Origin of the sequence: Pseudovibrio sp. Ad37, from assembly GCF_001623075.1 — a bacterium.
In the GTDB taxonomy this organism is placed as follows: Bacteria; Pseudomonadota; Alphaproteobacteria; order Rhizobiales; family Stappiaceae; genus Pseudovibrio.
On sequence record NZ_LMCF01000005.1, the window covers coordinates 1 to 42,203 of the forward strand.

A 42,203-nucleotide genomic window follows, 5' to 3' on the forward strand; every position below is an offset into this window, starting at 1 on the left:
TTGGTTTCAACCGGTGGTGGAGAGGCGACGCTGCGTGTCGCGTGACTGGAAAATCCTTTAGGGAAGGACGTGCCAGACAACGCATCAGTTAAAATTCCGCAGGTCTTATCAAGTGCCTCTAGGCGGTTACATAAAGCGTAGTGCAAAGTGAATAAAACGTCACGTTCACAACTGTTCTTCATCCGCTCGCTCAGCACCATATGCTGCACATAAGCAAGGTTCTGAAGATCAGAAACAGCAACGTTTATTTCGTCAAATTCATTCTGAAGAGTATTTGTGGCGCCACAGGCGCATGCAGTGTCGTCCATAATCAAAGCCTTTCTGACTTGGCTGTTGAATGAACCGCACGACATTGAGCTTTCGACGGCCCGCTGGCGAGCGGGAGGTTCGAAACCTGAGTCAGACAGGCGAGTTTATTCCCCCCCGAAGGAGGTGTTGTATTCACCGCCCTCCCGCTCATAGCAAAGGGTTTGCGCCTTTGGAAAAAAGGCACAAAAAATCCGCTAGTTGACGGGAGCGGTTACCGCTGACAAAGAGGTTTCGAAGCCTCGTTGTCAGGATGACCGTAGATGTATGTGGTGTCAATGGGGGGTTCTAAAGCTGGCAATTAAGTGTGAATGGATTGCAAACTCGGGTACTCCACAAAACAGCAATTGCTAAGTACTTAACCCGATAGCGGTACCCACACACTAAATCACCTTAATATATCTCACCTGAAACATAAATTAGATTAATTAATTCAAGCAATTGACTCCAGATAACGATTGCAGCCATCAACACCACCTACTTACTATTAGATTCAGATTTTATTATTTTATGAGGGCAATATGTTTAATCCTGCAGATAACCTAAAATCTGGAGACAAAGCTCGTCTTTTTCCGGTTCTTTCTGAAATTTCCAAAGAAGGACGAGCACTATCTATTCTTCTTTCATGCCTTCAAAACATACCTGAGTTTGGGCAAGCAATGCTGGCTGACCTTGGTATACGAATTGGTGCTCGCACGAAGATTGAGACTTACACTGAAGTCGTTTTTTCCGACGCAAAAAACGAGAATAGACTTAGACCAGACGGGCTGATCGTCGTCAAAACTGGTTCTAAAATCTGGACGGCTCTGGTAGAGGCCAAGATCGGCAACGCTGATCTGGATGCTTCACAAATCGAGAGCTATATGGACATTGCGAAAGCCAACAAGATCGATGCGGTAATAACAATTTCCAACCAGTTTGCTCCGTTACCATCTCACCATCCGCTCACTGTTTCAGCCGCAACCAGAAAGAAAGCTGAACTTTATCATTGGTCATGGATGTATGTACTCACAGAAGCTTCATTGCTACTCCAAGGCGATATGATTGAAGATCTTGAGCGAAGGATTATCATCAACGAGTTTGTGCGTTTCCTTACTCATACCAGCGCTGGAATTAAAAGCTTCACGCAAATGCCTGCTGCATGGACAACAATTGTCTCAGCAGTCCAAGCAGGCGGAGCAATTTCTCAAAACTCAGAGGATGCAAAAGAAGTCATCGGAGCTTGGCACCAAGAAGCCAGAGACTTGAGTTCGATCTTAAGTCGGCAACTTGGTCGCGATGTGAATATTAAGACAACAAGAGCCCACGCTATTGATCACCAAGCGCGGATTAAATCTGATATTCAGAATCTCTCTGTTGAAATGCGTTTGGAAACCACGCTTTCTGTTCCTAACGCCGCAGCCCCAGTAGAGATTTGCGCCGATCTTCAGACGAAATCCATTAGTGTTTATATGCGCCTAAAAGCACCTGAAGACAAAAAATCGACGAAAGCACGTACAAACTGGCTACTCAGACAATTGCAATCAGCTGAACCGGCAAATCTACACATTCGTCATTTCTGGCCCGGTCGCGGGCCATATGCTCAACACTCCCTCGCCGACTTGAGGCAAGACCCAGGCCTCGCATTCACAGAAAAACCAAACGCAATTGCCTCCAGTTTTGAGGTGGTGATGGTCTGTGACCTTAGCGGCAAATTTGCCCAACGGAAAAACTTTATCAGCGAGCTGGAAAGAATAGTTCCTGAGTTTTATGAGCAAGCCGGACAGAACCTCAAAGCTTGGCAACCACCAGCGCCGCGATTGAAAGAGAATAAAACAGAAGCAGACAATGTTAGCCCTCAAGCACTCGCTGAAGCTGCCGATAGCGCAGAATTTGAAACACCAGCACCCAGAGCAACCACTCAGCCACTCTGGATACCCATCACAGTCAGTAAAGCACCAGCGCCTTAGTAACCCAGTGCGCAGCCGTCTTTGCGTGGATCAGAGCCGCCAATCAGACCGCCGCCATTGGCTCGGTCAAACATGATCGCCTGTCCACCGCCGATAGGGGAAGCCACAATGGACACCTCATGGCCTAAAGCTTGCAGTGCTTCAACCGTCTCCGCTGAGACACTGGTTTCAGCTTGCAATGACAAGGACTTCTCGTCGATGAACATACGCGGGCAATCAATGGCCTCCTGCATATTCATGCCGTAGTCCAGATGGTTGGAAAGCACATGGGCATGGCCACACGGCTGATACCCGCCGCCCATCACACCAAAGCTCATATAAGGCAGTCCGTCCTTTAGAACCATCGCCGGAATGATAGTGTGCATTGGCCGCTTGCCGCCAGCAATCTGGTTTGGATGCCCCTCTTCCAACGTGAAGCACGCCCCACGGTTTTGCAAAAGCACGCCGGATTTCGGTGTCGCGAAACCAGACCCGAAGCCGTGATAAATGGAGTTGATGAGCGAAATGGCCAGACCATTCTCGTCAACCACACTCAGATAAACCGTATCAGACTTCGGTGAGAGCACCTCTTCCGGCTGCCTCGGCAACACAGCATCCGTGCGGATCAACTTGGCAAGACCGTCGATGTAGTCGCTATCCAGAAACGCCTGCGGGTCAAACTCCATCGTCTCTGGATCAGCAAGAAAACGATCACGGCCAGAATAAGCAATCTTGGCAATTTCCATCTCCAGATGGAACCGCTCTGGCCCCATTGGATCCAGATCCGCCCAGTCAAACCGCTTCATCAGCTCCAGCATAACCAGAGCTACAATGCCCTGCCCGTTAGGTGGCAATTCAGCAACCGTCACACCGCGATAGTCCGTGGTGACTGGCGTCAGATCAACGGCCTCATGCGCGGCCAGATCGTCCGCTGTCAGGTATCCACCCTTCGCCTGCACTACTGTTGCAATCTCTTCAGCAATCGGGCCGTTGTAGAACGCATCCGCTCCACTCTTTGCAACAGCTTCCAGTGTCTCAGCCAAGGGAAGGTTACGCATCATTTCGCCAACAACAGGCGCACGACCATCCTTCAAAAACAGCTCAGATGCACCTTCATCACGCTTGAGAAAGTCAACAGCACCTTTCCAGTCCGCAGCCACACGCGGGCAGACCGAGTACCCATCACGCGCATAACCAATCGCCCGCTTCAGAACCTTGTCGAATGAAAACCGTCCATGGTCTTTGAGCAGCTTCTCCCACCCGCGCAAGGCGCCCGGAACAGTCACGGCGTGAATTGAATCCACGGCAACATCAAGCAAACCATCCGCTATCAGCTTATCCGCACTCACATTTTCAGCAGCGCGCCCAGATGAATTCATGCCCGAGAGCGTCCCATCCGGCTGCGCAACAATGGCAAAGCAATCACCACCAATGCCCGTCATATGCGGTTCCACGACAGAATGAACAGCCATCGCGGCCACAGCAGCATCAACGGCAGTACCGCCCTCTCGCAAAATTTCGAGCGCTGCATTGGTTGCCAATGGATGGGATGTCGCTGCCATTGCATGTGGTGCATAAACAGCGGAGCGACCCGGAACCTGAAAATCTCTAAACACGAAAAATCCCTCTTTGTAATTACCAGTGAATCTCCGGTCCCCTAACGAAGAATTCCCCGCATCATCATCCTCTGCTAAAACAGGGTGATTCAGCAAAACCTATCAGGAAATACTTATGGTGCAATTCAATCTTGATCACGCCCGGACAATCATCTCAGCAGCACAGGCTAAGGGAAGCGAACTTGGCCTCAAACCGCTCACCGTCGCTGTACTGGATGCAGGCGGCCACCTCGTCGCGCTCGAACGTCAGGATGGCTCATCAATATTGCGCCCACAAATCGCAATGGGCAAAGCCTATGGAGCCGTAGCCGTTGGCGCAGGGTCCCGCTGGCTCAACGACAACGCCCAAAGCCGCCCTCACTTCGTGCAGGCACTCAACGGCGTTGCAGGTGGCGGCATTGTGCCAGTACCGGGCGGTGTTCTGGTCCGCAACACTGACGGCGAAATTCTAGGCGCAGTCGGCATCACCGGCGACACATCCGAAAACGACGAAGCTTCAGCCATTGCAGGCATTGAGGCAGCTGGTTTCACGGCTGACGCAGGCTGACACAACTTTACCGCAGTTGCTGGACTATATTGCGCCCAGCAACTGCACCACTCCCAAGGTTCACTTCATCTCAGATTGGTACCCATGCCCATTCGCTTTGTTATTTTTGATATGGACAACGTCCTTTACGATTATGACCACCCTTACCGTTTGAATGTCCTCGCAGACATGACCGGCAAATCTGCCGAAGAAATCGACGCCATCGTTTTTAAAGGACCAGAAGAAAACGCAGCCGAAGCAGGCACACCGCACACCGCAGCAGAATACCTCTCGCAGTATCAACGACTTCTGGGCCATCCTATTTCACGTGAAACGTGGGTCAAAATCCGCCGGGACATGATGACCGAATGGCCAGACATGCTCTCCCATGTGGAAGCAATCAAGCAAAACCACGAAGTCGCATTGCTCACCAACAACGGCATGATGCTGAAAGACGCGCTCTACGAAGTTGCCCCGGCACTTGAGCCAATCTTTGGCGATCGCGGCCACGCCTCCGCTGAATTCGGCACCCGCAAACCAGACCCGAACATCTACCTGACAGTCTGCGAGAAATACGGCTTCCAACCAGAAGAAGCACTGTTCGTGGACGACCGCCTCGACAATGTGGAAGGTGCCCGCGAAGCAGGCCTGACCGCTTACCAGTTCACCACAGAACCTGCGTTCGCCAGTTACATTCGTACACTGGGACTGATCAATGAGCAGGTTCCGGCGAATTAGAAACATCCCACTAACCGGGCATTCAGCAGACCAGCAATCTGTTCGCCTCAAAGACGGTTTCTCTCCGTAAACTTGTGCAATTGCAACAAACGCAAGTTGAGATGGAGAGAAGTCTGTACCTACGTCTGACCATAAGCTCAGCGATGCTCGCCATATTCATCGCGCTCGCTATCCTGCCATCCATCGCCTTCGCCAGCTCATCACTGGCATGGCCACGCGGCTTGATGATTGTCGCGCTGGTTTACTTTGCGCAGATCGGTGTAGGCTTATGGCTCGCCCGCATAAATCCCTGGCTGTTCAAAGAACGCACCTCGTTCCCCTCCAAGGCCCTGAAGGGAGACAAACGCGCCACTCTCATCCTGTTTGGAGTGATCTTCGTCTACTTCCTGCTCGCTGCTCTGGACGCCCACCTCTGGCACATCCTGCCTCAAACAGGAGACGTGAAACCCATACTTAGAGGCCTGTTCCTCTTCATTTGCGGTGTCATTCTCATCGTCTGGACCTTCAGCAAAAGCCCATTCGCCAAACCAACACCTCAAATTGACCTGAACGAGCAACAATGCGTCGAGAGCTGCGGGCCTTACGCACTGGTCCGCCACCCCATGTATCTCGGCCTCATGTTCTGCATCGCAGGCCTTTCCATGATACTGGGCTCAAAACTCTTCGCCATCCTCGCAATCCCACTCATCATCCTCGGCTTCCTGCCGCTGATGAGAACGGAAGAAAAAACACTCGCCAGCGATTGCGAAGGCTACACAACCTATACGCAAAAAGTCCCCTGCCGCCTGTTCCCATGGATATATTAAAAAAGCCGAAGGTGTCCCTCCGGCTTCCGTAATTCAGCAGTAATATGAATGTATCAGGCGTCTTTTTTGGCCGCCGCAAGAGCTGCAATCTGCTTTTGCATTTCTGCAAGCTGCTCTTTCAGATCAGAAATATCGCCACTGCTGGCCTGTGTTTCTGCAGGTTTAGACGCAGCTTCTTTTTCCGGCGTTTGAGCTTGCCCCGGCATATCCGCAGGATTAGCACCATCAAACGGCAGGAACATTTTCATCGCGCGGTCAAACATATCCGCATTGCGCTTCACCTGATCTTCCAGAACTTCAAAGGCAGAGGAACCGAAGTTCTGGTTCATCTGGCTGCGCAGCTTCTCTTGCTCTCGTGTGAGAGAAGACATGGAGAATTCCAGATAGCTCGGCACGAGGTTTTGCATGCTGTCACCGTAAAACCGGATCAGCTGGCGGAGGAAAGTAATCGGAAGCAGGTTCTGGCCCTTGCTTTCCTGCTCAAAGATAATCTGCGTCAGAACAGTCCGGGTGATGTCATCACCGGACTTGGCGTCAATGACGACGAAGTCATCTTCATCCTTCACCATCACCGCAAGGTCCTCGAGAGTCACATAGGTGCTGGTTCCAGTATTGTAGAGCCGCCGGTTGGCGTACTTCTTGATGATAGTGGCTTCGTTTGTCTTAGCCATCAGATTTGAGTACCTCAATGCGCTATTATGGCTGATCTGGAACACTATCCCAATTTGCTCCGGCCAGCTCCCCCCTGATCCCATATTTTTTACATACGAGATTAACTAGTAAGCCGCAGAGTAAGCTAAATCCCACCTTTCACGCTAGCGGTTTCATTGGTCTACTATGGTCTTAATTGGAATTATCGAATTCATCTGGCTTTCCCCCCTACAAATTGAATAGTCTGCCCATTAGGTATTCTACGAGTTCGAAGGATCTCTTATGCTGCATTGCACCAGCATGGCTGCCGCCTGGTGATTTGCGTGCGGATAAGAAGTCCCGCATTGCACAAATATTGGAGAATTGCACATGACCTCGCCTAATGATGTTGTAATTGTAAGCGCGACACGTACCCCAATCGGATCCTTCAACGGGTCCTATGCCAACACCCCAGCTCAAGACCTCGGCACAGCGGTTATCAAGTCAGCACTTGATCAGGCGAAAGTGGAAGCAAACGACGTCAACGAAGTCATCTTCGGCCACGTGCTCACTTCTGGCCTTGGTCAGAACCCGGCACGTCAGGCAGCGCTCAATGCTGGCATGGCAGATGATTCGACTGCTATCGTCATCAACCAGGTTTGTGGGTCAGGCCTGCGCGCTGTCGCTATGGGCATGCAGCAGATCCAGTCCGGCGATGCAGACATCATCGTTGCAGGCGGTCAGGAAAACATGACCCTGTCCCCACACTGCCAGAGCTTACGTGCCGGCGTGAAAATGGGCGACTACTCCATGACCGACACCATGCTGAAAGACGGTCTGATTGATGCGTTCCAAGGCTATCACATGGGTATCACTGCAGAAAACATCGCAGAAAAGTACCAGATCACCCGTGAAGCTCAGGACGAGTTCGCTGTCTCCTCTCAGAACAAAGCAGAAGCTGCTCTGAAAGCTGGCAAATTCAAAGACGAAATCACTCCAATCACCGTGAAAGAGCGCAGAAATGAGCGCGTGGTGGAAGATGATGAATTCATCCGCATGGGCGCTGAAATCTCCGCAATGCAGAAATTGCGCCCGGCATTCAAAAAAGACGGCACCGTCACAGCAGCAAACGCATCCGGCATCAACGATGGTGCAGCAGCTCTTGTTTTGATGAGCGCAGATGCAGCTGAAAAACGTGGCCTAACACCGCTGGCAACCATCAAGTCATGGGCAACCGCTGGTGTTGATCCTGCATACATGGGTCTTGGCCCAATCCCTGCTTCCAAAAAAGCACTCGAAAAAGCTGGCTGGGCTATCGATGACCTCGATCTCATCGAAGCAAACGAAGCGTTCGCAGCGCAGGCACTTGCCGTTGGTCAGGAACTGGGAATCGACTCAGATAAGCTGAATGTCAACGGCGGCGCAATCGCTCTTGGTCACCCAATCGGCGCGTCCGGTGCGCGTGTACTTGTAACACTTCTGCATGAAATGAAGCGCGAAGAGAAGAAAAAAGGCTTGGCAACCCTATGCATTGGTGGTGGCATGGGTATCGCACTGTGTGTTGAGAGAAAATAACCTCAACATTGGTAGTAATGTCACCTAATTGGAATAATTGAGCTTTATGGTCCCTGCGTAAAGTTCAAGTCAATTCCCTAACTAATGACGGAGTTGTCTTTGCTCCGTCATTATTATTACCTGTAACGGTGGGTTCCAATATTTTATTCCTAAGGCGGGGAGTATATCGATGAGCAGGGTAGCAATTGTAACCGGAGGAACGCGTGGCATCGGCGCAGCGATTTCCAAAGGATTGAAGGATGCAGGGTACACAGTTGCAGCAACATATGCAGGCAACACGGAAGCGGCTGATAAATTCAGCGCAGAAACCGGCATCAGTGTTTACAAATGGGATGTAGCGGACCCTAAGGCCTGTGAAGCAGGCATTGCTCAGGTGGCAGAAGAACTCGGCCCGGTCGAAGTTCTCGTAAACAACGCGGGCATCACCCGCGATGGCTGGTTCCACAAGATGGATTACGACCAGTGGTCCGCCGTGATGAAAACCAACCTCGACTCCATGTTCACAATGAGCCGCCCGGTTCTGGATGGCATGCGCGAGCGTGGCATAGGCCGCATCATCAACATTTCTTCCATCAATGGACAGAAAGGCCAGATCGGCCAGACCAACTACTCCGCAGCAAAAGCAGGTGTGATCGGCTTCACAAAAGCACTGGCGCAGGAAACAGCGCGCAAGGGCATCACCGTGAACTGCATCTGCCCAGGCTATATCGACACTGATATGGTCGCAGCTGTCCCTGAGAAGGTTCTGGAAGGCATCATCGGCCAGATCCCGGTGGGGCGCCTGGGCAAGGCAGAAGAGATCGCAGGCATGGTCTGCTACCTCGCCTCCACAGCCGCAGCCTTCGTCACCGGTTCCGTCATGACCATCAACGGCGCCCAATACGTCGCAAACGGTTAATACGCAGCGGTGAGGAACCTCCCGCTCTAAAGCGTGCATGACGATCAAACACCAAAACCGCCTCTCTACGGGGCGGTTTTTCTTATCTGGAACGCACCGACAAAATTTGGCAAGTTTGATGTGTGCAGACAATTCCGATATGACCTCTCGTTTGCATATGAACTCGGGTGGAAACGCAATGCCAGATCTTTCAACGCTGCTTCTGTTCACAGCAGCTTCCTTTGCCCTCACTGCAACTCCCGGCCCAGACATGCTGCTAATTGCCTCCCGCAGTGCAGCTCAGGGAAGACGTGCAGGCCTAGCCACCTTTGCAGGAATTGCCACAGGAACTTACTTTCATGCGTTTGCCGCAGCCTTTGGCCTTTCACAGCTCTTTCTTGCTGTTCCTATCGCTTATGATGTTGTTCGGTTTTCAGGCGCTGCTTATTTGCTGTTTCTGGCTTGGAAGGCATTCACCTCAAAATCAGAGGCCGCCAGTACAACTATTGAAAATAAGACGCACTCATCCATTCAGATGTTTCGTCAGGGCCTTCTAACTAACCTGCTCAATCCCAAGATGGTCATCTTCATCCTGGCCTTGTTTCCTCAATTTGTGAAACCTGAAGCTGGAAACGTCGCAGTTCAGATAATGATCCTTGCCACCGTGTTGAACACAGTCGGCTTCTTCATCAACGGACCTGTCATTGTCGCAGCAAATCACATGATGCGAACACTCGGAGGCAACGGAAAGCTTAAGTTTCTCGCAAATTATGTTTTAGGTGCCGTGTTCGCAGGTCTTGCAGCAAGATTAGCTTTCGAAACCCAACGCTAGCAGAAAATTAAAAAAGGCCGCCCTTTCACAGGCGGCCTTTCTTAGTTCAAGCGAAACATCACAAAAAGAAAAAGCCGCCCCGAGGGACGGCCTTTTCAAAATCAACTCGCGCTGATCGCTTCAGACTTAAGCGTCGTCTTTAGCCTGAAGGATCTGACGACCCCGGTACATACCACTCTTCAGGTCAACATGGTGCGGGCGACGAAGTTCGCCGGAATCCTTGTCTTCCACGTAAGCTGGTTGTGCCAGAGCATCAGTAGAACGGCGAAAGCCGCGCTTCATACGCGATACTTTTTTCTTAGGAACAGCCATTGTAGCTCTCTCTCTCGTCACATGCGCACGCGCCACTCAAGCGCGGCGTTAACGTGCGAAATACACAATCTCTCAGATTGGCGGGGGTTATACAGGCAAACAGAAGGATTTGCCAGTCCTTATACGAAAATAATTTCGCACTACCTCTCCGGCGCCGAAATACAGTTAAGCACTTCGCCGGCCACCTGAGCTCGGCTACGGTTTATACCGGCAAGCCTGCGATGTCCAGAGCTAGGTTTTGCAGGGTTCCTGGCAATTGGGTTTGGGAGCGCTGTAGCCAGCAAAGAGGCCTGAGTCGCAGAAAGTTTTGCAGCACTTTTCCCAAAGAAAGTTTGCGATGCAGCTTCCACTCCAAAGATCCCCGGACCCCACTCCGCAACGTTCAGATAGATCTCCAACACCCGCCGTTTCGACAGCACCGTATCGATGAGCATCGCCAGAGGAGCTTCCAGCACTTTGCGCAGATAATCTCTGTCGTTCCAGAGAAACAGGTTCTTCGCAAGCTGCATGGTGATGGTACTCGCCCCCCGAGGGCGCTTGCCTTCAAACAACTTCCAGGCCTGCCCACGCACGGCAGGCCAGTCAACACCGCCGTGAGTGCAGAAGGTAGCATCCTCGGAGACAACCACAGAACGTTGTAAATTAACGGAAATTTCTTCCAAAGGCACCCATTCTCGCCAAACGGGCTGACCAGTCACAACGCGAAACAGCATCAAACTGGAATAAGGAGGAACCACAGAATACAGCAGGGTCAGCACCACCGGCAAAGCCACAAGCACCCCGAGTGTACGCAACACCCAACGCCTGATCCTTTGCTTTAATGGCTCTGGTTTCTCCTTTGAACGCGCTTTTTTCAAGCACTCTTCTCCGATACATCTTGAGGAACCGAGACGTCTCTTTGAGTTTCAACCATAAAGCGTTCCAGAGCCTTGCAAAGTAATTTTGCATTTCCTTCAAAAGAAGATTTACGCCTCCAGACCATTCCAATCGTCCGGCGCGCATTCTTGTCGGCAATCTTGATCAGCTTCAAAGAGGTCCCGCGGTCGATATCTGCATCTACTGCAATACGTGGCACCAAAGTGACGCCGATGCCGTTATCCACCATTTGCACAAGTGTTGATAAAGATGTGGCTTGTACATCTTCATTTGCCGTCAACATACGTCCTCCCGTAGCGGCAAGGACATGGTTTCGCAAACAGTGCCCATCTTCCAGCAGCAGCAGCACCTCATCCGCAAGATCTTCCATCCTCACTTCATGGACACCAGCCAGCGCATGCGCACTCGGCACGGCCAGATAAAAAGCGTCGCTTCCGATCTCAGCAGATTCAAACCCGGTCGTGTCATAGGGCAGCGCCATCAGCGCCGCATCAATCCGCCCTTCCCGCAAAGCAATGATCAAATTGCGCGACAGATCTTCACGAAGGAACAATTGCAACTCAGGATAAAGCTCCCTGAGCTGCGGCAGAAAGCGTGGCAGCAAGAATGGCGCAACGGATGGAATCACCCCCAACCGAAACCGGCCACACAAAGGCTTGTTCTGCGCGCGGGCCCCCTGCACAAGGTCCTCTGCATCACGCAACAGCAAGGATGCTCGCTCCAGCACCTTCTCTCCTGCTTCAGTCAGCACCAACGTGCGGCCAGAGCGGTCGAGCAGCTCACATCCAAGAATGCCTTCCAACTGCTTGATCGAGGCAGAAAGCGTTGATTGTGTGATGAAACAAGCCTCCGCTGCCTTCGAAAAAGACAGAAGTTTGGCCAGCGTTTTGAAGTATTGAAGCTGTTTTAATGTGGGTAACATCGTGCGACCAGATGACACAGATCAAAGCCTATAGATTAGAATTTCTCTAAGTTTTGGCGGAATTCGGCCAATCCCAAGACAACTTAGCATGTCGTTCGAAAAAATCGATGGACTTCTTCGTTATTATCGTTTTGACCGATCAAAACAAGAGTTGCATAAAGACCCCAACGAAGATGCGTTTTTCGACATTTTCATGAGAATCACTAATCGACGCGCTCTGGCGTCATTCCATATTTAGGAGAGTACCATGCTCGGTATCGGCGAAAAGCTTCCAGAATTTGAAGTAGTTGGCGTAAAGCCTGGTTTCAACAACCACGAAGAAAACGGCGAAAGCGCATTTGAAGCAATCACTGAAAAAAGCTTCGAAGGTAAGTGGAAGGTAATCTTCTTCTACCCAAAAGACTTCACTTTCGTATGCCCAACCGAAATCGCTGAATTCGCTCGCCTTGCAGGTGAGTTTGAAGACCGTGACGCAGTTGTACTCGGCGGTTCTTCCGACAACGAATTCTGTAAGCTGGCATGGCGCCGTGACCACGCAGACCTCGACAAGCTGCCAATCTGGGCATTCGCTGACACCAACGGTTCCCTGATCGATGGCCTTGGCGTTCGCTCCCCAGACGGCGTTGCATTCCGCTACACCTTCGTTGTCGACAACGAAAACACCATTCAGCACATTTACGCAACCAACCTGAACGTTGGCCGTAACCCTAAAGACACACTGCGTGTTCTTGACGCTCTGCAGACCGACGAACTCTGCCCATGTAACCGTGAAGTTGGCGGCGACGTGATCGCAGCTTAATTCCGGAATGATCAGGACCGGAGCACATAAAGCGAAAAATCGCAGGCTCCGGTCTTTTTTAGCGTACTTCCGAAGACAATAAAAAACAGGTTTCGGAAGAGTTTATGCATCAAAAACTAAAAACCATCACTTTGCACGTGGCCCATTGCCAAAATCATTAGGAGAAACATCATGTCCATCGATTCCTTGAAATCCCGCCTTGGTGACTTTGCTAAGGACGTTCGTTTGAATCTTGGCTCTATGGGAACTGATGAATCTCTGACTGCTCAACAGAAATACGGCCTGATCGTCGCTTGCGCCATCGCCACCCGCAACGCAGACGTGAAAAAGGCCCTGATTGCAGAAGCTGCTCCGCACCTGTCCGCAGAAGCGATGAGCGCCGCCAAAGCTGCTGTGTCAATCATGAGCATGAACAACATCTACTACCGCTTCGTACACCTCTCCTCAAATGAGCAGTACGGAACCATGCCTGCCAAATTGCGCATGAACGTGATTGGCAAGCCGGGCGTAGACAAAGTTGATTTTGAATTGTGGTCGCTTGCTGTATCCGCCATCAACGGCTGTGGCATGTGCATCGATAGCCATGAAGCTATCCTGCGCAAAGCTGGAGTAACTGCCGAGATGGTGCAAACAGCTGTTCGTTTCGCATCAATCATCCAATCTGCTGCTGTCGCCCTTGAAGCATCAGAACTGGAATTGGAAGCAGCTGAATAACCACAAGCGCCTCTCCTAAGGTTTTCGCCCTGTTTAATCCCCTCCCAGGATTATTCGTGCCCGAATAACAGGCGATCCCTAAACTGGCTCCAAGAGCTAAGCCGAAGCCCCCCAGCTTCGGCTTTTCTTTGTGATGAGCCTCTAACGAACCTCATTCGGCTCGGAAGGTGTATTGAACACTCCCACAAGGATGATCAGAAGATCAACGAACGCCCACGCAGAGACAATCATTCCCAACCCCAAAGCTCCACTGACAACGGCCAGCATCCCGTTTGGATCCAACGTTTCCATCCAGTTCAGACCGCTCACAATCAGAAAAGCCGTAATCAAAGAGAGAACAAGCATCACTGCTCCGCTCAGCGGCTTACCAAGATAAAACCGATGCAGCCCCAAGCCACCCAAAAAGAGCGACAGGATCACCGTCACCACAGCAGATTTGTGCGGATTCTTGAGATAAAAGAAACCTCTTTTACTAGGCGGAATGACGGTTTGATCGCTCATAACTACGACCTCCGGTGAGCTTCGATCACACTCAGAGGCTGACACGCATTATCGATCAACACATCTCTCGAAATTTACGGCATAGAACTAGGGGTTATGAATTCTTCCTAGGCAAATCTGAAGCAACCAAGTCGCCGCCTCACAGCTGCCCTAAAAGCTCTCCCGAATAAGCAATACAATCAGCACGATCAGATCGATAAACACCCAAATGTTCGCAATCATTGCCATGCCGATGGCAACGCCGAAGCCAACCCACTCGCCTGTCGTCAGATCAGCAATCAAATTATGCCCGTCCAATCCCATCAGCAACGGGATCAGGATCAAAACTGCTGTAATGTTCAGGCAGTTGATGACAACAGCACTGCCAAGCTTGCGCAGATAAAACCGGTGGGCCGCGAACTGCCCAAGCAATAGCGCAAACAAAACGGCATAAGCTGTCGATTTACCCGGTTCGGAAAAATTGAAAATGCCCTCTCGCCGCCTTTGCGAGGGCAATGGAATATCATCAAACACCAACGACCTGCTTTCACCCATGCATTCTAAACATCGGGAAAGTAGCCAATGATTTTACTGGGCGTCAATGATCCAATCCAACAAACCCCGGAACTAATTCCGGGGCCATTTCTTTAATACAGAGCAGCTTAGGCCGTTTTTCTGCGATCATCACGATGAGAGATCATCGCCTGCTCATTGTCACCAATGAAGTCACGGATAATCGGCACAGCATCCCGTTCTTTAGACAGGATCAACTGGAACACCATGAGTCTCCCGTGCAGGAAGTTCATTTCGCAGCCTGACAGATAAAACTCCCACATTTTGCAAAAGCGCTCGTCATACAGCTCTTTGATCTTGTCTCGGTTACGCTCAAAGTTAAGGCGCCAATCTCTCAGGGTGTAATAATAGTGCAGCCGTAAGATCTCGTTATCACAGACCCAAAGACCTGTTTTTTCAATATCGGCAAAAGTCTCTGAAAGAGCAGGACAATATCCACCTGGGAAGATGTACTTACTCAGGAACGGACCCGTTACACCCGGAGGTCCACTGCGACCAATTGAGTGAATGACAGCATAGCCATCCTGTTTCAGACAGTCTCTGACCTTAGCAAAGTAAGCACCCAGATTGCCGTGGCCAACATGCTCCATCATGCCGACAGAAACAACGCGGTCAAACTCACCTTCAAACTCGTTGTAGTCCAGACAGACAAAATCAACCTTGCCCTCAAGACCGGCAGCTTTCACCCGTTCTTCAGCAATTTTGATCTGCTCGGTAGAGACATTGAGAGAGGTCACCTGCGCACCGGTCTGCGCCATGCGAATGGCCAGAGAACCCCAACCACCACCAATTTCAAGCACTGACATACCCGGCTTCAGGTCCAGCTTGGCAACCAGATGATCCAGCTTGGCCTGCTGGGCTTCTTCAAGTGTGTCTTCAGGTGTCCGGTAATAAGCGCAACTATAATTGAGCCCGTCATCCAGAAACAGCCGATACAAGTCCGTCGACAGATCGTAATGATGACGCACCTGCGCTTTGTTTTTCTTCAGGTTCAGGCCAAGTCGCCGCCGCGTATGGCCGTCTTTCATGAAGGTTAGAATTCGTTGAATAGGATGTTCTGTAAGCAGGCCATCATTCGCCATGAATACAGCAACCAGATCATTCAAAGTGTGACCCGGCTCCATGGTGATCAAGCCATCCATATAGGCTTCGGCTGCTTTCAGCTCAGGATCAATCAGAAGTGTGTAGGGAAGCTTCTGACTGTGAAAACGCAATGCAGCGGAGGGGCCGCTTTCATCGCTACCAAAAACATGCTTTTTATCTTTGGCATCAAAAATTACAAGTTGCCCTATCTGGACAAAATTCGACAAAATCTTCGAAAGTGCACGCATTTCTATTCCCCCTATCATCTCTTATAGCTGACTTACTAGGGCGCCTTATTACGAGGCTCTTATTATATGACCTTAGGTAACTTTAGATTTAACCTAAAGAAAAAAACAGCATCAAGGCAACTCCGCAGGAAATCTCAGCCGAATATTTACGGGGCGAAAATCCGCAGGAACCTTACGGAAACACTCCATTTCACTTGACGTTGAGCTGTTTTCAGGACAAACGATCAACTTGCTATCTGTCGAATAGGTAAGCACTTTCAAATCTGTTGTACTTTATTTGCTCGTTTGGGATGGGGTTCTGTGTCTGTTGCTTTAAAATCGGTCATCACCGAAACCGCTCAGTCTCTTGAAGAAAAGCTCACCTCTCTTTTAGGGGAGACAGTTCGTTCTGAGGAATTGGCCCGCCCTGAACGCTTACTGGAAGCGATGAACTATGCAGCGCTGTCCGGAGGCAAACGTCTGCGCCCGGTTCTCATGGTGGAAGCTGCCCGTTTATTCGGTCACGAAGATGAAGGCACGCTTGTAGCCGCATCGGCACTGGAATGCATTCACTGCTACTCCCTCGCCCATGACGACCTGCCTGCAATGGATGATGACGATGTGCGTCGTGGCCGTCCAACAACCCATAAGGCATTTGACGAAGCAACGGCGATCCTTGCAGGCGATGCACTGCTCACGATCGCATTTGACTTCATTGCTGATGAGCAGGTGCACCCTGACCCGGCCATCCGTCTGCGATTGTCTCGGGAACTCGCCCGCGCATCCGGCATTGGCGGTATGGCAGGCGGCCAGATGCTCGATCTGGCCTCTGAACATCGCGACAGAACAGAAGCTGAGATCCGTCAGCTACAGGCGATGAAGACCGGCGCCCTCATTCGCTATGCATGTCGTGCAGGCGCAATGCTCGCAAATGCCACAGAAGACGACATTGCTCGTCTCACCCGTTTTGGCGAAATCATCGGTCTGGCGTTCCAGCTGGCAGATGACCTGCTGGACTTGACTGGCGATGCAGAAGTGGTTGGCAAGGCAACGGGCAAAGATGCAGAAGCTGGCAAGGCGACCCTCGTCAGCCTGCTGGGTGAAAGCCACACCCGTCAAGAGCTCTCACGCTTGATTGCAGAAGCAGATGACCTGCTGGAGCCATACGGCGCAAAGGCCAACACCTTGAAGACGCTGGCCCGTTACATCGCAGATCGCGAAAGTTAAGCCGTCACTGCCTGCGCAAATTCAACATCAACCTCTGGAAGGGCGGTAATGCTGCCCTCATACCCACGAAGATAAATCAGCGTGTTGTTGTGATGCGCTCTGATTTGCTGTCCAGTAGCGTGCTCTTTGTCATGCGTGGTGTGCGCATCATTCACCAGTCGCAGGTTAAACCCAAGCGAAGCCGCACGGCGGAACGTGGTATCTACGCAAAACTCTGAAGCAAACCCGCAGATTGTCAGATCCGTAATGCCGTGCTCATCCAACAACTCTTTCAGATTGGTTTTGTAGAAGGAATCCGGTGCAGTTTTCCGCACCTTCAAATCACTGTCCGTTACAACAAGATCATCCGGCAATTCCCATCCCTCAGAACCATAAGCCAATTGATGGTTTGCACGTTCATGCTGAACAACGATAACTGGTACACCTGCTTCACGAGCTCTTGCGCTCAGTCTGTTGATACGGGCAATCGTTTCATCCCGCTCAAACGGGTGCGGCTCCACATCAAATAAGTATTTCTGGACATCAATAATAATCAGCGCGGTGCTCATCATACCCTCATTTGTTGGAGGAATAAGTCTGTCCTTCTTCCCCTAAAAATACGCCCATGAATTAGTCATAAGCAATTGTAATCAATAAATATTTTCTTTGACCTTTGTAACCATCAAACAGATAGTTGGTCCTGAAGAAGATGGACAGGAGGTCGTTACATGGATCATGAAATGATGATGGAAGGCTTCGCTCTTTGGCAAGTCGTCATTATGATCGTCTGGATATTGGTTGTTGTCATTCCAATCGCCAGAATCCTGAACCGTCTCGGCTTTTCAAGGATCTGGACCATTCTGGCTTTCATTCCCCTGGTCAACCTGATCTTCCTCTGGATCCTAGCCTACGTTCATTGGCCAGTCGAAGACAGAATGTAGCCTGCTACTTCACGCAGATGACCTGATGGTCTCCCAAAATGTCCGGCAAATTTCCGGGCATCATGAACACTGCATTCGGCGTTCCGGCAGCAGCCCACACTTCATCAAAGCTCAACAGATCTTCATCCACGAAAACCGTCAGCTCCTGTTTATGTCCCAGTGGTGGAATACCGCCAATCGAGAACCCGGTAACATTTCTGACGAACTTGGCATCAGGCCGCCCGATTGGCCCGCCGACAACTGTAGAAATAGCGTCTTCGTTAACGCGGTTCGTCCCGCTCGCCAGCACCAGAATAGCTTCCTCGGTATCCAGTTTCTGAAAAACAAGAGATTTGACGATCTGTTCCTGAGCGCAGCCCAGCGCCTGCGCAGCCTCTGCAGCAGAACGCGAAGACTCTGGCAGCTCAACAACTTTCAACCCAAGTCCACGATCATCCAAAAAACTCTGAAATTGCTTTGCACGCTTACTTTGCAACATATAACCCCTCCTCCGGCCTGTGCTTCCTTTAGATGGTGGTTGGCGCTGAAATTCCAAACCGCTCTTTTAGGAACCGGAGCGCCAATGCCTGTGCCTTGCCATTGATGGAGTGATCGAGCCCCGCTAGATCATGCGCTTCCACATCAAACCCTGCATTCTCCAGCGCCGTTTGAGCAGCACCAAGATACGCCGCCGACACCACATCATCCTCACTGCCATGCAGCAACATCACCGGAGGCCGCACAATCATCTGCTCCACCAGATGCTCAGGCCCGCCCAGAACACCTGAGAAACTCAGCAAGCCAGCCGCCTCAGAGAAACGCCGAGGTCCAACATGCAAAGCAACCATAGCTCCCTGCGAAAAGCCGCCCAACACCATGTCCCGCTCCAACAGACCATAATGCTCCAGCTCCGCATCCAGCACCCGGTTGATCAACGGCGCGGTCGCCTGCACACCAATCCAGACTTCCCGCGCATCAAACTCAGAGGCCGCAAACCACTGCCGCCCCTCAACCCAATGCGCACATGGCTCTGGCCCATTCAGGCAAACAACGGCAGTCTCTGGCAGCTCGTCGCGTAAAACACGCGCCGTCGGCTCCATATCGCCCGCATCACCACCATAGCCATGCAGCAACACCAGCAATTTACGCACTGGTGCATGGCTCGGCTCCAAGCGAATGCACTCAAGCTCATGCATACTCATTCAGCTTCTTTCATCGTCATATGACCAGCAAGATCCTGAAGCAGACCATTCTTCAAAAGGACGTTCATCATCGCACCATCATAATAGCGCTCTTCAACGACCTTGCCATCATCCCAGCGCTGCCAGCACAAACCATCAATCTGTTGCACAACATCAGCATCATCAACAAACTGGCTCAGATTGCGGAAGGCACATAAACCATGCGCCTCATCAATCACAACATCTTCGATTTTACCAATGATGGATTGCGCCGCCGAGATAAACGGCTTTTGTTTGGCACGCCCCTCAACAGCTCCATCCGCAAACAGCACATCATTGGCAAACATCTGCACAGTAGAAGCAAAAAACGCATCAAATGCTTCCAATGGCTTACCATCACGAAGCAGTTCAATCTGCTCGTTTGTCGCTGCCACAAAACTATTGGATTCCATCAAGCGGCTCCCTACTTCATGATTGGCTCAGCATTCTTCAAACAGGCAGGGTCTCGCGCCCTTCTTTCATCATACGGTAATAAGACCAGAACAACCGCGCTGCGGTTCCACGATGAGGAGACCACGCCTCAGCAATTTCAGCAAGCACCTTTCCTTTGGGGCGCTCTTCCAGATCAAACGCGTGCTGTACAGCAGCCTGCAAGGCCACATCCCCAACCGGAAAAACATCCGGATGCCCAGCGCAAAACAGCAAGAAGATATCTGCGGACCACGGACCGATGCCCTTAATCTCACAAAGCCGCTTGTGTGCCACCTCACCCGGCCAGTCCACCGCCTCATTCAAACACAAGCCAGCCTTCAGCTCTTCTGCAATGGCCTTCAATGTTCGCAGCTTAGCATTGGAGAGCCCGACACCCAGCAGTTCTTCATCACTCTTGGAAAGCAGCACATCCGGCTCAAACGGCACCACCAGCGCCTCAAGTCTTGCCCAGATGCTCGCCGCAGCCGCCACTGAAAGCAACTGCGCCACCACGATATTACAGAGCCCAGCAAAATCAGCAGAGCGCCTACGCAAAGGCACCTCACCTGCAACATCAGCAACACAAACAAGTCGCTCATCCAACTGCACAAGGGACGCGAGCTCCCGCTCAATATCCTCAAGCGTATCTATAGGTCTCAACGCCCCCTCCTCAAGCAAGCAAAGATGTTCTAATAACAAGCTGTCCATATTCCAAGTAGAACCATTTCGCAAATGAACTCGCCTGTCTATCGTTTTGCTCCTTCACCCAACGGCCACCTCCATCTCGGCCATGCTTACTCAGCCATCCTCAACGATGAAGCTGCAAAGCAAAACGGCGGAAGGTTCCTGCTGCGCATTGAAGATATCGACACGATCCGTTGCACCCCACAACTGCAAGAAGACATGCTGGAAGACCTGAAATGGCTTGGCCTGCACTGGGAAACTCCAGTTCGCAGGCAATCAGAGCATTTCAGCGAGTACGCCAAGGCACTTGCACAGCTGGAAGCAATGGGCCTTGTCTACAAAGACTACCTCACCCGCGCCCAGATCAAACGCTTCGTCGCGGAGCAGGATACATCGGACACGCCATGGCCACGAGACCCTGACGGCGCCCCACTTTACCCCGGAGACAACAGCGTTCTCTCTGAACAAGAGCAAAAAGCCCTTCAGAACTCCGATGCGCCCTATGCCCTGCGCCTCAACATGGCCAAAGCCATTGATCTAGCGGGAACATCTCTTACTTGGAACGAAGCGCATCACGGAAAAATCCAGGCCGATCCAGCTGCTTGGGGCGATGTCGTCCTTGCCCGCAAAGACACCCCAACCAGCTACCATCTTTCAGTAGTTGTAGATGATGCACTACAAGGCATCACCCACATTCTGCGCGGCAAAGACCTCTACCACGCCACCAGCGTCCACCGCCTGCTGCAAACTCTACTGGACCTGCCAGAACCGCACTACGAACACCATGACCTCATTCTCGACAAAACAGGCCGCAAACTCGCCAAATCCGCCAAGGACACTTCCCTCCGCGAACTACGAGCAAGCGGTGTCACTCCAGTGCAAATCAGAGAGAAGCTGGGTCTTTAAGGTTTAGAAGGCATTGAGGAGAGAACTCTCGGGAGCTGCCTGTAGGAACCAAAAGTTTCTGCTGTTGCTTCATGATCAGGCTGATCACAGAACTTCAAAACACTCATCCCTGCCGCCTTCGCAGCACAAATTCCAACCTCACTGTCTTCAACCACGACACAACGTTCTGGTGAGAATTGCAGAACCTGAGCGGCATGCAGGAAGAGCCCAGGATCAGGTTTCCAGATTCCAACTTCATACGAACTAAAAATTCTGGAACCAAAGAAGCTTTTCAAGCCCGCTTTTTCCAAAGCTGTTTCAATCTTCGCCCTAGGCCCGCTCGAAGCAATACACATCGGAGCTGATATTTCGGAGAGAGCCACGATAACACCCGGGAATGCTTCTAACTCTGTCTTGAACAATTGATCCACTCTCACACGATAGTCTCTCTCAAAACTATCTGGCAGGCTTCGTTCAAGAATGCTTTCAATGTCTGCCAAAATTCCAGAAAGCTTGCGCCCTCTAAAACGCTTCATCAACTCTGAGAGTGGCAAATTAATCTCGGGCAGCAAATCCAAAAAGGCTTGAGAACATAACGGCTCACTGTCTACCAGTGTTCCGTCCAGATCGAATATCAGACAACGATCAGTCACTTATTTGAGCCTCATAATATGGAAACAAACTTTCTCAATACCCCTGCACCTGAATGAACCAGAGCCAGAAGCTTACGGTGAAGACCGAGATGCCTGTGGTGATTGCGATGCCGTTGGTGGACATGGCGTGACCCGTGCCGAACTGGTTGGCCATGATGAAGGAGAACACGCCTGTCGGGCACGCTGCAATCAACGTTGCCACACCCACCCAGACAGAGGGCAGACCCACCACGTGTGCAGCAACAACAAACACCACAAACGGCATCAGGATCGATTTGATAATCGCCAGCACGCCGCCAATCGCCAGATTACCGCGGATACCGTAGTTCACCATGCTCATACCCACCGCAACCAGCGCTACAGGTGAGGCAGCTTTCGCCAGTGGAGCCAAAACATCATCTGCCAGCTTTGGGATTTCCAAACCTGATACATTCCAGAGAAGTCCACCCACAACACCATACAGGATCGGGTTCGCCAACAAGCCTTTGCCAACTGCAGTCAGAAGCTCTTTCTTAGAACGCGGCGCCTTATGACCATCAATCACCACCGCACGCTCCATCAACACAGAAGACGTCAGCGCGGTTAGCGGTGCGTGGAACACAATGAGAAGCGAAATCAAAAGCGTTCCCTCAGCTCCATAAACCGCATCTATCAATGGAATACCAACCAACACGGTGTTGGAGAAAGACGCCGTCAACCCGGCAATCACCGCCGCACGCGCCTCACGCCCAAATCCGACACGAACCAGAAGACCACCCAGAAATGCAACAACAGCCATCGAGCCGTAGTAAGTTGCCCAATACCCCCAAGGTGAAATGCCATCAAGGTCCGCAGAGCCAAGGCTGCGGAACAACAGGATTGGAATAAGTAGGTTCACACAGAACTTGCTCAGAATATCGCCAAGACTGCGGTCCAGATATCCAACACGAGCAATAACATAACCAATGCCAACAAGAGCAAAGATCGGGAAGACGACGAAAAAGACCTGAACAATCATGGGAAACTCGAAAGAGGGTGCAAGACCTTCTTAGTAGCCCAGAAAGTTTAAGATCCAAAGCCAGAAGCTCATTGTGACTATTGAGAAAATGGTCGTCAGACTGATAGAGTTTGCACTCATGGCATGCCCGGTTCCAAACTGGCTGGCATAAAGGTAGGCCACAACACCAGTTGGGCAAGCCGCCGCCAGTGTCGCCACCGCCACCCAAAGTGGCGAGAGCGGGAACACATAAGCGCCCAAAGCCAGCACCAACGCAGGCATCAGCACAATCTTGAGCAAACTCAACACGCTGCCAATGGCAATGTTCCCGCGCACACCATAGTTAAGCAACGTCATACCAACGGAGAACAACGCAACCGGGCTCGCAGCTTTTGCCAGAGGATGCAGCACACCATCCAGCAACACAGGCAATTCATAACCCGAGAAATTCCAGCCCACCCCCAGCAAAATAGCAATAACCAGCGGGCTCTTGATCAGCGTGGTGAACAGCGAATGCATAACGTCTTTGAAAGGCCGCGCTTCCTGGTAGCCATCCACCACTACCGCTCGCTCCATCGCCAACACAAACACCAGTGTTACAGAAGGTGCATGCACGGAGATGATAAGTGAAATAGGAACCAACGCCTCCTGCCCAAAGGCTGAGGTAATCACCGGAATACCAACCAACGACATGTTGGAGAACGCAGCAGAAAATCCACCAATACAGGCAGCCCTTGCTTCTCGCCCAAAGACCTTGCGCACCATATAACCACCCAGCACAGCACTGGTTGCCAGCGCCGTGTAATAGGTGCCCCAAAGCGCCCATGGGCTCAAACCAGCAAGATCAGATGTCGCCAGAGTACGGAAGATCAGAACCGGAATAAGCACGGTAATGCAGAAGGTGCTGAGATTGTCACCGACCTGCTTGCTCAGCAGCCCGGCATATCCAAAGCCATACCCCACACCCACTGTCGCAAAAATGGGAAACACCACCTGCAGCGTACTAAACAGCATTCCGTGTCCGCTCTCTTTCCACCATACAGCACTCTCCCAAAGGGCAAGCAGGTGCGCTTGCAGCATCAAAAAACAAAATCTCGGTGGATCCTTGCCAGAACTGGGCGAACTTTTCCTGCCAGTGTTTTAGGCTCTTCTTCGAGGATTGATCAAGGAGTTATCTCATGCCTGCGCCCAAACTGGCTCCAAAGCAGGATGTTGCACGACCTGAAGACACCACTGTCTGCCATGAAAACGGCTTCGGATCTGATCGCACAGGAACCACTCAGCGATCGGCAGCAACATCATCTGAACACCCTGCAAACAGCCATCAACTCACTTGCGAAGCTGACAGGTGCAATCCTCGGCGCAAACACACAGGCTGAGCATCATAGCCATGCAACAAGCAAGGCAGGGCCTCAAGCAAAATCACTTTTGGATCAGCTCACCTACATTGCAGATTTGTTTTCACCACAGGCAGCAAGCTCTGGTCACACCCTCACCTACCGCGGGTCACGAGAAGCGATGTCAGCCTACCAAACCCAGTCAGATGAACTGCAGCGCATTCTCGCAGTCCTGGTTGATAATGCTATTCTGTACAGCAATACGGGCACCATCACGCTCAGCGCACATATCAAGTTCTCAAACCATCAACCCAACATCGTGGTAACGCTCAAGGATGCTGGCCCAGGCCTGACACCAGAGCAAGCTTCACATCTGGACGCCGCCCCAACGCCAAAACGTAATTCCGACGGCCATGGCCTCGGGCTCTGGAGTGCGCGGCACCTTGCCTGCGACCATCACGGAGACCTGAGGCTCATCACCAATACCGAGCATGCTGCCTGTTTTGAGTTGGTTTTGCCAATCCAAGAGATCGAGCAGACACAGCAACTTTCTACTTCAGCCCAAAATATGACGCGCTCCAAGCTTTCTGGCTCTGTGCTGGTGGTTGACGATAATGAACCAAACCGGGAGTTGCTAGCAGCAATCTTCTCATCATTTGGCCTGACTGTGCGCATCGCAGACAGTGGAAAGCAGGCGTTGGCTGTACAGTCAAAAACTCCATCCGACCTGATCTTTCTGGATCTGAATATGCCAGAAATGAGCGGCTCGGAAACACTCACTCAGATGCAGGCAAACGGACACGCCAAGGATAGAGCTAGCTTCGCGATCACGGCAAGCATCGCGCCGGAAGACCGCCCAACGCTCTTCAAACAAGGTTTCACGCAAATTCTGGAAAAGCCTATCAACCCGTCAGCCCTCTACAGCCTGCTGGAAAGCACGCTTCAGAAGGTCAGCTAGCCAATCCGCACAAAGGAAGCATCTAGCGCTTCATCAAGGCGGTCGTTACCCCAATAAAGATCGCCTTTTTCAGTGATCATGCTTGGTGTCCCAAACACACCCAGTGCTTCTGCCTCCGCAACCGCTGCCCGCAAGCCAATCTTGACCTCAGTGGTTTCAGCCTGCCGCATGACCTTATCTGCATCCAGATCCAGCTCACGCAACAAGGCAATCATCAGCTCTGGTTTGGAGATATCCTCATCCAGCACAAAAGCCATGTGATACACAGCGCGGGTAAACGCACCGATCCACGGTTCTTTACGTCCCGCAAAAGCAATACGAGAGGCAAACAGACTGTGCTGTGGAAAGATCTGTGGCTTCTTCCAGGGCAAGCCGAGGTTTGCAGCGGTACGCGCAACATCCCGCCACATATAAGCCCCCTTCTTCGGGTTCTCTAAAAATGGAGAGCTCTCTATCCCCTGACGCCGGAAGATCGGCCCCAACAGAAAAGGCCGCCAATCAATATCGATGCCCCTGTCTTTCGCAAGCTGTTCAATACGTGCTGCGGTCAGGTAGGAGTATGGGCTGGCAAATTCATAATAAAACGCGAGCCGAGGCATTTATTCTCTTTCTGATCCAATAGACCGGTAAGACCCAACCTACGGCAATGGAAACAATTTGAATTTATCTCGCAGGCCCCTATATGGGGGTTTGGCACTGCGAGACGTAATCTTGCTGAGCACCAATGGAATTTCAAGGCAGCACATTGGCGCAACCTTCGAAAACAAGTATACCGCCTTGTAACCCAAAAGAGCGAACTCAGGAATTCCCGTGGCAAAAGACGGTTCGAAGACTTCAATCCTAAATAAAATCATTAGTTTTTGCGGTGAACGCCCGTTCACGGCAATCCTGACATATATCCTTGTCGTCTCAGCAATCTTCCTGATCTTCCCGAGGCTGGATATCTGGGCATCCACCTTCTTTTATGACGGCGAAGGCAGTTTCCCTGTTTCAAAAGACCCGTTCTGGCGCGGTCTGCGATACTTCGGCGTCTACATCTTCCAGTGGGTCGCAGGCCTGTCCTTGTTTGTGATGCTCTTCAAGCTCGCGTTTCCAAAGATCAAAGCACTGATGGATCTCCGTCACCCGATCTTCGTCGTATCCACGCTCATTCTTGGACCCGGCCTTGTTGTCAACGCGTTCTTCAAAAACCTGTGGGGCCGCCCACGCCCACGCCAAACAGAGATCTTTGGCGGAGACCTGCCATTCATCGGCGTTTGGCAACCTACTAACCACTGTGATAGTAACTGCTCGTTTGTATCCGGCGAAGGATCAGCATCCATCTGGTTGTTCGTGCTGGTCTTTATCGCCCCCAAAACCTGGCGCATTCCTCTGGCGACAGCAATCGGGGCATTGGTCTTTTTCCTTTCCGCCAACCGTGTGGCTTTCGGCGGGCACTTCTTTTCAGACACCCTGCTCTCCTGGGGCATCACCATGCTCGTAATTGTGGGTGTCTATCACTACCTATACCAGCGCACGCCAACATGGGCCCAGCCCGCTAATCTGGATACCTCCTTCACCAAAGGTGGCAACTGGCTGCGTGCCAAACTTGGCCGCGCTGCCTGCTGGTGCGCACGAAGCAGCAAAAGCTTCCTGCGCAAATTCAAATAATCAGCCCAAAAAGCAAAAAAGCTCCGCAACCAGCTGCGGAGCTTTTCTTCAATATCTTGTAAAGAGCCTAGATCTCGGTCGGCTCCATCTCCTCGCGGATCTCCTGAAGCAGATTGTAAGTCCCGTTGCTCACCAGATCATACACCTCATCAAAGCCCTCATTCGCTCCGTAATACGGATCCGGCACATCCTTCTGCTCATCCTGAAGCAGCAAGCGCACATTTGCTGTATGCAGATACGGCGCTTTAGACTGAATATTCGTTAGGTTGCTGGCATCCATCGCAATGATGTAGTGAAACTTCTCAAAGTCCTCATCAATCAGCTGGCGCGCTTCCTGTTTAGAAATATCAACGCCATGCTTTTGCGCTGTCTGGACGCTGCGGATGTCCGGCTTTTTGCCACTATGCCAGTTCGCAGTTCCAGCGGAATCCACGTAAATCTGCTCTTCCAGTCCAGCTTGTTTGACATGATGACGGAAGACACCCTCTGCCAACGGACTACGACAAATATTGCCAAGACACACAAACAGTACACGACGCTGCAACAAGACCACTGCTCCCTCCAAATCTGACTGCCCGAATATTTAACCCAGCCGAAATCTTTGCTCCAGACTTTCGCGCGGATCTACTCAAATATCCATGGATTTTGCGAGTCAGAAAAACCTACTAAATCTGAGACACCCCTTGCAACAAAACCAAAGGTGGTCTTGTGCCCGAGCTGTTAACCTCTACCGCAAAAGAATTTGCCCTAGCAGAATTACCGCATTGGACCTTGTCTGAAGATGGCAACGCGATAGAACGCACGTTCACCTTCCGGTCCTTCGCACGTGCATTTGGCTTCATGGCCAGCACTGCAATTCTGGCAGAAAAGATGAACCACCATCCTACATGGACGAACACCTACAACAAAGTGGATGTGTTACTTACCACCCATGATGCAGGTGGGCTGACCGAGTTGGATTTCAAGCTCGCCCGCAAACTGGACAGGCTGTGCGAGGCTTAATCTTTTTCAGGAAGAGCGCAATCAGCATTCAATCTTGAACTGACGCACGTCACCTACCATCTTATTCTCAATCAGCACATGGCCGTCTTGCTGGCACATATGTGGAATATCGATTGCAGACATTGGGTCAGTAGCTTTCACAACAAGCTGCTCGCCTTTTGCCATACGCTTAAGATGCTTGCGCGTCTTCATCACCGGCAGTGGGCAGTTGAGACCTCTCAGGTCCAGAATATTTGTATCTTCCACCAATGTTTCACCAGGTACTCGAGTGTGCACTGTGTTTGATGCTGGGCTAACGGAACTTTGCGCAACAGTAAAGTGAATATTGGGGAGTAGACCATGGCGACGATGGAACTGGACGGAAAAACAGAGACCAGCAAAGCGCTTGAGATTCTGGACTTCTGGTGGACAGCAGGCGGCCCCAAATGGTTCAACGGCGGCGAAGCGTTCGATCAGGAAATTCGTAAGAACTTTGAAGCCGATGTAGAAGCCGCCAATCGCGGAGATTACGACAACTGGACAGCAACACCTCACGGCACGTTGGCCCTCCTTTTGCTGCTCGACCAATTCCCGCGCAACATCTACCGCGGTTCCTCAAAAGCATTTGCATCCGATCCCAAAGCTGTAAAAGTCGCTCTTGAGTCATTGAACAAGAACTTCCATACCGCCTTTCCTATGGGCTATCGCATGTTCTTCTTCCTGCCATTTGAGCATTCTGAAGAGATGGACATGCAGGATTTGAGCGTAGACCTGTTCCGCGGTCTTGGCGATCAGGACACCTACCATTACGCGCTGATCCATATGGACGTGATCCGCCGGTTTGGCCGCTTCCCTCACCGCAACGAAGTGCTCGGCCGGACCTCAACACCAGAAGAAACCGAGTTTCTCGCCTCTGGTGGTTTCAGAGCATAAGCAATCTGATTAAAAATTAAACACACACCATACATGATTACAAAATAGGCAGAGTCATTTTATGGCTCTGCCTATTTTATTGACAGTCATATTCTGCGCCTCCCAACTACTTCAACGTCACAACAAGAAAATTTAATTTCAATCAAGCCGCTGAATTTTCAAGTTTATTCCAACACTTCCGTCCTCCAGAATCTACGTAAAAATCGATATTTCTCAAAACTGGCACGCTCCTTGAAAGAGAGAGGGCAAGTGTGCCGGCCGGGCATTCTGAGAACGACCAGATAACTGGCAACTTTCCCGGTCCCAAAGAGGTCTCCAGAACTCTTTACGGCGCAATCGATGAGAGAGGGGAACGGGAATCTGACATGAAAATCATTATGGCAATCATCAAGCCCTTTAAGTTGGATGAAGTGCGCGACGCACTCACCACTTTAGGCATCCAGGGGCTCACGGTAACCGAAGTCAAAGGCTATGGCCGGCAAAAGGGGCACACCGAAATCTACCGCGGCACAGAATACGCCGTCACCTTCCTCCCAAAACTAAAGGTCGAAGTCGCAGTTGCAGCAGACATGGCAGACAAAGTTGTCGAAGCCATTGGCAGCGCAGCGAAGACCGGCCAGATCGGTGACGGCAAAATCTTCGTCTACTCCATTGATCAGGTCGTCCGCATTCGCACCGGCGAAGCCGACGCAGAAGCAATATAATGAAATGAAGGGGACAGAGAATATGAAACGCGCCTCCACCCTTGTTGCCGCAGGCTCACTCCTGGCACTTTCCGCAGGTCCAGTCATGGCAGAAGAAAAGTATGCCTTAGCTGTCGACACCGCTTACATCTTCAACACCCTGCTCTTCCTGATTGGCGGCTTTCTGGTGATGTGGATGGCTGCAGGCTTCGCCATGCTTGAAGCGGGCCTCGTCCGCACCAAAAACGTTTCAATGCAGTGCCTTAAGAACATCGCCCTGTACTCCATCGCTGGCCTGATGTTCTGGATCACCGGCTACAACCTCATGTACACTGGCGTTGATGGCGGCTTCATGGGTTCCTTTGGCCCATACTCCTTTGACCCTGTCGGTGGCGATGCTCTGGACGCAGGCTACTCGACAGCGTCCGACTGGTTCTTCCAGATGGTCTTCTGCGCAACCACAGCCTCCATCGTGTCGGGCACTATGGCAGAGCGCATCAAGCTCTGGGCTTTCCTGATCTTCGTTGTCATCCTCACAGGTGTCCTTTACCCAATCACTGGCTCCTGGCAGTGGGGCGCTGGCTGGCTCTCAGAAATGGGCTTTGCTGATTTTGCAGGCTCCACTCTCGTCCACTCCGTTGGTGGCTGGGCAGCTCTTTCCGGCGCAATCATCCTCGGCGCGCGGAAAGGCAAGTACGGCAAAAACGGTCAGGTCTACGTCATGCCGGGTTCCTCCATGCCACTGGCAACTCTGGGCACCTTTATTCTGTGGCTCGGCTGGTTCGGCTTCAACGGCGCATCCCAGCTCGCAATGGGCACCATTGGTGACGTCACAGACATCTCCCGCATCTTCGCAAACACCAACATGGCTGCTGCAGGCGGCGTGGTCACCGCAATTGCCCTGACACAGGCCCTCTATAAGAAGGTCGATGTTACAATGGCTCTGAACGGTGCATTGGCTGGTCTTGTTTCCATTACCGCTGAACCACTGGCTCCGAGCGTACTCCAGTCCGTCATCATTGGTGGCGTCGGTGGCGCAATTGTCGTCTTTGCAGTGCCAATGCTCGACAAGTTGAAGATCGATGATGTAGTTGGTGCAATCCCGGTTCACCTGCTGGCTGGCATCTGGGGAACGCTCATCGTGCCGCTGTCCAACTCTGACGCGTCTTACGTCACCCAATTCATCGGCGTTGCAGCCGTCGGCATCTTCACCTTCGTGGCCTCCACCATTGTCTGGTACGCAATCCAGCTGGTGATCGGCCTGCGTGTCACAGAAGAAGATGAAGCCATGGGCCTCGACAAAGCCGAGATTGGTGTCGAAGCCTATCCAGAATTCGGAACCGGCTCCCAGCGTCTCTGAGTTCGCACCAATTCTGGGAGGATCAAAACACTCTCCCAGAACTAAAAGATGAAATCACAAAGCCCGGCAACCACCGCCGGGCTTTTTCTATGGCAGCATTTGCCAGCCTATCATTTTCTCTCAATAGATAGCTCTGTGTTCAAACGCTAAATACTACAAAATCAAAGCAACCCAAAAGCTTAGGAATGTTGATACCCCAGCTTACTAGTCGGTTCAAATCCGCCTACCACATTTGAAAGACGGACTTCACCTTTCATAGGTGGTACTTTCAGGAATGCCATATACGTCCATTTCTAATCAAGATTCGCTCTTCATCCTACGTCCAAACAAAGAGGCGCAAGCGCCCGAGCTTTGGAGTCCAATGATGAACAGTGAGTTGGAAGCAGCAGTTAAAGAGGCCAGCCAGAAGTGGCAGAACGCGTTCAATGCGGGTGATGCTCAAGCTTGTGCCAACTGCTATGAGGCAAACGCTGTTATGGAGGCCAAACCGTTTGGCACCTATCACGGACGAGCCGAAATTCTCGAGTTCTGGCAAATGCTCATTCGGGAAGGCTTCTCAAAAATCGAGTACATCAACCCCAAAATCGTCGCATCAGGCGAAAGCTCCGCAATCCTTTCTTCTGACTGGAAGATGAACAAAGCCCACGGCAACATCTCCAAAGAACTCTGGGTTCTGCAATCAGACGGTACCGCGCTGCTGCGAGAAGACTACTTCAGCGCCGCATCTTGAGATCACGAGGCAGATCACAAAAAAGCCCGGCACATGGCCGGACTTGGTCGCATCGCTCGAAAGCTGAGGCACTTGCTCAGCAGTCGCGATAGTAAAAGTAGTCCAGACGATCTGCGATATCATCCAGAGCAAAGGAGTAGCCGCTCCAGTCCTCATCGATCCATGCATCTTCCAACCGGTCAACCGCGCGGTCCAGTTTACCATCCCCCTCCAGCTCGCTCAGCAAGCGACCCACATCAATCAGGTGACCCAGAACACCATCAGCACTTGAGCCAGCACGAACGCTACCTTCAAAGAAGACTTCATCGGAAATATCATCGATGTCTGAAATAGTCGCATTCAGATCTGAGCAGCTCAACTCACCCCATGCATAAGCAGGGCTTTGAGAGACCAACCCGACAAAACCGATTGAAGCAACAACAGCAAGTGCTTTGAAACCACGCATTATCATTCCGAGACCTTCTTCCGTGAGACGCATCTGGAGCAAAGCTCGCAAGATACCTGTAACCCACACAGAAGTAGCAAGGTCGCAAAGCAGCGCTGTCTCAAAGAAGACAGAAATTATGGTCTCTTTGAGATTTCTCAGTGATCACTGACGCCCGTCTGTCAGCCCTTTCACAAAGGCTTTCTGACAGAACACAACAAGCAGGATCGGCGGCAGCATAGCCAGCACAGCAAGCGCCAACCCTTGCGGGCTTGTGCGCCCAACCAAGCTAAGTCCCTGCACCAATGTCATTCTGGTCTCCTCACTGGAAACCATCACAGGCCACAGATACTGGTTCCATCCCTGCACAAACATCAGCAGGCCGAGCGCCGCAATCATCGGCGCAGACGCAGGCACCAGAACGTCCTTCAAAAACTTGATCGGCCCAGCCCCATCAATCCGCGCAGCCTCAGATAATTCAGCCGGCACTCCCAGAAAAAACTGGCGGAAGAAGAATGTCCCAACCGCAGAAGCCAGCAGCGGCAACATCAAGCCCGGATAGGAGTTCACGAGCCCAAGCTTGCTGATCACAGCATATGTCGGCAAAAACCGGGACTCCAAAGGCAGCAACAAACTGCAAAGGATCACCCAGAAAAAGAACGTCCCAAAGCGCACCCGAAAAAACACCAGCGCATACGCCGCCAACAGAGAAACAGCCACTTTCGCCAGTGCAAACCCGGCAGCCAGATAGAGCGAGTTCAACGCCATGGTTATGCCAGTGACACCGCCAGTAAACCCACGCCCTTCAAACAGCGCCCGGCTATACACCTCCACCCCATATGGCCCCGGCAGAAACTGGAGGCCATCCTGACCAAGCGTAGCGCCAGAGTGCGTTGAAGAGAAAGCGATCACGATCACCGGCCCGACGATCAAAAACACGCCGATAAGCAGAATAAGGTGATCAAAGAAATGTTTGCGGGGCATATTCATCTCAGAAACGAAGCGCAGCCCCCCACCACGAAGCATGGTTTTCGAAGACAAAGACGCAATCAACAATACTGAAAGCAGTAGGAGTGGCCCCATTTCCGGGCAAACTGCTTTAAAGGATCGTTCCAGAGAGAAGGCAAAAGGCAGCCAGACCAACAGAACGCAGCAACAACGGAAACACCGTAGAACTACGCAGTCCAGGTTTCAAGCTCTCTAAGTGCCTATAAAACCACAATTCCTGAATGCTTGGCGTGATTTTCCGGCTCAACATGGATGGTCACACGTGCGCCCGGCATCTTTTCTGCGATGCCTTCCTCAATACGATCGCAAATCGCATGGGCATCCAGAACGCTCATCTCACCCGGTACAACCAGATGAAAATCAACAAACGTCACATGTCCAGCATGGCGGGTCCGCAAATCATGAGCCTCCAGCGCACCATCTCCAAACTTGGAGATCAACGCCCGGATTTCCTCCTGCTCCTCTTCAGGAGCCGCCTCATCCATCAGGCCACCAACAGATTCACGCACCAGCTTCCAACCGGACCACATGATGTTAACCGCAACAATCCCCGCAAGGATCGGATCAAACATCTGCCAGCCTGTTGCCCACACAGCAGCGATACCAACAAACACGCCGAGAGATGTATAAACATCCGTCATAATATGCCGGGCATCTGCCTGCAGCGCAGGTGAGCGATGTGCTCGACCAATGCGCATCAAGGCCATTGCCCAGAACAGGTTGATAACGGAAGACAGGAAGTTCAGCGCGATACCCTGAAAATTGACCTCAAGCTCATAAGGCTCAGTCAAACCCATATAGGCTTTGCGCAGGATTAGGATCGCCGCCAGAACAATCAGAACACCCTCAAGAACAGCAGCAAAATACTCTGCCTTGTAGTGTCCATAAGGATGGTTCTGATCAGCAGGTTTGCGCGCCAGATACAAAGCACCGGCAGCAGCAGAAGCACTCGCAATATTGATGGAGGTTTCAAGAGCGTCAGAATAGAACGCAATGGAGCCAGTCAACGCAAAGGCAAAGTATTTAAGAGTAAATACCAGTATGCCAATGACGATGCTGCCCAGCGCAAAGCGCATGCTCTGGTCCATGTGCCACATCCACCCTAATTCAAACTCGACGACTGCTTAGAAAGTTATCGTCCTCTATCAGGTTTCAGTGGCATATTAAACAATGGAACAGGGTCAAACAGCCAGTTTTTATGCTTATTTGCACTCAATGTTTGCAAATGAAAATCACTCGCAATTTATCGGCCAATTCTACTTGTCGTAAAAAGCTGCACCAATGATTTCGCCTGGCATCTCACCGGAGTTTGTCTGAACCAAAACAGCCCAGTTCTTGGAATCGAACATCTTCAAAGCGGTCCGTGGCAAACGGAACACTTCAGCGGTACCAGACCACATGCCAATCGGCATGATGCTGCGCACCACGTTCTTATAAGTCTGCGTTGTACCAGCGTTTTCACCGCGCTGAATCTCTACAACTGCTTCCTTGTCAATTCCAAGAAGATAAACGTCAGCCTTCTTATCTGGCTGTTTCAAAGAACCAGAGAGCTGAACTTCAAGCGCGTTGTCATCAAGCATAGCCTCAACCTGAACGCTCATGCCAGAAGATTTGCGGATCGCATTCTTCACAGAACCGCGATCACTGCCAACCATATGCCCACGGCCATTCACAACAACCTGAGGCGTATAGATCTGCGCATCACCACGGCTCTTGGCATAATCCTTCTGGCGCTGAGTGAACACAGGTGAACCCAAAGTGTCCTTCCAGCCGAAGTAATCCCAATAATCTACGTGGTAAGAGAGGGTGACCACATCCTTCTGGTCTGAGACAAGCTCCTCCAGAAACTGGTCCGCAGGTGGACATGACGAGCAGCCCTGGCTGGTAAACAGCTCAACCACAGCCTTTGGTGTTTCCGCCTGAGCTGAGAGAGAGGTCGCAAAACCAATTCCCGCTGCGAGAATAACACCCGTCAATCTATTTACAGAAAACCACCGCATTTCGGCCCTTCGCAATTGTTCAAGTCATCGCTGATGCAGCGCTAACCTAAACAATAACCAGATAACTGTAGAATCACATCACAGTGAGCCCCTGAAAACCGAAGGCATCAGGGGCACTGCTTCTATTTGGACTCAGTCAGCACTTTTTCAAGTTCTGGTAAGAAGACATCTCGATAGCTGGCGGCACTCAATGGTCCGATAAACTTATAGCGGATCTGAGCCTTCTCATCGACGATGAACGTCTCAGGAACCCCGTAAACGCCCCATTCAATGCCAGCCCGGCCAGTGTCAAAACCAACGCGATCATAGGGATTGCCCAGCTCAGCAAGGAACCGGTTCGCCTTAACGTCAGTGTCCTTGTAGTTCAGGCCAGCAATCTCAAAACGATCATCCTTGGCAAGATCCATCAAGTATTTGTGTTCGGCGCGGCACGGCGCACACCAGGACGCAAAGATGTTCACGACGGTCACTTGACCAAGAAGATCACTGCGCTGGAACCCTGGAACCTGCACACCATCACGCTCCAATCCGGCAACTGGAGGCAACGCAAATTCAGGCGCAGGTTTGTTGATCAGTGCAGAAGGCAGTTCCTTGGAATCATGGCCTGACAGCATCATGAAACCCATCAGAACCGCGAGAGCACCAAAAACAATCAGCGGAAGAAGAAACAGCGGAGAAACGCCTGACTTCTTTTCCTCATCCATATCACTAGCCATTCCTGTTAGCTCTCACTCTTATCATCAGCACCTGAGGAAACCACCTGGCTGACGGAAGGACCAGCACGACGTGTGGAACGACGGCGAATACCGCTCGCTTCAAGCGCCTGCATTTCTTTGTCCAACTGAGATTTGTCTGAGCGCACCCAGATAATCAGCACTGCGATGACAAGTGCAGCCATTGCATAAGCAGCAATCACATACTCAGCGTGACGACCAAACTCTGAAAAATCCATTGTCCTTACCTCGCACCAGCAGGAGCTGCTTTCGTGACTGTGCTGCTGGAAGCAGCCGGAGCAACAGATGCTGCACGCATCCGCATTGCTCTGATCCGACGGCGCATAATCTCGTTACGCATGCTCATCAGATGCAAAGTCACAAACAAAAGCACAAAAGCCAACGCCATCAAACCAAGCGGAATAAGAATGGAAGAGTGAATGGCAGGGCCATCAGCACGAATAATGCTCGGCGGCTGGTGCAGCGTGTTCCACCACTCAACAGAGAACTTAATAATGATAACGTTGATCACGCCAACCAGCGTAATAATCGCGTTCACTTTTGCAGCCTTGATAGGATCTTCAATCGCCTTCCACAGCGCGATAATGCCAAGATACATAATCAGCAGCACGAGGAAGGAGGTCAATCTTGCGTCCCAGACCCAAAAGGTCCCCCACATTGGCTTACCCCAGACAGCACCGGAAAACAAAGCCAGAAATGTGAATGCAGCACCAATAGGTGCAGACGCCTTGGCCGAAACATCAGCCAGCGGATGCTTCCAGACCAGAGAACCAATCGAAGAAAGTGCCATCATTGCATAACACATCAATGCAAGCTGGGCAGCAGGGACATGCACAAACATAATGCGCACTGTCTGGCCTTGCTGATAATCTTCAGGCGCAACCAAAAACGCGAAGTACAAGCCAACTGCAAGCGCAGCGACCGTCGCAACGATAAGCCAGGGAAGCACAGCTTTCACAAGCTTCAGGAACCGGGTTGGGTTTGCAAGATCGTATAAGGTCATAGAGCCGTTCTAAACTGAGAATGACGAAGCATCAATGTGTACATAGTGTCACGGACCCATCACAGTCATTGATTACGCGCAATTTGACGCTTCACTTCTTCGGGATTTCACCCATTTTAGACGATTTTACATAGACTTAACGCTTCTGGTAATTTCAGCAGCCTCGCGGCTGCCATCATCAGTCACCAGAAACGCGAAGCGCTGCAGCTGCTGCAAGAGGTCCAACAACAAGACCAAAAAGTGTCAGGGCACACAAAAACAGGAACGGAACGAGGAAGTTATTAGAGTCGATCGCTCCCGCTGTCGCGGCACTTACACCAAAGATCAGGATCGGAATTGCCAGCGGAATAACCAGAATGGAGAGCAACACCCCACCCCGCCGCATGGACACGGTAACGCCAGCACCAACCGCACCAACAAGCGTCAATGCAGGAGCGCCAACAAGCAAGGTCAGGGTCACCAGAACGATACTCTGGAAATCCAGACCCACAAAGAGAGACAGAACCGGTGTTGCCAGCACCAGCGGAAGTCCCGTCGCCGCCCAATGGGCAGCACATTTAATCAGCACAACCAGCTCAAGCGATCGCCCGGACATTACCAGAAGTTCAAGACTGCCGTCCTCACGGTCAGCCTGAAACAAGCGATCGAGCCCAAGCAAAGTCGACAGCAACGCGCCAATCCAGAGGATCGCAGCGCCAATGCGGGACAGCAGGATCATGTCCGGCCCAACGCCGAACGGAAAGATCGTCACCACAGCCAGAAAGAACAGAACACCGATCAGCGCACCACCACCAACGCGGTTCGCCAATTGATATTCACGGACAAAAAGACTCTTCATCCAACTCATGATCAGCCCTCGTCCTGCTCGTCTTCGTCGAAATAATCATCCAGATCCGCTCCGGCAAACATATGCTCACTCTCGGTCGTCACAGGCGACAGATTGAGGAACTTGGTGTTTGGCAGGTTGAGCGGCAGGTGTGTGGCAGCAACCACAAGGCCACCAGCGTGGATGTGATCGGCAATCAGCCCCAGCAACACCTCTTCAGAGGCCTTATCAAGCGCCGAGGTCGGCTCATCAAGCAACCAGATTGGACGTGGCACCACCAGCAAGCGCGCCACCGAAAGGCGTCGGCGCTGTCCGGCACTCAGGTACCCTGCTGGCAAACTGGCAGTATGTGCAATACCAAGAGTATCCAGCGCTTCCAGCTCGCTCATGCTCTCACGCACTTTGCCACCACCAAAAGCTGCAGGCTCAAAGAAATCACGCCAAAAGCTCAGGTTTTCAAGGACGGATTGCAGCGGCTTCAATGCATCAAGATGGCCAAAGTAGTGCGAGTGCTCGGCAACAGAGCGTTCAGGCATGCCACCTTCCAGCTCAATCGTGCCGTTGGCTTTCGCAACCAACCCTGCAATCACGCGCAACAGACTGGATTTCCCGACACCATTGGGACCCTGGACAATCAGAGCTTCGCTTGAACCAACTTCGAAGTCGACATGGTTCAAAACTCTGCGGCCACCGCGATCACATGCAACACCCTGACAGATTAACTTCAATTGGTTCATCGCGCCCGAAACCACCACAGCAGCACACACTGCTTATCAAACTGACGGCGTATCCCGAAAAATGGATCCGATTTCCGGATAAGATACGCTCCAACAAAGAATTAAAGCGATTTGCATGATCCCGTCTTTGCGCAAACCACTTTATTCAGGAGGCACTATCACATTCGGCAAATCCTTTGCTCCCATAAACACGGCTAGGATTCGCGTTGGCACTGTTCCGGTGTTCTTGCCGAAGTGCCAGGTATTGACGGCCTCAATAAACGCCTCCCCCTTTTTAAAGGTCAGAGGAGCCTCCTTCTCATAGGTGATCGTCAGCTCACCATCAAGTATATATCCGTAAAGAGGAACGGGATGCATATGCTCTTTAACAACCTCTCCCGGTGCCAGCGTAATGATGAGAGACGTCACCTGAGCCTGCCGACCAGTCGGATAGAACAAAGGCTGCTTCGTAACTGTAGTCTCACTCTTATCCAGCAAAACCTCAGTGTTTGAGTAAGCCTCCCCACTCTCCTGGGCCAGAGCACTGACGACATATCCACCCAACACCAGACAGCAAGCACCAACCAAAACTACAGATTTCATTGGAAACGCCTTTCTGTTGTTTTCAGCTATTCTCTGCGCACTTTTTCGCCACTTCCGGCGATTATTCATAAGTGAACCAGAAGCATCCTACCGATAATCCCCTTCCGAGCCTTTAAAGCCACAAAGGACCAACTCACAGGCTGGACACATTGTATACTACTGTATATAATATGATTCATATAAACCCAAACCCGCTTGATCGGGCATCCCATTCCGGCCTAATCTCACCCTAGGTAAATTATTAGCCTTCCGCTGCGGTTCAGCTGGAACCTGCGTCAGAAAGACGCTATAGGGACGACAACTATAAGCTGATTGAATTTCAAGAAGCGCTTTTAATGCATTTGTTAAATGATCAAGCCAACGCCATGACGGCGAGCCACTAAACTCCGGGAGATATCGGAGAGGTTCGTCAGCTCAAAGCTCCGTTTCCTGTTCACGGCGGGAAACGAAATAAGGAGATCGCCGAATGACACAATCTCTAAACAGTTTTAATGCCAAACAAACGCTGCAAGTCGGCGGCAAGTCTTACACTTACTTTTCCATTCCTGAAGCAGAAAAAAACGGCCTGACTGGCGTTTCCAAACTGCCATTCTCGCTAAAGGTGGTTCTGGAGAACCTGCTGCGTTTTGAAGATGGCCGCTCTGTTACAGCGGACGACATCAAGGCCGTTGCTGAGTGGCTCACCACCCGTACCTCCACCCACGAAATCGCTTATCGCCCTGCCCGTGTGCTCATGCAGGACTTCACCGGCGTTCCAGCTGTTGTCGACCTTGCCGCCATGCGCGATGCTGCCGTCAGCCTTGGCGGTGACCCGAAAAAGGTGAACCCGCTGGTTCCTGTTGATCTCGTCATCGACCACTCCGTGATGGTGGATTACTTCGGCACCACTTCAGCTTTCGCGCTCAACGTGGAACGCGAGTATGAGCGCAACAACGAGCGCTATGAGTTCCTGCGTTGGGGCCAGTCCGCGTTTGATAACTTCCGCGCCGTGCCTCCAGGCACTGGCATCTGCCACCAGGTCAACCTTGAGTACCTCGCCCAGACCGTCTGGACGAAGGAAGAAAACGGCGAGACCATCGCTTACCCGGATACCCTCGTCGGCACTGACAGCCACACCACCATGGTCAACGGCCTTGCGGTCCTCGGCTGGGGCGTGGGCGGCATTGAGGCAGAAGCGGCCATGCTTGGTCAGCCGATCTCTATGCTGATCCCTGAAGTCGTCGGCTTCAAACTCACCGGCGAAATGGCAGAAGGCATCACCGCGACCGACCTCGTGCTCACCGTGGTTGAAATGCTGCGTAAGAAGGGCGTTGTCGGCAAGTTCGTAGAGTTCTACGGCCCCGGCCTCGACAACCTCTCGCTGGAAGACGCTGCCACCATCGCCAACATGGCACCGGAATACGGCGCCACCTGTGGCTTCTTCCCGGTGGACGGCGACACGCTAAAATACCTCAGGTCCACAGGCCGCGACGCCCACCGCATTGCGCTGGTGGAAGAATACGCCAAGGTGCAGGGCATGTACCGCGACACCCACGCGGAGCCAACCTTCACCGACACGCTGGAGCTGGACATCTCCACCGTTGTGCCATCCATCGCCGGACCAAAGCGCCCGCAGGATCGTATCTCCCTCGCTGACGCCTCAGAAGGCTTTGCCAAAACCATGGCGGAGGAATTCAAGAAGGCGGGCGAAGAGTTTAAACGCGCATCGGTGGAAGGCCGCGACCATGACCTTGGCAACGGCGACGTTGTCATCGCCGCGATCACAAGCTGCACCAACACCTCCAACCCGTCCGTTCTCATCGGCGCTGGTCTGGTGGCCCGCAAAGCCCGCGCCAAAGGCCTGCACGTGAAGCCATGGGTGAAAACCTCACTGGCGCCCGGCTCTCAGGTGGTGACGGATTATCTGGAGAAAGCTGGCGTTCAGGAAGACCTCGACGCCCTCGGCTTCAACCTCACCGGCTACGGCTGCACCACCTGTATTGGTAACTCAGGCCCGCTGCCGCCGGAAATCTCCAAGTCTGTCAATGACAACGACCTCGTGGCCTGCTCCGTGCTGTCAGGCAACCGCAACTTCGAAGGCCGCGTCAATCCGGATGTGCGCGCCAACTATCTGGCCTCTCCGCCACTGGTTGTCGCTTATGCCATCGCAGGCTCGCTCAACATCAACGTGGCCAAAGACCCGCTCGGCAAGGATCAGGACGGCAACCCCGTCTACCTGAAGGACCTGTGGCCAACCACGGAAGAAATCACAGACCTCATCCGCACCTCCATCACGGAAGAGATGTTTGAAGAGCGCTACGGCGATGTGTTCAAGGGCGACGAGCACTGGCAGAACATCAAAGTAGAAGGCGGCATGACCTACGGCTGGCCGCCAGCCTCCACCTACGTACAGAACCCGCCTTACTTTGAAGGCATGACCATGGAGCCAGCACCCCTCACCGATATTGAGGGCGCGGCAGTCATGGGTCTGTTCCTGGATTCCATCACCACCGACCACATCTCCCCAGCTGGGGCGATCAAGGCAGACAGCCCGGCAGGTCAGTACCTTGAATCCCATCAGATCTCGCCAAAAGACTTCAACTCCTACGGCTCCCGCCGTGGCAACCACGAAGTCATGATGCGCGGCACCTTCGGCAACATCCGCATCAAAAACCAAATGGTGCCGGGCGTGGAAGGTGGCTACACCACCAAGGATGGCAAACAGCGTTGGATCTACGACGCCTGCATGGAATACAAGGAAGCTGGCACCCCGCTTGTGGTGTTTGCAGGCAAGGAATACGGCACCGGCTCCTCCCGCGACTGGGCAGCAAAAGGCACCAAACTGCTCGGCGTACGCGCTGTGATCGCTCAATCCTTCGAGCGCATCCACCGATCCAACCTCGTCGGCATGGGCGTCCTGCCCTTCACGTTTAAAGAAGGCGAAAGCTGGCAGTCCCACGGCATCGATGGCACGGAGCGTGTAACCATCCTCGGCGTAGCAGACCTCAAGCCCCGCCAGATGGTCAACATTCAGGTCGAATTCGCAGACGGCTCAAAGAAAACCATCGAAGCCCTCTGCCGCATCGATACCGAAGACGAACTAGAATACATCAAAGCCGGCGGCATCCTCCACTACGTGCTGCGGAATCTGGTCTCTGGCTAAAACCGGCAGACACACCACAAACACAAAAACGGGCCCTCCAAGGCCCGTTTTTCATTGGCGACCCCACCTTCTGAGCCACCACCCCCACCGATGTCATCCCACACAAACAATCCCCCTCCGACGCCATCCCGCACAAGCGCAGCGCGATGCGGGACCCAGAGCCACACACTCAAACCTTAGCCACCCCCGCACTGGATCCCGGCTCGGTGTGTACATACCGGAGACATAGGTTACAGGTGTTCGGAGAGATGGTTGACACATTAACATGGCATTCAGGGAGGGACCGGGATGCCTTGGAAAGAGTGTTCAACAATGAAAC

At 52.0% G+C, this 42,203-nt stretch carries 50 protein-coding genes; 20 read left to right on the forward strand and 30 right to left on the reverse strand.

Translation table 11 applies throughout. The annotated features are described in order from the left end of the window. Positions 1-308 (reverse strand): hypothetical protein (locus tag PsAD37_RS00790; RefSeq protein ID WP_063294561.1); only part of this gene is annotated, 308 nt, incomplete at its 3' end. An 861-nt stretch (positions 309-1,169) separates the two neighbouring features. Here PsAD37_RS00790 and PsAD37_RS00795 point away from each other — a divergent pair. Further along, the gene (locus PsAD37_RS00795; RefSeq protein WP_153039658.1) at positions 1,170-2,255 is read left to right on the forward strand and encodes a hypothetical protein; all 1,086 of its coding nucleotides are present in this window, start codon (positions 1,170-1,172) and stop codon (positions 2,253-2,255) included. On the opposite strand, the gene ggt is transcribed toward PsAD37_RS00795, so the two are convergent. After that, positions 2,252-3,850 carry a gamma-glutamyltransferase gene (gene ggt, locus PsAD37_RS00800; RefSeq protein WP_063294530.1) on the reverse strand — a complete coding sequence of 533 codons (1,599 nt, stop codon included), beginning with the start codon at positions 3,848-3,850 and terminating at the stop codon, positions 2,252-2,254. The genes PsAD37_RS00795 and ggt overlap by 4 nt on opposite strands. Before the next feature lie 115 nt (positions 3,851-3,965). Here ggt and PsAD37_RS00805 point away from each other — a divergent pair, with 115 nt between their 5' ends. The 3 genes from PsAD37_RS00805 (at position 3,966) to PsAD37_RS00815 (ending at position 5,920) form a co-directional block, all read left to right on the forward strand. Continuing rightward, positions 3,966-4,397, forward strand: coding sequence for a heme-binding protein (locus PsAD37_RS00805; protein WP_057464711.1), 432 nt, complete (start codon positions 3,966-3,968; stop codon positions 4,395-4,397). Between the two features lie 84 nt (positions 4,398-4,481). Next, complete coding sequence (locus PsAD37_RS00810) at positions 4,482-5,114, forward strand: HAD family phosphatase (protein ID WP_063294531.1); 633 nt, start codon at positions 4,482-4,484, stop codon at positions 5,112-5,114. A 101-nt stretch (positions 5,115-5,215) separates the two neighbouring features. Beyond that, the gene (locus PsAD37_RS00815) at positions 5,216-5,920 is read left to right on the forward strand and encodes an isoprenylcysteine carboxylmethyltransferase family protein (RefSeq protein ID WP_208991604.1); all 705 of its coding nucleotides are present in this window, start codon (positions 5,216-5,218) and stop codon (positions 5,918-5,920) included. Between the two features lie 53 nt (positions 5,921-5,973). Here PsAD37_RS00815 and phaR read toward each other — a convergent pair whose 3' ends face one another. Then, entirely contained in the window at positions 5,974-6,591 is a 618-nt protein-coding gene (gene phaR / locus PsAD37_RS00820) for a polyhydroxyalkanoate synthesis repressor PhaR (RefSeq protein ID WP_063294533.1), read from the reverse strand. 349 nt (positions 6,592-6,940) lie between these two features. On the opposite strand from phaR, the gene PsAD37_RS00825 reads away from it, so the two are divergent. The 3 genes from PsAD37_RS00825 (at position 6,941) to PsAD37_RS00835 (ending at position 9,834) form a co-directional block, all read left to right on the forward strand. Beyond that, the gene (locus PsAD37_RS00825) at positions 6,941-8,125 is read left to right on the forward strand and encodes an acetyl-CoA C-acetyltransferase (RefSeq protein WP_063294534.1); all 1,185 of its coding nucleotides are present in this window, start codon (positions 6,941-6,943) and stop codon (positions 8,123-8,125) included. Positions 8,126-8,294: 169 nt separating this feature from the next. After that, the gene (gene phbB, locus PsAD37_RS00830; RefSeq protein ID WP_063294535.1) at positions 8,295-9,023 is read left to right on the forward strand and encodes an acetoacetyl-CoA reductase; all 729 of its coding nucleotides are present in this window, start codon (positions 8,295-8,297) and stop codon (positions 9,021-9,023) included. A 178-nt stretch (positions 9,024-9,201) separates the two neighbouring features. Then, positions 9,202-9,834 (forward strand): LysE family translocator, encoded by a 633-nt coding sequence (locus tag PsAD37_RS00835; RefSeq protein WP_063294562.1) that lies wholly within the window; start codon positions 9,202-9,204, stop codon positions 9,832-9,834. 126 nt (positions 9,835-9,960) lie between these two features. On the opposite strand, the gene rpmF is transcribed toward PsAD37_RS00835, so the two are convergent. From rpmF to PsAD37_RS00850, 3 genes are all read right to left on the reverse strand, one after another. Next, positions 9,961-10,146 (reverse strand): 50S ribosomal protein L32, encoded by a 186-nt coding sequence (gene rpmF / locus PsAD37_RS00840; protein ID WP_057464705.1) that lies wholly within the window; start codon positions 10,144-10,146, stop codon positions 9,961-9,963. A 140-nt stretch (positions 10,147-10,286) separates the two neighbouring features. Beyond that, the gene (gene mtgA / locus PsAD37_RS00845; RefSeq protein WP_342633555.1) at positions 10,287-10,943 is read right to left on the reverse strand and encodes a monofunctional biosynthetic peptidoglycan transglycosylase; all 657 of its coding nucleotides are present in this window, start codon (positions 10,941-10,943) and stop codon (positions 10,287-10,289) included. A 56-nt stretch (positions 10,944-10,999) separates the two neighbouring features. Continuing rightward, the gene (locus PsAD37_RS00850) at positions 11,000-11,944 is read right to left on the reverse strand and encodes a hydrogen peroxide-inducible genes activator (protein ID WP_063294563.1); all 945 of its coding nucleotides are present in this window, start codon (positions 11,942-11,944) and stop codon (positions 11,000-11,002) included. Between the two features lie 247 nt (positions 11,945-12,191). On the opposite strand from PsAD37_RS00850, the gene PsAD37_RS00855 reads away from it, so the two are divergent. Continuing rightward, positions 12,192-12,743: a peroxiredoxin gene (locus PsAD37_RS00855; RefSeq protein WP_063294537.1), complete on the forward strand. Its 552-nt coding sequence runs from the start codon at positions 12,192-12,194 to the stop codon at positions 12,741-12,743. A gap of 171 nt (positions 12,744-12,914) precedes the next feature. Then, positions 12,915-13,457, forward strand: a complete 543-nt coding sequence (locus PsAD37_RS00860) for a carboxymuconolactone decarboxylase family protein (RefSeq protein ID WP_057464702.1) — start codon at positions 12,915-12,917, stop codon at positions 13,455-13,457. 141 nt (positions 13,458-13,598) lie between these two features. Here the strand turns inward: PsAD37_RS00860 and PsAD37_RS00865 are convergent, their stop codons facing one another. The 3 genes from PsAD37_RS00865 to PsAD37_RS00875 all read right to left on the reverse strand — a co-directional run bounded on the left by PsAD37_RS00865 (position 13,599) and on the right by PsAD37_RS00875 (position 15,841). Further along, positions 13,599-13,958 carry an NINE protein gene (locus PsAD37_RS00865; protein ID WP_063294538.1) on the reverse strand — a complete coding sequence of 120 codons (360 nt, stop codon included), beginning with the start codon at positions 13,956-13,958 and terminating at the stop codon, positions 13,599-13,601. Between the two features lie 150 nt (positions 13,959-14,108). Next, the gene (locus PsAD37_RS00870) at positions 14,109-14,471 is read right to left on the reverse strand and encodes an NINE protein (protein WP_208859968.1); all 363 of its coding nucleotides are present in this window, start codon (positions 14,469-14,471) and stop codon (positions 14,109-14,111) included. A 128-nt stretch (positions 14,472-14,599) separates the two neighbouring features. Continuing rightward, complete coding sequence (locus PsAD37_RS00875) at positions 14,600-15,841, reverse strand: cyclopropane-fatty-acyl-phospholipid synthase family protein (RefSeq protein WP_063294540.1); 1,242 nt, start codon at positions 15,839-15,841, stop codon at positions 14,600-14,602. Between the two features lie 300 nt (positions 15,842-16,141). Between PsAD37_RS00875 and PsAD37_RS00880 the strand changes: the two genes are divergently transcribed. After that, a complete protein-coding gene (locus PsAD37_RS00880; protein ID WP_063294541.1) occupies positions 16,142-17,047 on the forward strand; it encodes a polyprenyl synthetase family protein in 906 nt (301 codons plus the stop codon). Here PsAD37_RS00880 and PsAD37_RS00885 read toward each other — a convergent pair. After that, complete coding sequence (locus PsAD37_RS00885) at positions 17,044-17,595, reverse strand: cysteine hydrolase family protein (RefSeq protein WP_063294542.1); 552 nt, start codon at positions 17,593-17,595, stop codon at positions 17,044-17,046. The genes PsAD37_RS00880 and PsAD37_RS00885 overlap by 4 nt on opposite strands. 159 nt (positions 17,596-17,754) lie before the next feature. Here PsAD37_RS00885 and PsAD37_RS00890 point away from each other — a divergent pair, with 159 nt between their 5' ends. Then, complete coding sequence (locus tag PsAD37_RS00890; RefSeq protein WP_057464696.1) at positions 17,755-17,967, forward strand: hypothetical protein; 213 nt, start codon at positions 17,755-17,757, stop codon at positions 17,965-17,967. A 4-nt stretch (positions 17,968-17,971) separates the two neighbouring features. Here PsAD37_RS00890 and PsAD37_RS00895 read toward each other — a convergent pair whose 3' ends face one another. Genes PsAD37_RS00895 through PsAD37_RS00910 form a run of 4 tightly spaced genes read right to left on the reverse strand, consistent with a single transcriptional unit; the run spans position 17,972 to position 20,258 of the window. After that, complete coding sequence (locus PsAD37_RS00895; RefSeq protein WP_063286149.1) at positions 17,972-18,445, reverse strand: YbaK/EbsC family protein; 474 nt, start codon at positions 18,443-18,445, stop codon at positions 17,972-17,974. Positions 18,446-18,473: 28 nt separating this feature from the next. After that, entirely contained in the window at positions 18,474-19,148 is a 675-nt protein-coding gene (locus tag PsAD37_RS00900) for an alpha/beta hydrolase (protein ID WP_208991605.1), read from the reverse strand. Further along, positions 19,145-19,579, reverse strand: a complete 435-nt coding sequence (locus tag PsAD37_RS00905; protein WP_063294543.1) for a hypothetical protein — start codon at positions 19,577-19,579, stop codon at positions 19,145-19,147. The genes PsAD37_RS00900 and PsAD37_RS00905 overlap by 4 nt, the downstream gene beginning before the upstream one ends. 37 nt (positions 19,580-19,616) lie before the next feature. Continuing rightward, on the reverse strand, positions 19,617-20,258 hold the full coding sequence (locus PsAD37_RS00910) for a DNA-3-methyladenine glycosylase (protein WP_063294544.1): 642 nt from the start codon (positions 20,256-20,258) through the stop codon (positions 19,617-19,619). A gap of 72 nt (positions 20,259-20,330) precedes the next feature. Here PsAD37_RS00910 and gluQRS point away from each other — a divergent pair, with 72 nt between their 5' ends. Beyond that, on the forward strand, positions 20,331-21,188 hold the full coding sequence (gluQRS, locus tag PsAD37_RS00915; protein ID WP_063294545.1) for a tRNA glutamyl-Q(34) synthetase GluQRS: 858 nt from the start codon (positions 20,331-20,333) through the stop codon (positions 21,186-21,188). On the opposite strand, the gene PsAD37_RS00920 is transcribed toward gluQRS, so the two are convergent. From PsAD37_RS00920 to PsAD37_RS00930, 3 genes are read right to left on the reverse strand one after another with little or no spacing between them, the layout of a single operon-like run. Next, positions 21,185-21,820, reverse strand: a complete 636-nt coding sequence (locus PsAD37_RS00920; RefSeq protein WP_063294546.1) for an HAD-IA family hydrolase — start codon at positions 21,818-21,820, stop codon at positions 21,185-21,187. The genes gluQRS and PsAD37_RS00920 overlap by 4 nt on opposite strands. 34 nt (positions 21,821-21,854) lie before the next feature. Then, positions 21,855-22,817 (reverse strand): AEC family transporter, encoded by a 963-nt coding sequence (locus PsAD37_RS00925; RefSeq protein ID WP_063294547.1) that lies wholly within the window; start codon positions 22,815-22,817, stop codon positions 21,855-21,857. A 30-nt stretch (positions 22,818-22,847) separates the two neighbouring features. Then, positions 22,848-23,876 (reverse strand): AEC family transporter, encoded by a 1,029-nt coding sequence (locus tag PsAD37_RS00930; RefSeq protein WP_208991606.1) that lies wholly within the window; start codon positions 23,874-23,876, stop codon positions 22,848-22,850. A 162-nt stretch (positions 23,877-24,038) separates the two neighbouring features. Between PsAD37_RS00930 and PsAD37_RS00935 the strand changes: the two genes are divergently transcribed. Beyond that, positions 24,039-25,091, forward strand: a complete 1,053-nt coding sequence (locus PsAD37_RS00935; RefSeq protein ID WP_208991607.1) for a hybrid sensor histidine kinase/response regulator — start codon at positions 24,039-24,041, stop codon at positions 25,089-25,091. Here PsAD37_RS00935 and PsAD37_RS00940 read toward each other — a convergent pair. After that, positions 25,088-25,690, reverse strand: coding sequence for a 2-hydroxychromene-2-carboxylate isomerase (locus PsAD37_RS00940; protein WP_063294548.1), 603 nt, complete (start codon positions 25,688-25,690; stop codon positions 25,088-25,090). The two genes, PsAD37_RS00935 and PsAD37_RS00940, sit on opposite strands and share 4 nt — an antisense overlap. Positions 25,691-25,901: 211 nt before the next feature. On the opposite strand from PsAD37_RS00940, the gene PsAD37_RS00945 reads away from it, so the two are divergent. Further along, a complete protein-coding gene (locus PsAD37_RS00945; protein WP_063294549.1) occupies positions 25,902-26,741 on the forward strand; it encodes a phosphatase PAP2 family protein in 840 nt (279 codons plus the stop codon). Between the two features lie 67 nt (positions 26,742-26,808). Here the strand turns inward: PsAD37_RS00945 and PsAD37_RS00950 are convergent, their stop codons facing one another. Continuing rightward, the gene (locus PsAD37_RS00950) at positions 26,809-27,294 is read right to left on the reverse strand and encodes a low molecular weight protein-tyrosine-phosphatase (protein ID WP_063294550.1); all 486 of its coding nucleotides are present in this window, start codon (positions 27,292-27,294) and stop codon (positions 26,809-26,811) included. A 155-nt stretch (positions 27,295-27,449) separates the two neighbouring features. Here PsAD37_RS00950 and PsAD37_RS00955 point away from each other — a divergent pair, with 155 nt between their 5' ends. Continuing rightward, positions 27,450-27,743, forward strand: coding sequence for a 4a-hydroxytetrahydrobiopterin dehydratase (locus tag PsAD37_RS00955; protein WP_063294551.1), 294 nt, complete (start codon positions 27,450-27,452; stop codon positions 27,741-27,743). A 21-nt stretch (positions 27,744-27,764) separates the two neighbouring features. Here the strand turns inward: PsAD37_RS00955 and PsAD37_RS00960 are convergent, their stop codons facing one another. Next, positions 27,765-27,989, reverse strand: a complete 225-nt coding sequence (locus PsAD37_RS00960; RefSeq protein ID WP_063308945.1) for a sulfurtransferase TusA family protein — start codon at positions 27,987-27,989, stop codon at positions 27,765-27,767. A gap of 93 nt (positions 27,990-28,082) precedes the next feature. Between PsAD37_RS00960 and PsAD37_RS00965 the strand changes: the two genes are divergently transcribed. The 4 genes from PsAD37_RS00965 to PsAD37_RS00980 all read left to right on the forward strand — a co-directional run bounded on the left by PsAD37_RS00965 (position 28,083) and on the right by PsAD37_RS00980 (position 31,428). Next, on the forward strand, positions 28,083-28,655 hold the full coding sequence (locus PsAD37_RS00965) for a DUF924 family protein (RefSeq protein WP_063294553.1): 573 nt from the start codon (positions 28,083-28,085) through the stop codon (positions 28,653-28,655). A gap of 365 nt (positions 28,656-29,020) precedes the next feature. After that, positions 29,021-29,359 (forward strand): P-II family nitrogen regulator, encoded by a 339-nt coding sequence (locus PsAD37_RS00970; protein WP_063291274.1) that lies wholly within the window; start codon positions 29,021-29,023, stop codon positions 29,357-29,359. 22 nt (positions 29,360-29,381) lie between these two features. After that, a complete protein-coding gene (locus PsAD37_RS00975) occupies positions 29,382-30,698 on the forward strand; it encodes an ammonium transporter (RefSeq protein ID WP_063294554.1) in 1,317 nt (438 codons plus the stop codon). Positions 30,699-31,062: 364 nt separating this feature from the next. After that, positions 31,063-31,428: a nuclear transport factor 2 family protein gene (locus PsAD37_RS00980; RefSeq protein ID WP_057464727.1), complete on the forward strand. Its 366-nt coding sequence runs from the start codon at positions 31,063-31,065 to the stop codon at positions 31,426-31,428. Between the two features lie 76 nt (positions 31,429-31,504). On the opposite strand, the gene PsAD37_RS00985 is transcribed toward PsAD37_RS00980, so the two are convergent. From PsAD37_RS00985 to PsAD37_RS01035, 10 genes are all read right to left on the reverse strand, one after another. Continuing rightward, positions 31,505-31,873: a hypothetical protein gene (locus PsAD37_RS00985; RefSeq protein ID WP_208991609.1), complete on the reverse strand. Its 369-nt coding sequence runs from the start codon at positions 31,871-31,873 to the stop codon at positions 31,505-31,507. Between the two features lie 144 nt (positions 31,874-32,017). Then, complete coding sequence (locus tag PsAD37_RS00990; RefSeq protein ID WP_063294566.1) at positions 32,018-32,836, reverse strand: carbohydrate ABC transporter permease; 819 nt, start codon at positions 32,834-32,836, stop codon at positions 32,018-32,020. A gap of 224 nt (positions 32,837-33,060) precedes the next feature. After that, positions 33,061-33,948 carry a cation diffusion facilitator family transporter gene (locus PsAD37_RS01000; protein ID WP_057464725.1) on the reverse strand — a complete coding sequence of 296 codons (888 nt, stop codon included), beginning with the start codon at positions 33,946-33,948 and terminating at the stop codon, positions 33,061-33,063. Positions 33,949-34,116: 168 nt separating this feature from the next. Beyond that, a complete protein-coding gene (locus PsAD37_RS01005) occupies positions 34,117-34,860 on the reverse strand; it encodes a thioredoxin family protein (protein ID WP_057464681.1) in 744 nt (247 codons plus the stop codon). A 122-nt stretch (positions 34,861-34,982) separates the two neighbouring features. Continuing rightward, positions 34,983-35,576 carry a DsbE family thiol:disulfide interchange protein gene (locus PsAD37_RS01010; RefSeq protein ID WP_063294557.1) on the reverse strand — a complete coding sequence of 198 codons (594 nt, stop codon included), beginning with the start codon at positions 35,574-35,576 and terminating at the stop codon, positions 34,983-34,985. Positions 35,577-35,581: 5 nt separating this feature from the next. Then, entirely contained in the window at positions 35,582-35,812 is a 231-nt protein-coding gene (ccmD, locus tag PsAD37_RS01015; protein WP_063294558.1) for a heme exporter protein CcmD, read from the reverse strand. A 5-nt stretch (positions 35,813-35,817) separates the two neighbouring features. Continuing rightward, positions 35,818-36,597, reverse strand: a complete 780-nt coding sequence (locus tag PsAD37_RS01020) for a heme ABC transporter permease (protein WP_063294559.1) — start codon at positions 36,595-36,597, stop codon at positions 35,818-35,820. A 178-nt stretch (positions 36,598-36,775) separates the two neighbouring features. Continuing rightward, a complete protein-coding gene (gene ccmB / locus PsAD37_RS01025; protein WP_181951980.1) occupies positions 36,776-37,435 on the reverse strand; it encodes a heme exporter protein CcmB in 660 nt (219 codons plus the stop codon). Positions 37,436-37,446: 11 nt separating this feature from the next. Next, a complete protein-coding gene (gene ccmA / locus PsAD37_RS01030) occupies positions 37,447-38,151 on the reverse strand; it encodes a heme ABC exporter ATP-binding protein CcmA (RefSeq protein ID WP_208860058.1) in 705 nt (234 codons plus the stop codon). Positions 38,152-38,301: 150 nt separating this feature from the next. After that, positions 38,302-38,742: a cupin domain-containing protein gene (locus PsAD37_RS01035; RefSeq protein ID WP_063294568.1), complete on the reverse strand. Its 441-nt coding sequence runs from the start codon at positions 38,740-38,742 to the stop codon at positions 38,302-38,304. Between the two features lie 466 nt (positions 38,743-39,208). On the opposite strand from PsAD37_RS01035, the gene acnA reads away from it, so the two are divergent. Beyond that, the gene (acnA, locus tag PsAD37_RS01040) at positions 39,209-41,884 is read left to right on the forward strand and encodes an aconitate hydratase AcnA (RefSeq protein ID WP_063294560.1); all 2,676 of its coding nucleotides are present in this window, start codon (positions 39,209-39,211) and stop codon (positions 41,882-41,884) included. The last annotated feature ends 319 nt before the right edge of the window (positions 41,885-42,203 follow it).

Excerpts from the sequence above, each read along its gene's own strand:
- PsAD37_RS00990 (WP_063294566.1), bottom strand. The coding sequence starts at position 32,836 with ATGCCCCGCAAACATTTCTTTGATCACCTTATTCTGCTTATCGGCGTG.
- PsAD37_RS00985 (WP_208991609.1), bottom strand. The coding sequence starts at position 31,873 with ATGCGTGGTTTCAAAGCACTTGCTGTTGTTGCTTCAATCGGTTTTGTC.
- PsAD37_RS00935 (WP_208991607.1), top strand. The coding sequence starts at position 24,039 with ATGAAAACGGCTTCGGATCTGATCGCACAGGAACCACTCAGCGATCGG.
- PsAD37_RS00865 (WP_063294538.1), bottom strand. The coding sequence starts at position 13,958 with ATGAGCGATCAAACCGTCATTCCGCCTAGTAAAAGAGGTTTCTTTTAT.
- PsAD37_RS00975 (WP_063294554.1), top strand. The coding sequence starts at position 29,382 with ATGAAACGCGCCTCCACCCTTGTTGCCGCAGGCTCACTCCTGGCACTT.
- PsAD37_RS00940 (WP_063294548.1), bottom strand. The coding sequence starts at position 25,690 with ATGCCTCGGCTCGCGTTTTATTATGAATTTGCCAGCCCATACTCCTAC.
- PsAD37_RS00835 (WP_063294562.1), top strand. The coding sequence starts at position 9,202 with ATGCCAGATCTTTCAACGCTGCTTCTGTTCACAGCAGCTTCCTTTGCC.
- PsAD37_RS01035 (WP_063294568.1), bottom strand. The coding sequence starts at position 38,742 with ATGAAATCTGTAGTTTTGGTTGGTGCTTGCTGTCTGGTGTTGGGTGGA.
- ccmD (WP_063294558.1), bottom strand. The coding sequence starts at position 35,812 with ATGGATTTTTCAGAGTTTGGTCGTCACGCTGAGTATGTGATTGCTGCT.
- PsAD37_RS00795 (WP_153039658.1), top strand. The coding sequence starts at position 1,170 with ATGGACATTGCGAAAGCCAACAAGATCGATGCGGTAATAACAATTTCC.
- PsAD37_RS00890 (WP_057464696.1), top strand. The coding sequence starts at position 17,755 with ATGGATCATGAAATGATGATGGAAGGCTTCGCTCTTTGGCAAGTCGTC.
- PsAD37_RS00810 (WP_063294531.1), top strand. The coding sequence starts at position 4,482 with ATGCCCATTCGCTTTGTTATTTTTGATATGGACAACGTCCTTTACGAT.
- ccmB (WP_181951980.1), bottom strand. The coding sequence starts at position 37,435 with ATGAAGAGTCTTTTTGTCCGTGAATATCAATTGGCGAACCGCGTTGGT.
- rpmF (WP_057464705.1), bottom strand. The coding sequence starts at position 10,146 with ATGGCTGTTCCTAAGAAAAAAGTATCGCGTATGAAGCGCGGCTTTCGC.
- PsAD37_RS00805 (WP_057464711.1), top strand. The coding sequence starts at position 3,966 with ATGGTGCAATTCAATCTTGATCACGCCCGGACAATCATCTCAGCAGCA.
- PsAD37_RS00980 (WP_057464727.1), top strand. The coding sequence starts at position 31,063 with ATGAACAGTGAGTTGGAAGCAGCAGTTAAAGAGGCCAGCCAGAAGTGG.
- PsAD37_RS00885 (WP_063294542.1), bottom strand. The coding sequence starts at position 17,595 with ATGAGCACCGCGCTGATTATTATTGATGTCCAGAAATACTTATTTGAT.
- PsAD37_RS00875 (WP_063294540.1), bottom strand. The coding sequence starts at position 15,841 with ATGCGTGCACTTTCGAAGATTTTGTCGAATTTTGTCCAGATAGGGCAA.
- PsAD37_RS01000 (WP_057464725.1), bottom strand. The coding sequence starts at position 33,948 with ATGGACCAGAGCATGCGCTTTGCGCTGGGCAGCATCGTCATTGGCATA.
- PsAD37_RS00970 (WP_063291274.1), top strand. The coding sequence starts at position 29,021 with ATGAAAATCATTATGGCAATCATCAAGCCCTTTAAGTTGGATGAAGTG.
- PsAD37_RS00900 (WP_208991605.1), bottom strand. The coding sequence starts at position 19,148 with ATGAGTATGCATGAGCTTGAGTGCATTCGCTTGGAGCCGAGCCATGCA.
- gluQRS (WP_063294545.1), top strand. The coding sequence starts at position 20,331 with ATGAACTCGCCTGTCTATCGTTTTGCTCCTTCACCCAACGGCCACCTC.
- PsAD37_RS01005 (WP_057464681.1), bottom strand. The coding sequence starts at position 34,860 with ATGCGGTGGTTTTCTGTAAATAGATTGACGGGTGTTATTCTCGCAGCG.
- phbB (WP_063294535.1), top strand. The coding sequence starts at position 8,295 with ATGAGCAGGGTAGCAATTGTAACCGGAGGAACGCGTGGCATCGGCGCA.
- acnA (WP_063294560.1), top strand. The coding sequence starts at position 39,209 with ATGACACAATCTCTAAACAGTTTTAATGCCAAACAAACGCTGCAAGTC.
- PsAD37_RS00930 (WP_208991606.1), bottom strand. The coding sequence starts at position 23,876 with ATGCTGCAAGCGCACCTGCTTGCCCTTTGGGAGAGTGCTGTATGGTGG.
- PsAD37_RS00905 (WP_063294543.1), bottom strand. The coding sequence starts at position 19,579 with ATGGAATCCAATAGTTTTGTGGCAGCGACAAACGAGCAGATTGAACTG.
- PsAD37_RS00825 (WP_063294534.1), top strand. The coding sequence starts at position 6,941 with ATGACCTCGCCTAATGATGTTGTAATTGTAAGCGCGACACGTACCCCA.
- PsAD37_RS01010 (WP_063294557.1), bottom strand. The coding sequence starts at position 35,576 with ATGGCTAGTGATATGGATGAGGAAAAGAAGTCAGGCGTTTCTCCGCTG.
- PsAD37_RS00850 (WP_063294563.1), bottom strand. The coding sequence starts at position 11,944 with ATGTTACCCACATTAAAACAGCTTCAATACTTCAAAACGCTGGCCAAA.
- PsAD37_RS00925 (WP_063294547.1), bottom strand. The coding sequence starts at position 22,817 with ATGATTGTTCAGGTCTTTTTCGTCGTCTTCCCGATCTTTGCTCTTGTT.
- PsAD37_RS00965 (WP_063294553.1), top strand. The coding sequence starts at position 28,083 with ATGGCGACGATGGAACTGGACGGAAAAACAGAGACCAGCAAAGCGCTT.
- phaR (WP_063294533.1), bottom strand. The coding sequence starts at position 6,591 with ATGGCTAAGACAAACGAAGCCACTATCATCAAGAAGTACGCCAACCGG.
- PsAD37_RS00860 (WP_057464702.1), top strand. The coding sequence starts at position 12,915 with ATGTCCATCGATTCCTTGAAATCCCGCCTTGGTGACTTTGCTAAGGAC.
- PsAD37_RS00895 (WP_063286149.1), bottom strand. The coding sequence starts at position 18,445 with ATGTTGCAAAGTAAGCGTGCAAAGCAATTTCAGAGTTTTTTGGATGAT.
- PsAD37_RS01020 (WP_063294559.1), bottom strand. The coding sequence starts at position 36,597 with ATGACCTTATACGATCTTGCAAACCCAACCCGGTTCCTGAAGCTTGTG.
- PsAD37_RS00815 (WP_208991604.1), top strand. The coding sequence starts at position 5,216 with ATGGAGAGAAGTCTGTACCTACGTCTGACCATAAGCTCAGCGATGCTC.
- PsAD37_RS00855 (WP_063294537.1), top strand. The coding sequence starts at position 12,192 with ATGCTCGGTATCGGCGAAAAGCTTCCAGAATTTGAAGTAGTTGGCGTA.